The 50,527-nt window shown below is 69.8% G+C and carries 46 protein-coding genes, 4 tRNA genes and 1 pseudogene; 34 read left to right on the forward strand and 17 right to left on the reverse strand.

What is annotated here, in order from left to right:
- Nucleotides 1-130: 130 nt before the first annotated feature.
- The 4 genes from EAO72_RS29475 to EAO72_RS29490 all read right to left on the reverse strand — a co-directional run bounded on the left by EAO72_RS29475 (nt 131) and on the right by EAO72_RS29490 (nt 5,311).
- Nucleotides 131-1,648 (reverse strand): COG1361 family protein, encoded by a 1,518-nt coding sequence (locus tag EAO72_RS29475; protein WP_148020184.1) that lies wholly within the window; start codon nt 1,646-1,648, stop codon nt 131-133.
- 56 nt (nt 1,649-1,704) lie between these two features.
- Entirely contained in the window at nt 1,705-3,273 is a 1,569-nt protein-coding gene (locus tag EAO72_RS29480; protein ID WP_148020185.1) for an FAD-dependent monooxygenase, read from the reverse strand.
- A 61-nt stretch (nt 3,274-3,334) separates the two neighbouring features.
- Nucleotides 3,335-4,312: an EamA family transporter RarD gene (rarD, locus tag EAO72_RS29485; RefSeq protein ID WP_148020186.1), complete on the reverse strand. Its 978-nt coding sequence runs from the start codon at nt 4,310-4,312 to the stop codon at nt 3,335-3,337.
- A 138-nt stretch (nt 4,313-4,450) separates the two neighbouring features.
- Entirely contained in the window at nt 4,451-5,311 is an 861-nt protein-coding gene (locus EAO72_RS29490) for an SDR family oxidoreductase (protein WP_148020187.1), read from the reverse strand.
- Between the two features lie 110 nt (nt 5,312-5,421).
- On the opposite strand from EAO72_RS29490, the gene EAO72_RS29495 reads away from it, so the two are divergent.
- The gene (locus EAO72_RS29495; protein WP_148020188.1) at nt 5,422-5,820 is read left to right on the forward strand and encodes a winged helix-turn-helix transcriptional regulator; all 399 of its coding nucleotides are present in this window, start codon (nt 5,422-5,424) and stop codon (nt 5,818-5,820) included.
- Between the two features lie 94 nt (nt 5,821-5,914).
- Here the strand turns inward: EAO72_RS29495 and EAO72_RS29500 are convergent, their stop codons facing one another.
- From EAO72_RS29500 to EAO72_RS29520, 5 genes are all read right to left on the reverse strand, one after another.
- Complete coding sequence (locus EAO72_RS29500) at nt 5,915-6,973, reverse strand: 2-oxoacid:ferredoxin oxidoreductase subunit beta (RefSeq protein WP_148020189.1); 1,059 nt, start codon at nt 6,971-6,973, stop codon at nt 5,915-5,917.
- Nucleotides 6,966-8,921 (reverse strand): 2-oxoacid:acceptor oxidoreductase subunit alpha, encoded by a 1,956-nt coding sequence (locus EAO72_RS29505; protein ID WP_148020190.1) that lies wholly within the window; start codon nt 8,919-8,921, stop codon nt 6,966-6,968. Before EAO72_RS29505 ends, EAO72_RS29500 begins: the two co-directional genes overlap by 8 nt.
- 332 nt (nt 8,922-9,253) lie before the next feature.
- The gene (locus tag EAO72_RS29510; protein ID WP_315986317.1) at nt 9,254-9,964 is read right to left on the reverse strand and encodes a response regulator transcription factor; all 711 of its coding nucleotides are present in this window, start codon (nt 9,962-9,964) and stop codon (nt 9,254-9,256) included.
- Between the two features lie 194 nt (nt 9,965-10,158).
- Entirely contained in the window at nt 10,159-11,514 is a 1,356-nt protein-coding gene (locus EAO72_RS29515; RefSeq protein WP_148020191.1) for a sensor histidine kinase, read from the reverse strand.
- Nucleotides 11,515-11,765: 251 nt separating this feature from the next.
- Nucleotides 11,766-12,968: a sensor histidine kinase gene (locus tag EAO72_RS29520; RefSeq protein ID WP_187285271.1), complete on the reverse strand. Its 1,203-nt coding sequence runs from the start codon at nt 12,966-12,968 to the stop codon at nt 11,766-11,768.
- A 279-nt stretch (nt 12,969-13,247) separates the two neighbouring features.
- Between EAO72_RS29520 and EAO72_RS29525 the strand changes: the two genes are divergently transcribed.
- The 14 genes and pseudogenes from EAO72_RS29525 (at nt 13,248) to EAO72_RS29590 (ending at nt 25,275) form a co-directional block, all read left to right on the forward strand.
- A complete protein-coding gene (locus EAO72_RS29525; protein WP_410090548.1) occupies nt 13,248-13,658 on the forward strand; it encodes an NADH-quinone oxidoreductase subunit A in 411 nt (136 codons plus the stop codon).
- Entirely contained in the window at nt 13,649-14,353 is a 705-nt protein-coding gene (locus EAO72_RS29530; RefSeq protein ID WP_148020192.1) for an NADH-quinone oxidoreductase subunit B, read from the forward strand. Before EAO72_RS29525 ends, EAO72_RS29530 begins: the two co-directional genes overlap by 10 nt.
- Nucleotides 14,350-14,964: pseudogene (locus EAO72_RS29535) on the forward strand (NADH-quinone oxidoreductase subunit C); the annotation flags it as partial. The gene EAO72_RS29530 and the pseudogene EAO72_RS29535, both read left to right, overlap by 4 nt.
- A gap of 67 nt (nt 14,965-15,031) precedes the next feature.
- A complete protein-coding gene (locus EAO72_RS29540; RefSeq protein WP_148020193.1) occupies nt 15,032-16,000 on the forward strand; it encodes a complex I subunit 1/NuoH family protein in 969 nt (322 codons plus the stop codon).
- The gene (locus tag EAO72_RS29545; RefSeq protein WP_148022112.1) at nt 16,000-16,605 is read left to right on the forward strand and encodes a NuoI/complex I 23 kDa subunit family protein; all 606 of its coding nucleotides are present in this window, start codon (nt 16,000-16,002) and stop codon (nt 16,603-16,605) included. The genes EAO72_RS29540 and EAO72_RS29545 overlap by 1 nt, the downstream gene beginning before the upstream one ends.
- Nucleotides 16,602-17,219, forward strand: a complete 618-nt coding sequence (locus EAO72_RS29550; RefSeq protein ID WP_187285272.1) for an NADH-quinone oxidoreductase subunit J family protein — start codon at nt 16,602-16,604, stop codon at nt 17,217-17,219. Before EAO72_RS29545 ends, EAO72_RS29550 begins: the two co-directional genes overlap by 4 nt.
- A complete protein-coding gene (gene nuoK, locus EAO72_RS29555; protein WP_148020194.1) occupies nt 17,219-17,644 on the forward strand; it encodes an NADH-quinone oxidoreductase subunit NuoK in 426 nt (141 codons plus the stop codon). Before EAO72_RS29550 ends, nuoK begins: the two co-directional genes overlap by 1 nt.
- Nucleotides 17,641-19,641: an NADH-quinone oxidoreductase subunit 5 family protein gene (locus EAO72_RS29560; RefSeq protein ID WP_148020195.1), complete on the forward strand. Its 2,001-nt coding sequence runs from the start codon at nt 17,641-17,643 to the stop codon at nt 19,639-19,641. The genes nuoK and EAO72_RS29560 overlap by 4 nt, the downstream gene beginning before the upstream one ends.
- Nucleotides 19,642-19,668: 27 nt before the next feature.
- Nucleotides 19,669-21,219: a complex I subunit 4 family protein gene (locus tag EAO72_RS29565; protein ID WP_148022114.1), complete on the forward strand. Its 1,551-nt coding sequence runs from the start codon at nt 19,669-19,671 to the stop codon at nt 21,217-21,219.
- Nucleotides 21,220-21,389: 170 nt separating this feature from the next.
- Nucleotides 21,390-22,850, forward strand: coding sequence for an NADH-quinone oxidoreductase subunit N (locus EAO72_RS29570; protein ID WP_261991822.1), 1,461 nt, complete (start codon nt 21,390-21,392; stop codon nt 22,848-22,850).
- 116 nt (nt 22,851-22,966) lie between these two features.
- Complete coding sequence (mscL, locus tag EAO72_RS29575) at nt 22,967-23,431, forward strand: large conductance mechanosensitive channel protein MscL (RefSeq protein WP_148022116.1); 465 nt, start codon at nt 22,967-22,969, stop codon at nt 23,429-23,431.
- Between the two features lie 194 nt (nt 23,432-23,625).
- Complete coding sequence (gene htpX, locus EAO72_RS29580) at nt 23,626-24,489, forward strand: zinc metalloprotease HtpX (protein ID WP_148020196.1); 864 nt, start codon at nt 23,626-23,628, stop codon at nt 24,487-24,489.
- Nucleotides 24,486-24,878: a YccF domain-containing protein gene (locus EAO72_RS29585; RefSeq protein WP_148020197.1), complete on the forward strand. Its 393-nt coding sequence runs from the start codon at nt 24,486-24,488 to the stop codon at nt 24,876-24,878. Before htpX ends, EAO72_RS29585 begins: the two co-directional genes overlap by 4 nt.
- A gap of 121 nt (nt 24,879-24,999) precedes the next feature.
- Nucleotides 25,000-25,275 (forward strand): GlsB/YeaQ/YmgE family stress response membrane protein, encoded by a 276-nt coding sequence (locus tag EAO72_RS29590; RefSeq protein ID WP_148020198.1) that lies wholly within the window; start codon nt 25,000-25,002, stop codon nt 25,273-25,275.
- On the opposite strand, the gene EAO72_RS29595 is transcribed toward EAO72_RS29590, so the two are convergent.
- The 3 genes from EAO72_RS29595 to EAO72_RS29605 form a co-directional block, all read right to left on the reverse strand.
- Nucleotides 25,236-25,952, reverse strand: coding sequence for an alpha-ketoglutarate-dependent dioxygenase AlkB family protein (locus tag EAO72_RS29595; RefSeq protein ID WP_148020199.1), 717 nt, complete (start codon nt 25,950-25,952; stop codon nt 25,236-25,238). The two genes, EAO72_RS29590 and EAO72_RS29595, sit on opposite strands and share 40 nt — an antisense overlap.
- Nucleotides 25,952-26,470, reverse strand: a complete 519-nt coding sequence (locus EAO72_RS29600) for a methylated-DNA--[protein]-cysteine S-methyltransferase (RefSeq protein ID WP_148020200.1) — start codon at nt 26,468-26,470, stop codon at nt 25,952-25,954. The genes EAO72_RS29595 and EAO72_RS29600 overlap by 1 nt, the downstream gene beginning before the upstream one ends.
- A gap of 149 nt (nt 26,471-26,619) precedes the next feature.
- A complete protein-coding gene (locus EAO72_RS29605; protein ID WP_148020201.1) occupies nt 26,620-27,108 on the reverse strand; it encodes a YajQ family cyclic di-GMP-binding protein in 489 nt (162 codons plus the stop codon).
- Between the two features lie 215 nt (nt 27,109-27,323).
- Here EAO72_RS29605 and EAO72_RS29610 point away from each other — a divergent pair.
- Both EAO72_RS29610 and EAO72_RS29615 read left to right on the forward strand, forming a co-directional pair.
- Nucleotides 27,324-27,405 (forward strand) — tRNA-Tyr (locus EAO72_RS29610).
- A gap of 75 nt (nt 27,406-27,480) precedes the next feature.
- Nucleotides 27,481-27,930: a 2-thiouracil desulfurase family protein gene (locus EAO72_RS29615; RefSeq protein WP_148022117.1), complete on the forward strand. Its 450-nt coding sequence runs from the start codon at nt 27,481-27,483 to the stop codon at nt 27,928-27,930.
- Nucleotides 27,931-28,111: 181 nt separating this feature from the next.
- Here EAO72_RS29615 and EAO72_RS29620 read toward each other — a convergent pair whose 3' ends face one another.
- On the reverse strand, nt 28,112-28,768 hold the full coding sequence (locus tag EAO72_RS29620; protein ID WP_148020202.1) for an SDR family oxidoreductase: 657 nt from the start codon (nt 28,766-28,768) through the stop codon (nt 28,112-28,114).
- A 34-nt stretch (nt 28,769-28,802) separates the two neighbouring features.
- Nucleotides 28,803-30,080: an amidohydrolase family protein gene (locus tag EAO72_RS29625; RefSeq protein ID WP_148020203.1), complete on the reverse strand. Its 1,278-nt coding sequence runs from the start codon at nt 30,078-30,080 to the stop codon at nt 28,803-28,805.
- A 279-nt stretch (nt 30,081-30,359) separates the two neighbouring features.
- On the opposite strand from EAO72_RS29625, the gene EAO72_RS29630 reads away from it, so the two are divergent.
- From EAO72_RS29630 to EAO72_RS29655, 6 genes are all read left to right on the forward strand, one after another.
- Nucleotides 30,360-30,432: transfer RNA gene (locus EAO72_RS29630), tRNA-Thr, on the forward strand.
- 46 nt (nt 30,433-30,478) lie between these two features.
- Nucleotides 30,479-30,551 (forward strand) — tRNA-Met (locus tag EAO72_RS29635).
- 90 nt (nt 30,552-30,641) lie between these two features.
- Nucleotides 30,642-30,806, forward strand: a complete 165-nt coding sequence (gene rpmG / locus EAO72_RS29640; protein WP_003956487.1) for a 50S ribosomal protein L33 — start codon at nt 30,642-30,644, stop codon at nt 30,804-30,806.
- Nucleotides 30,807-30,941: 135 nt separating this feature from the next.
- Nucleotides 30,942-31,394: a MaoC family dehydratase N-terminal domain-containing protein gene (locus EAO72_RS29645; protein ID WP_148020204.1), complete on the forward strand. Its 453-nt coding sequence runs from the start codon at nt 30,942-30,944 to the stop codon at nt 31,392-31,394.
- Nucleotides 31,394-31,822, forward strand: coding sequence for a MaoC family dehydratase (locus tag EAO72_RS29650; RefSeq protein WP_148020205.1), 429 nt, complete (start codon nt 31,394-31,396; stop codon nt 31,820-31,822). Before EAO72_RS29645 ends, EAO72_RS29650 begins: the two co-directional genes overlap by 1 nt.
- Nucleotides 31,823-31,978: 156 nt before the next feature.
- Nucleotides 31,979-33,034 carry a UDP-N-acetylmuramate dehydrogenase gene (locus tag EAO72_RS29655; RefSeq protein WP_148020206.1) on the forward strand — a complete coding sequence of 352 codons (1,056 nt, stop codon included), beginning with the start codon at nt 31,979-31,981 and terminating at the stop codon, nt 33,032-33,034.
- 10 nt (nt 33,035-33,044) lie between these two features.
- Here EAO72_RS29655 and EAO72_RS29660 read toward each other — a convergent pair whose 3' ends face one another.
- A complete protein-coding gene (locus tag EAO72_RS29660; protein WP_148020207.1) occupies nt 33,045-33,680 on the reverse strand; it encodes an NAD(P)-dependent oxidoreductase in 636 nt (211 codons plus the stop codon).
- A gap of 86 nt (nt 33,681-33,766) precedes the next feature.
- Between EAO72_RS29660 and EAO72_RS29665 the strand changes: the two genes are divergently transcribed.
- Entirely contained in the window at nt 33,767-34,372 is a 606-nt protein-coding gene (locus tag EAO72_RS29665; RefSeq protein ID WP_148020208.1) for a TetR/AcrR family transcriptional regulator, read from the forward strand.
- 12 nt (nt 34,373-34,384) lie between these two features.
- Here the strand turns inward: EAO72_RS29665 and EAO72_RS29670 are convergent, their stop codons facing one another.
- Complete coding sequence (locus EAO72_RS29670) at nt 34,385-35,407, reverse strand: adenosine deaminase (protein WP_148020209.1); 1,023 nt, start codon at nt 35,405-35,407, stop codon at nt 34,385-34,387.
- A gap of 134 nt (nt 35,408-35,541) precedes the next feature.
- Nucleotides 35,542-36,768 (reverse strand): pyridoxal phosphate-dependent aminotransferase, encoded by a 1,227-nt coding sequence (locus tag EAO72_RS29675; RefSeq protein WP_187285273.1) that lies wholly within the window; start codon nt 36,766-36,768, stop codon nt 35,542-35,544.
- A 236-nt stretch (nt 36,769-37,004) separates the two neighbouring features.
- Between EAO72_RS29675 and EAO72_RS29680 the strand changes: the two genes are divergently transcribed.
- The 10 genes from EAO72_RS29680 (at nt 37,005) to EAO72_RS29730 (ending at nt 50,354) form a co-directional block, all read left to right on the forward strand.
- Nucleotides 37,005-37,077, forward strand: a tRNA-Trp gene (locus EAO72_RS29680).
- 106 nt (nt 37,078-37,183) lie between these two features.
- Nucleotides 37,184-37,471, forward strand: coding sequence for a preprotein translocase subunit SecE (secE, locus tag EAO72_RS29685; RefSeq protein ID WP_073732696.1), 288 nt, complete (start codon nt 37,184-37,186; stop codon nt 37,469-37,471).
- Nucleotides 37,472-37,546: 75 nt separating this feature from the next.
- Nucleotides 37,547-38,458, forward strand: a complete 912-nt coding sequence (gene nusG, locus EAO72_RS29690) for a transcription termination/antitermination protein NusG (RefSeq protein WP_148020211.1) — start codon at nt 37,547-37,549, stop codon at nt 38,456-38,458.
- Between the two features lie 176 nt (nt 38,459-38,634).
- On the forward strand, nt 38,635-39,069 hold the full coding sequence (gene rplK / locus EAO72_RS29695) for a 50S ribosomal protein L11 (RefSeq protein ID WP_010058817.1): 435 nt from the start codon (nt 38,635-38,637) through the stop codon (nt 39,067-39,069).
- A gap of 79 nt (nt 39,070-39,148) precedes the next feature.
- Nucleotides 39,149-39,871, forward strand: coding sequence for a 50S ribosomal protein L1 (rplA, locus tag EAO72_RS29700; protein WP_148020212.1), 723 nt, complete (start codon nt 39,149-39,151; stop codon nt 39,869-39,871).
- Nucleotides 39,872-40,030: 159 nt separating this feature from the next.
- Complete coding sequence (locus EAO72_RS29705) at nt 40,031-40,948, forward strand: LppX_LprAFG lipoprotein (protein ID WP_148020213.1); 918 nt, start codon at nt 40,031-40,033, stop codon at nt 40,946-40,948.
- 273 nt (nt 40,949-41,221) lie between these two features.
- Nucleotides 41,222-41,779: a 50S ribosomal protein L10 gene (gene rplJ / locus EAO72_RS29710; RefSeq protein ID WP_148020214.1), complete on the forward strand. Its 558-nt coding sequence runs from the start codon at nt 41,222-41,224 to the stop codon at nt 41,777-41,779.
- Nucleotides 41,780-41,862: 83 nt separating this feature from the next.
- The gene (rplL, locus tag EAO72_RS29715; protein WP_148020215.1) at nt 41,863-42,243 is read left to right on the forward strand and encodes a 50S ribosomal protein L7/L12; all 381 of its coding nucleotides are present in this window, start codon (nt 41,863-41,865) and stop codon (nt 42,241-42,243) included.
- 596 nt (nt 42,244-42,839) lie between these two features.
- Entirely contained in the window at nt 42,840-46,325 is a 3,486-nt protein-coding gene (gene rpoB, locus EAO72_RS29725; RefSeq protein ID WP_148020216.1) for a DNA-directed RNA polymerase subunit beta, read from the forward strand.
- A gap of 129 nt (nt 46,326-46,454) precedes the next feature.
- Nucleotides 46,455-50,354 (forward strand): DNA-directed RNA polymerase subunit beta', encoded by a 3,900-nt coding sequence (locus EAO72_RS29730; RefSeq protein ID WP_148020217.1) that lies wholly within the window; start codon nt 46,455-46,457, stop codon nt 50,352-50,354.
- Nucleotides 50,355-50,527 lie beyond the last annotated feature (173 nt).

Genomic DNA, 50,527 nt, shown 5'->3' on the forward strand with positions numbered 1-50,527 from the left:
GTGCCGGGTTCCGTCAGGGGCGGGCCCAGGAGCAGGACGAGTGCCGCCGCGGCGGCCGGGACCAGCCCGGCCGCCGCGATCAGGCGCGGGAACGGCCGCCGTGAGGGCCGTTCCCGCGGGGTGCGCGCGCTCAACCGCGTCGGCGCCGGACGGTGCGGAGTCCGCCGAGGGCGGCGCCCGCCGCTGCCAGCAGTCCGGCCGCGCCGGCCGCCAGAGCGGTGCCGGAGAGGCCGGTGGAGCCGCTGCCGGTCAGGGCGGTGGAGCCGTCACCGGCGTCGACCGGGCCGTTGGGCATGGGGCCGTTCCCGTGACCGCCACCGTTCCCGTGGCCGCCACCGCTGTTCCCGCCGTTGCCGTGACCGCCACCGTTCCCGTGGCCGCCACCGCTGTTCCCGCCGCCTCCGTGGCCGCCGTCGGACGGGGTGGGCCTGGGGTGGTGCGGGTGGCTGGGGCTGGGCGACGGGCTGGGCTCCACGTCCTGGGCGGTGATCAGAGTGCGGTCCGTGGCGCTGACGCCGGTGCGCTGCGGGCCGTCGACTCCGGCGATGGCGACGGTCAGTTCGGTCGTCACGTCGAGCGGGCCCGTGGGCGCGCCCTCGTCGGCGGCGAGTGTGAAGGCGGCGCCCGCCTTCCCGCCGGGCTCAAGCGTGCCGCCTGCCCGGAGGTTGGTCCGCAGCTCGCCGGTGAGCGTCCCGTCCGTCCCCTGGGTCAGGGGGACTTCGGCGCCCTCGGACATGACGGTCAGCTGGTCCGCCCGGAGGCCGGCCGGTCCCTTGAGGCTGAGGCGGGTGCCGATGCCCGGGTACTGCGGGCCGTCGTCCGGGTCGGTGTAGGAGGCGTCGGCCGGGCGGGGGCCGTCCCCTGCCTCGATCTCCTCGGGCACGGTGAGCGCGGCCGCCGCCCTGCCGGTGACGGCGAAGTCCCAGGCGGTGCCGTCGGCGGTGATGTTGTCGACGTAGGTGTTGAGCGTGCCGTTCGGGTCGCCGAGCCTGCCGATGTTGGCGATCACCCCGTACGCCCCCTCGCACTCCGCGACGAAGTGCGACAGCGGGGCGTCCCCGCCCGCCGGGATGCCCGCCACGGCACGCGAGGTCCGCATCACGGAGTCGGCGGTGAAGCGGTACTTCTGCCAGGTGTCCGGCTTCAGCGCCGCGCCCTCGACATCCGCGTTGCTGCCGGGCTCGAACGACAGAGTGGTGAACCCGCCGCACGAGGCCGGGAGTTGGAGGTTCGCGCCGATGCTGGTGTTGCTGGAGCCCTCGGTCGCCGTGTACGCCCAGTACGAGATGCCCGCGTCCAGCAGCGGCTGCATCGGCTCGGGCGTCCACGTCGCGTTGAAGTAGTGGGCGGCCTGGGCCTGTTCGCCCGCGCCGATGGCCAGGCGCAGGCTGCCGTTGAGATGGACGGGGTCGGGCTTCGGGGAGACCTCCTGGATGCCGGGGTCCCGGTCGGGCGTCGTTTCCTGGAGCCGGAGCCAGGGGCCCGCCGGGCCGAGGCCCGACGGGTTGACGGTCTGCACCGTGTCCTCCGCGCCCGCGGTGGGGGCGATCCCGCAGGCGAGGAGGGTGAGGGCGGACAGGGCGGCGGTGGTGGTCGCGGTGCGCAGGAGCGTGCGAGACGTCCCGGAGGTGCGCAGAGGTCGGGTCATAAGTGTGAGGAAAATATAAACTGCGCGTCAGGGGTGGATTACCCACCGTGACGCGCTCAAGCTCGCTCCAATGCCGCAGCGTTGAGGTACTCCCCGACCGCCCGCAGTTCTCCGGCCGGGACGATCAGACCGACGTGGTTGTCCGGGCGGATCAGGACCAGGGCGTCCTCGCCCGGGGCGATGCCGTACGCCGAGTGCGCGTGGCCGCCGTCATCGGCCAGGCCGCATGCCCCGCCCGCGTCCTCCCCGTACGCGCCCGCGTCCACCCCGTACGCCCGCAGTGCGCCCGTGTACGCCACCGAGGCCTGCCGCAGCTCGGGTGCCGTGCCCGTGCCGAAGCCGAGCAGGGTGAAGTGCGGCCCGGTGAAGGCCTCGAACAGCCGGAGAGGGGTTCCGGTGGCCAGGTGGCGGCAGGGCGCGTCCGGGGCGCGGTCGCCCGCGCGCAGCCGGGGCGTGGCGCCGAGGCGGGCCAGCGAGCTCCAGGGGTAGCCGGACCCCGGGCCGTGGGGCAGTGGCGCGTTCGCCGCGTCCAGGCCGCCGCCCGGCTTCTTGATCGCCTCCAGTGTGACCCGCAGCCGCTCGGCGCTCACGTCCAGGACGGCGGCCGCGACGGGCAGCCGCTCCTCCTCGTACGTGTCGAGCAGGGCCGGGTCCGCCTGGCCGGAGGCGACCCGGGCGAGCTTCCAGCCGAGGTTGTACGCGTCCTGGATGCCGGTGTTCATGCCCAGCCCGCCCGCGATCGAGTGCACGTGCGCGGCGTCGCCCGCCAGGAACACCCGGCCCACCCGGTAGCGGTCCACCATGCGCTCGTTGACCCGGTAGGTGGAGAGCAGTGCGGCCTGGGACAGCAGGGTGCCCGGCAGGCCCGTGTGCTTGGCGAACAGTCGCTGGAAGCTCTCCAGTGACGGCGGTACGGGAGCGCCGGAGGCGTCGGTCTCCGGACCGGCCTGGAACCACCAGCCCGACCGGGTGCCGGGGATCGGGCAGAGCATCACGGCGCCGTCCTCGTCGAACCACTGGTGCCAGAATCCGCGGTCCGGCCCCTCGGCCTCGACATCGCCGCAGACCATCATCTGCGTCTCGTCCGTCTTCCCTTCGAAGGGGATGCCGAGCAGTTTGCGCACCGCGCTGTGGCCGCCGTCGCAGCCGACGACGTACCGTGCCCCGATCTCGCGGCCGTCGGCCAGGACGGCCGTCGCGGTGGTGTCGTCCTGGGTCAGTCCCACCAGTTCGGCGCCGAGCCCGACCCGTACGCCGTACGTCGCGAGCCGGTCCCGCAGGACCTCCTCCAGCCGCCACTGGGCGACCGTCCGGGGCAGGGCGTACGGGGAGTCCGGTGTCGGGCGCACGTCCGCGAAGGGCGCGGCGTCGGAGATCGCCACCCCGCCCCGGTACTTGCGCATCGGCAGCGGGGCGGCCCCGGCGGCGAGGACCTCGTCGATGACGCCGAGGTCCTCCAGGACCTCCAGCGAGCGCGAGTTCGGGCCCTTGGCGCGGGAGCTGCGCGGGAACCGGGCGGCCTTGTCGATGACCGTCACCTCGACGGCCCGCCGGGCGAGGTCGAGGGCCAGGGTCAGTCCGGTCGGCCCGGAGCCGACGATCAGGACGGTGGTCGTGGTGGGCATGCGTACTCCTCGGGTGCGTGTCCGTTGCGCCCAGGGAAACGTAACCGAGTTAAAAAGGCAACTAGGTAATGGATTGGGTGGAGGTCGAAGCCGCCGGTGCCGCCGCGGCGGCCTGCTCGGCGGCGGCCAGCCGTGCGGCCTGTGCCTGTGCTCGCGTACGCCGGGACGTCCGCAGCGCGTCCCAGGTCAGCAGCGTGAGAGCCAGCCAGACCAGACCGAAGCCCGCCCACCGCTCCGGGGGCATCGCCTCGTGGAAGTACAGGATTCCGAGCACGAACTGGAAGACCGGTGCCAGGTACTGCAGCAGGCCCAGGGTGGACAGCGGTACGCGGATCGCGGCCGCCCCGAACAGGATCAGCGGGATGGCGGTCACCAGACCGGTCGCGGCGAGCAGTGCCGTGTGGCCGGCGCCCTCTGAGGCGAAGGTCGACTCGCCCTGCGTGCCCAGCCACACCAGATAGCCGAGCGCGGGCACGAACAGCACCGCGGTCTCGGCGGTGAGCGACTCCAGGCCGCCCATGTTGACCTTCTTCTTCACCAGGCCGTACGTCGCGAACGAGAAGGCCAGGACCAGTGAGATCCACGGCGGCTGCCCGTACCCGATCGCCAGCACGAGCACCGCCGCGAGACCCGTGCCGACCGCCACCCACTGCGCGGGGCGCAGCCGTTCGCCGAGGAGCAGGACGCCCATGGCGATGGTCACCAGCGGATTGATGAAGTAGCCGAGCGAGGCCTCGACGACGTGCCCGTTGTTGACGGACCAGATGTACAGGCCCCAGTTGACGGTGATCACGGCCGCGGCGACGGTGATCAGCCCCAGCTTCTTCGGCTGCCGGAGCAGTTCGCCCATCCAGGCCCAGCGGCGCAGGACGAGCAGGGCGACGCCGACGACGCCGAGGGACCAGACCATGCGGTGGGCGAGGATCTCGACCGCGCCGGACGGCTTCAGCAGCGGCCAGAAGAGCGGGACGACCCCCCACAGCCCGTAGGCCGCCACACCGGACAGGAGCCCGGCCCGCTGTTCGTTCTTTCCCTTCACGGGCCCTCCTGGCAGGTGTCCGTCGACGGCTTCGTCGACCTGACGAAGGTAGCGCCGACGCGCCCCGGTGTCATTGCCGTATCGCCAGACGGTCATGACACCGGACGCGGGGCCCGTGGTGCGCGGTGCCCGCGTCGCCTACTGGGCCGCGACCGCCGCGGCGACGGTCTCCGCGAGCGGCGTCGTCGGGCGGCCGATCAGCCGGGCCAGTTCGCCGTTGGTGCCGGCCAGCAGCCCGCGCCGGATGCCCTCGTCCACGTCGGTGAGGATCGCCGCGAAGGCCTCGGGCACACCGGCGCCGGTCAGGATCTCCTGGTGGACGGCGGCCGGGACGTTCTTGTAGGCGATCTCCTTGCCCGAGGCCCTGGCGATCTCGGCGGCGTACTCCGCGAGCGACCAGGCGACGTCCCCGCTCAGCTCGTAGGCCTTGCCGAGGTGGCCCTCGCCGGTCAGGACGGCCGCGGCCGCGGCCGCGTAGTCGGCACGGGTGGCGGAGGCGACCCTGCCCTCGCCCGCGTTGGCCACGACGGCGCCGTGGGCCAGGACCGGAGCCAGGTTCGCGGTGTAGTTCTCCGTGTACCAGCCGTTGCGCAGGAACGTGTACGGCAGGCCGGAGTCGAGGATCAGCTGCTCGGTCACCTTGTGCTCGTCGGCCAGCTCGATGTCCGCGTCCGGGCCGCCGAGGATGCCGGTGTACGCGAGCTGCGCCACGCCCGCCGCCTTCGCCGCGTCGATGACCGCGGCGTGCTGGGCGACACGGCTGCCGACCTCGCTGCCGGAGATGAGCAGCACCCGGTCCCCGGCGCGGAAGGCGCCGGTCAGCGTCTCGGGGTGGTTGTAGTCGGCGATCCGGAGCTCCACGCCGCGGGCGGCGAGGCCGGCGGCCTTCTCCTTGTCGCGGACGACGGCGGCGATGCCGCTCGCGGGGACGGTGGTCAGCAGCTGCTCGACGACGAGTCGGCCGAGCTCTCCGGTGGCTCCGGTGACGACGATGCTCATGGGGTGTTTCTCCTCTTCAGGTGCTCATGTTCCTGTTCGTACGCTCTGGTACTCACCTTATGGAGGGCACTAACCAAACGAAAGTACCCACTTTGAAGTAAGGTACTGGCATGAGCGTAAGCAACCTGGAGCGTGGGCCCGACGTGCGGGAGCCGATGTGCCCCTCGCGGCTGGTCCTCGAACACGTCACCAGCCGCTGGGGCGTCCTGGTCCTCGCCGCCCTGCTGGAGCGCTCGTACCGCTTCAGCGAGCTGCGCCGCGAGGTCGGCGGTGTCAGCGAGAAGATGCTGGCGCAGACCCTCCAGACCCTGGAGCGCGACGGCTTCGTCGACCGGGACGCCAAGCCGGTGATCCCGCCGCGGGTGGACTACTCCCTCACGGACCTGGGCCGGGGGGCCGCCGAGCAGGTGTGGGCCCTGGCGCGCTGGTCGGAACGGAGTCTGGACGCGGTGGACGCGGCGCGCACGGCGTACGACGCGCGAAAGCGGGCGCGCGAGCCGGCGGCGTAGCGCAAGGAGGCGGGAACGCGAAAGACGAAGCGCCCGCCCCTCCCGTGAACGGGGAGGAGCGGGCGCTTCGAGGTCGTCCCGCGGGGCCGTGCTTCTAGCCCGCGACCGTCCAGTTGTCGTTGCCCGCGAGAAGGGCGCCGAGGTCGCCCTTGCCCTGCTGCTCGACGGCCGTGTCGAGCTGGTCGGCCATGAGGGTGTCGTAGACCGGCCGTTCGACGTCGCGCAGCACGCCGATCGGCGTGTGGTGCAGGGTGTCCGGATCGGCCAGCCGTGACAGCGCGAACGCCGTGGTCGGGCTGGGGGCGTGCGCGTCGTGGACGAGGATCTGCGAACGGTTCTCCTCGGTGACCGCGACCACGTGCAGATCACCCGTCAGCGAGTCCCGTACGACGCCCTTGGAGTCGTCCGTGCCGAAGAGGATCGGCCGGCCGTGCTCCAGCCGGATCACCGCTTCCTGGGCCTGGTCCTTGTCCTTGAGGACCTCGAACGCGCCGTCGTTGAAGATGTTGCAGTTCTGGTAGATCTCGACGAGTGCGGTGCCGGGGTGGTCGGCCGCGGCGCGCAGGACGCTCGTGAGGTGCTTGCGGTCGGAGTCGACGGTACGGGCGACGAACGAGGCCTCCGCGCCGATGGCCAGGGACACCGGGTTGAAGGGTGCGTCGAGCGAACCCATCGGCGTCGACTTGGTGATCTTGCCGACCTCGGAGGTGGGGGAGTACTGCCCCTTGGTGAGCCCGTAGATCCGGTTGTTGAACAGCAGGATCTTCAGGTTCACATTGCGGCGCAGGGCGTGGATGAGGTGGTTGCCGCCGATGGACAGCGCGTCGCCGTCCCCCGTGACCACCCAGACGCTCAGGTCCCGCCGGGAGGAGGCGAGTCCGGTGGCGATCGCCGGGGCACGGCCGTGGATCGAGTGCATCCCGTATGTGTTCATGTAGTACGGGAAACGGGAGGAGCAGCCGATGCCGGAGACGAAGACGATGTTCTCCTTCGCCAGTCCGAGCTCGGGCATGAAGCCCTGCACGGCGGCGAGGACCGCGTAGTCACCGCAGCCGGGGCACCAGCGCACTTCCTGGTCGGACTTGAAGTCCTTCATGGACTGCTTGGCCTCGGCCTTGGGCACCAGCTGGAGCAGTTCGTTGGTCTCAGGCATCGATGGCCTCCTGAAGGGCCGTCGCAAGCTGCTCGGCCTTGAACGGCATGCCGTTGACCTGGTTGTAACTGTGCGCGTCCACCAGGTACTTGGCCCGGATGAGCATGGCCAGCTGCCCGAGGTTCATCTCGGGGACGACCACCTTGTCGTAACGCTTCAGCACCTCGCCGAGATTCCGCGGGAACGGGTTGAGGTGGCGCAGATGGGCCTGCGCGATCGGCTGCCCGGCGGCGCGCAGCCGGCGGACGGCGGCGGTGATGGGGCCGTACGTCGAACCCCAGCCGAGCACCAGCGTCCTGGCCTCCGCCGGGTCGTCGACCTCCAGGTCCGGGACCTCGATGCCGTCCACCTTGGCCTGGCGGGTGCGGACCATGAAGTCGTGGTTGGCGGGGTCGTACGAGATGTTCCCGGTGCCGTCCTGCTTCTCGATGCCGCCGATGCGGTGTTCGAGGCCGGGCGTGCCCGGGACGGCCCAGGGGCGGGCCAGGGTCTGCGGGTCGCGCTTGTAGGGCCAGAACACCTCGGTGCCGTCGGCCAGCTCGTGGTTCGGGCCTTGGGTGAACTGGACGCGCAGGTCGGGGAGTTCGTCGACCTCGGGGATGCGCCACGGCTCGGAGCCGTTGGCCAGGTAGCCGTCGGAGAGCAGGAAGACCGGGGTGCGGTAGGTCAGGGCGATCCGGGCGGCGTCGAGTGCCGCGTCGAAGCAGTCCGCCGGGGTCTTCGGGGCCACGATCGGCACCGGGGCCTCGCCGTTGCGCCCGTACATCGCCTGGAGGAGGTCGGCCTGCTCGGTCTTGGTGGGCAGGCCGGTGGACGGGCCGCCGCGCTGGATGTCGATGATGAGCAGGGGGAGTTCGAGGGACACGGCCAGGCCGATCGTCTCGGACTTGAGGGCCACGCCCGGGCCGGAGGTGGTCGTGACCGCGAGGCTGCCGCCGAAGGCCGCGCCGAGCGCGGCGCCGATGCCGGCGATCTCGTCCTCGGCCTGGAAGGTGCGTACGCCGAAGTTCTTGTGCTTGCTGAGCTCGTGCAGGATGTCCGAGGCCGGGGTGATCGGGTACGAGCCCAGGTACAGCGGCAGGTCCGCCTGCCGGCCCGCGGCGATCAGACCGTAGGACAGTGCCAGGTTCCCGGAGATGTTGCGGTACGTGCCGGTGGGGAACGCGGTCGTGGCCGGGGCCACCTCGTAGCTGACCGCGAAGTCCTCCGTGGTCTCCCCGAAGTTCCACCCGGCCCGGAACGCCGCCACGTTCGCCTCGGCGATCTGCGGCTTCTTGGCGAACTTGGCCCGCAGGAACTTCTCCGTGTTCTCGGTGGGCCGGTGGTACATCCACGACAGCAGGCCCAGCGCGAACATGTTCTTGGAGCGCTCGGCCTCCTTGCGGGAGAGCCCGAACTCCTTCAGCGCCTCGATGGTGAGCGTCGTCAGCGGCACCGGATGGACGTGGTACGCCTCCAGTGAGCCGTCCTCCAGCGGGCTGGTCTCGTAACCCACCTTCGCCATCGGCCGCTTGGTGAACTCGTCGGTGTTGACGATGATGTCGGCACCACGTGGGACATCGGCGATGTTGGCCTTGAGCGCGGCCGGGTTCATCGCGACCAGCACGTTCGGGGCGTCGCCCGGGGTGAGGATGTCGTGGTCGGCGAAGTGGAGCTGGAACGAGGACACGCCCGGCAGGGTTCCTGCGGGGGCGCGGATCTCGGCGGGGAAGTTCGGCAGCGTGGAGAGGTCGTTCCCGAAGGAAGCGGTCTCCGAGGTGAACCGGTCACCCGTGAGCTGCATGCCGTCTCCGGAGTCACCCGCGAAGCGGATGATCACCCGGTCCAGGCGACGGATCTCTTTCCCGTCGGCACCGGCTGTTGCGGACTGGGGGGCACGCTGTCCCCCTACGAGTGCCTCACTGGCCTCGTCGGCCTGTTCGGCTGGGCTACTGACCTGGCTGGTCACTTACTGGACCTCCCTCGGCGCGGTGGCTCGGAACCATCCGGCCCGCCGGCGGTCCCCAGCCCCACCCTACGTCTGTAAGGGTCGCCTTCCTCTGGCCGATCACATGGTGGACGGCGTTTTGAGACGCTTTTCGGTGCTGTTCCGTCATGATTCATCAGCCGCGCGGTTCCTCGTCGGACCTTTGGTGGAGTCAGCGTGGAGCGAGTCGCGGGTTGCCTGGTCGGAGCGGTGCGGGGAGTGCCTCCAAAGATATCTGACAGGATGTCAGATATCGCGGTGCGGCATCAGGAGCCCAGCCGGGTCAGGAGCCCCGGGTCAGGAGCCCAGCCGGGTCAGGAGTTCAGATAGGTCAGTACGGCAAGGACGCGCCGGTGGTCGCCGTCGCTGGGGGACAGCCCCAGCTTCAGGAAGATGTTGCTCACGTGCTTCTCCACCGCGCCGTCGCTCACCACGAGCTGCCTGGCCACCGCCGAGTTCGTCCGCCCCTCCGCCATCAGGCCGAGCACCTCGCGCTCACGCGGCGTCAGCCCGGCCAGCACGTCCTGCTTACGGCTCCGGCCCAGCAGCTGCGCCACCACCTCGGGGTCCAGTGCCGTACCGCCCTGAGCCACCCGGACCACCGCGTCGACGAACTCGCGGACCTCGGCGACCCGGTCCTTCAGCAGATACCCCACACCCCGGCTGGACCCGGCCAGCAACTCGGTGGCGTACTGCTCCTCGACGTACTGCGACAGGACCAGCACCCCGATTCCCGGATACTCCTTGCGCAGCCGCACCGCGGCCCGCACGCCCTCGTCGGTGTGCGTCGGCGGCATCCGCACGTCGGCGACCACCACATCGGGCAGCGCGTCCTGCCCGGCGAGGTCGCCCACCGTCTTGATCAGCGCCTCGGCGTCCCCGACGCCCGCCACGACGTCGTGCCCGAGATCGGTCAGCAGCCGGGTGAGTCCTTCCCGGAGCAGTACCGAATCCTCGGCGATGACCACACGCACCCTGTCCTCCACCACGACGCTGAATCCCCCACTGTTCGGTTGTTCGTTCATTCGCTGTTCCGCCCGTACGCCGTCCAGCATCCCAGTACCGGCAGTGACGCCGCGAGCCTTCGCGGAGTTGCGTCGTGGCGGACGTGCCCCGGGGGCGGGCGAGGACCGGTCCCGGACGGTGCGAAACGGGCGGTCGCCGGGCGGCCCGGTGTACGGGTCCGCCCGGCGACCGGGTACGGAGACGAGCCGGCTGCTCAGCCGCGCCAGGGCAGCTCGGCCGTGACCTTCGTCGGGCCGCCCACCGGGGACTCGACGACGAGGATCCCGTCCACCGCGTCCAGCCGCTCGGTCAGACCGGCCAGGCCGCTGCCCGACGTCAGGTCGGCACCGCCGCGCCCGTTGTCGGTGACCTGGAGCATCAGCCGGTCGGCCGACCGCCACACGTCGACCGAGGCGCGGGTGGCGCGGGCGTGCTTGCTGACGTTCTGCAGCAGCTCGGACACGGTGAAGTAGGCGATGCCTTCGATGGCCTGGGCGGGGCGGGTGGCCAGGTCGACCTCGACGGTCACGGGGACGGTGCAGCGGGAGGCGATGGCGGAGAGCGCGGCGTCGAGGCCGCGGTCGGTGAGGACGGCGGGGTGGATGCCGCGGGCCAGGTCGCGGAGTTCCTGGAGGGCGACCTTCACTTCGCCGTGGGCCTCGTCGACCATCTTGGCGGCGGCCTCCGGGTCGTCCGTCAGCTTCTCCTTCGCCAGCCCGAGGTCCATGGCGAGGGCGACGAGCCGGGCCTGGGCCCCGTCGTGGAGGTCGCGCTCGATGCGGCGGAGGTCGGCGGCGGCCGTGTCCACGACCACACCGCGGTCCGACTCCAGCTCCGTGACCCGCGTCGCCAGCCGCGACGGGCCCAGCAGGCCGGACACCATCAGCCGGTCCACCGCGGCCAGACCGCGGATGACCCATGCCGTGCCCATGACGACCACCAGCCCGACGGCGCTGGTCAGCGCGAGTTCGAACGGGGAGTCGAGGTAGACGTTGTGCGTGCCGTCGCCGTACAGCTGCACCCCGTCGATGCCCGCGTAGGCGGGGAAGACCCAGGCGTACACCGGGTAGGTCAGAGCCGCCCAGCCCCACGTCCACAGGCTCAGCGAGACGCAGAAGGCGAAGACCGCCCACGGGAAGTGCAGCAGCGTGTAGAGCAGGTGCCGCCAGGACACCCCGCTCTTCAGGACCGCCCCGACCCAGGACATCGGACCGCCGGTGCGGCCCCGCACCGGGGCGGGCTCGGCCACGTCCAGCTTGAGCAGGGCACGGGCCCGGGCCCGCTCCAGCATGCCGAGGCCGCGGCACGCGGCGAGGCCGACGGCCAGGAGCGGGATTCCCAGGAAGGTGATCAGCAGCCCGGCGCTCAGCGAGGTCATGGTGACCGCGAAGCAGAACAGCACGGTGCTGATCGGGAAGCTCAGCATGAGATAGACGAACTCACGCCAGGTCCTGGCCTCGACGGGGGCCCGCAGAGCAGCCGGCAGGAAGTGCTTCGCCGCGAGGCGGCTCTCCGTACCGCCACCCGACCGCTGGGGGTCCCGTGTGTCCGGTCCGTATGCCGTGGCCATGGGGTTCCGTCCGTTTCTTCTGTGTCCGCTGGGTCCGCTGTGTGTGCTGTCCGCGGCTTGCGTTGCGTGTACTGCTTCTGCTTCTGCTTCTGCTTCCGCGGGGGTGCAACCGCGTGCCGTGTGTGTACCGCGTACGTCTACTGATAAGACTGCTGGCCCGTGCGCCCGCACACCATGAGGGCGGTCTCCCTCTTCGACCGGGGGTTTTCCCCACCCCGGCCCACGGGCTGCCGCCCGTTCCCGGCAGGGCGTCAGGCGGTACGGACTCCGGCGGCGCTCTTCTCGCTCTCGCGATCGCGCCAGGGCAGTTCGGCGGTGACGGTCGTCGGGCCGCCGGCCGGGGAGTCGAGGACGAACAGCCCGTCGACCGCGTCCAGCCGCTCGGCGAGTCCCGACATCCCCGTACCGCCGTCCATCGAGGCGCCGCCCCGTCCGTCGTCGGTGACCTGGATCAGCAGCCGGTCGGCCGACCGCCACACGTCGACCGAGGCGCGGGTGGCGCGGGCGTGCTTGCTGACGTTCTGCAGCAGCTCGGACACGGTGAAGTAGGCGATGCCTTCGATGGCCTGCGCCGGGCGTCCCGGCAGGTCCACCGCCACCGTGACGGGGACGGTGCAGCGGGAGGCGATGGCGGAGAGTGCGGCGTCGAGGCCGCGGTCGGTGAGGACGGCGGGGTGGATGCCGCGGGCCAGGTCGCGGAGTTCCTGGAGGGCGACCTTCACTTCGCCGTGGGCCTCGTCGACCATCTTGGCGGCGGCCTCCGGGTCGTCCGTCAGCTTCTCCTTCGCCAGCCCCAGCCCCATGGCGAGGGCGACGAGCCGGGCCTGGGCCCCGTCGTGGAGGTCGCGCTCGATGCGGCGGAGGTCGGCGGCAGCCGTGTCCACGACCACACCGCGATCCGACTCCAGCTCGGCGATCCGGCGTTCCAGTTCGTCGGAGGGGGAGAGTAGTCCGCGCACCATCCCGCGGTCGGCGTTGGTCAGGAACCGCGCGATATAGGGGAGTACCGGCCACAGGACGAAGAGGCCCACGAACGTCACCGCGAAGGTGACCACGCCCCACGGCAGCCGTATGAACGAGTACAGCACCGCCCGCCAGCCGACCGGATCCTTCAGGCTCGACCACAGCCAGGGGAAGAACCCCTCCTCCCGGCGGACCCGGGCCATCGGGCTCGGTTCCTCGATCCGCACGCCGAGCAGCCCCCGCGCCCGTCCCCGCTCGGCCCGCCCCAGCAACCGGGCGCCCTGGAGCCCCAGCGCCAGCAACGGCAGACCGATCACCGTGACCGCCAGCCCCACACCGATGGAGACCATCAGCACGGTGTAGACGAATCCGGCGATCGCCATCGGGAGATTGGCGAGAAGATGCGCGATCTCCTTCCACGTCCACCGGTCGAAGGCGAAGCGGACAGGAGGCGGCCCGTCGTGGTCGGGCACCTGGGGGCTCATGGTCATACGACCAGCCTGCCGGGCCCGGCCCCCGGACGCCATGGGGCTCGTGGGTGGGGGCGAAGTAGGGATATCCCTACCAGTTGCCCGACGCAACTGCTTACCGTCCCTTTACAGGGCCTAGACTCCCGTGCGTACAGATCGGCGAACAGGTTCTGAGGGAGCGAGGGGGCGGACGTGACGGACGTGACGGGCCTGCCGGACGTGACAGCTCTGCCTGACGTGACGGGTCTGCCGAACGTGACGGACCTGACAGCTCTGCCGGACGTGACCGACCTGACAGCTCTGCCTGACGTGACGCGTCCGTCGGGATCGGCGGTTCTCGCGGCGGACTACTTCCACAGCTACTCGGTGATCGGACTGCTCGCGGTGATCGGCGTGCTGTTCGTCGCCGTCGCCTTCGGAGCCGGCCGGCTGCTGCGCCCCGTGGTGCCGACGCCGGAGAAGCTCCTCACGTACGAATGCGGCGTGGACCCCGTGGGGGAGGGCTGGGCCCACACCCAGGTCCGCTACTACGTCTACGCCTTCCTGTACGTGATCTTCGCCGTCGACTCGATCTTCCTGTTCCCCTGGGCAACGGTCTTCGCCGCGCCCGGATACGGCGCGACGACGCTGGTGGAAATGTTCATCTTCCTCGGTTTCCTGGCCGTGGGACTGCTCTACGCATGGAAGAAGGGCGTCCTCGAATGGACGTGACGAGCCCGTCGTCCTCCGAGTCGGGTGCCGAACCCGCCCCCGTACCCACGTTCCTCCCGGAACCGAAGCGCCTGGGCGTGCTGTCCCGGCTGGCGCCCGAGCCGATGAAGGTGGTCCTCAACTGGGGCCGCCGCTACAGCCTCTGGGTCTTCAACTTCGGACTCGCCTGCTGTGCCATCGAGTTCATCGCCGCCTCCATGGCCCGCCACGACTTCATCCGGCTCGGTGTGATCCCGTTCGCCCCTGGGCCCCGCCAGGCCGACCTCATGATCGTCTCGGGCACGGTGACGGACAAGATGGCCCCCGCGGTGAAGCGGCTGTACGAGCAGATGCCCGAGCCCAAGTACGTCATCTCCTTCGGCGCCTGCTCCAACTGCGGCGGCCCGTACTGGGACTCGTACTCCGTGACGAAGGGCGTCGACCAGATCATTCCGGTCGACGTCTACGTACCCGGCTGCCCGCCCCGGCCGGAGGCCCTGCTCCAGGGGATCCTCAAGCTCCAGGAGAAGATCGCGCGCGAGTCGCTCGGTGAGCGCTACGCGACAGGCGCCGGAAGCCGCCCCTCCACTGCCGCGCTCCGCAGCGGCCTGGTCGCGGCACCGCCGACGCCGGGCACGTCGGACCCGTCCGACCCATCCGACCCGTCCGATTCGTCGGACCCGTCGTCGGACCCGTCGGGGGAGGAGGGAAAGTGACCGCCTCAGAAGGCAGCGAAGAGTACGGCCGGCTCCCGGACGCCGTCACCGAGATCTTCGGCGCGGACGCCACGGCGGAGCAGGCGTACGAACTGCTGACCGTCGACGTGCCGCCCAAGTCCTGGACCACCGCTCTCGAAACGGCGCGTGACCGGCTCGGCTGCACCTACTTCGACTGGCTGAGCGCCGTGGACGAACCGGGCACCGGCTTCCGGGTCTGCGCCCATGTCGCCGCGCTGCCGGACGCGGGCGGCGGCAGCGTCCGCCGGCTGCTGCTCCGTACGACGGTTCCGCACGAGGCGGCCGTGCTGCCCACCGCGATCGGTGTGTACGCCGGCGCGGACTGGCACGAGCGCGAGACCCACGAGATGTTCGGGATCGGCTTCGACGGCCACCCGCACCTGGTGCCCCTGCTGCTGCCCGAGGGCTTCGAGGGTCACCCCCTGCGCAAGGACTTCGTTCTGGCGGCCCGGGTCGCGAAGGCGTGGCCGGGAGCCAAGGAGCCGGGCGAGTCGGAGCACGGCGGCCCGAAGCGCCGCACGATGCTGCCGCCGGGCGTTCCCGATCCGAACGAGTGGGGCCCCCTGAAGGGCCAGCTCCCACCGGCCCCACCGAGCAGCCCCTCAAGGCCCCCGAGGACCAAGGGCCACCCGACACCCCCGCCGGAGGCGACCCCGAGTGAACGACGTACTGGACGTCGCCCTCCGCCTGGTCATCGTCTTCGCGGTGTTCATGGTCGTCCCGCTCGTCGTGGGCCAGGCCGAGCACAAGGTGATGGCCCATATGCAGGGCCGCCTCGGACCCATGTACGCGGGCGGCTTCCACGGCTGGGCCCAGCTCGTCGCGGACGGCGTGAAGTTCGCGCAGAAGGAAGACATCGTCCCGGCCGAGGCCGACCGCAGGGTCTTCCAGCTCGCGCCGGCCGTCGCGCTGCTTCCGTACCTCCTCGTCCTGGTCGCGATCCCGATCGGCCCCGGCGAGGGCGCGGTCGGCCAGGTCGTCGACGCGGGCATCTTCTTCGTGCTCGCCGTGATGGGCGTCGGCGTGCTCGGCTCCCTCATGGCGGGCTGGGCGTCCGCCAACAAGTTCTCCCTGCTCGGCGGTCTCCGTACCGCCGCGCAACTGCTCGCGTACGAGCTGCCGATGCTGCTCGCCGCCGCCTCCGTGGCGATGGCGGCCGGCACCGTCTCGCTCCCCGGCATCCTCGACGCCTTCGAGTGGTGGTGGCTGCCCTGGCAGATCGTCGGCGCCCTGGTCTTCTTCGTGGCGGGCCTCGCCGAACTCCAGCGCCCGCCGTTCGACATGCCCGTCGCCGACTCCGAGATCATCTTCGGCGCGTACACCGAGTACACCGGCCTCCGCTTCGCGCTCTTCCTGCTCGCCGAGTACGCGGGCATCGTCGTGCTGTGCGGGCTCACCACCGTCCTCTTCCTCGGCGGCTGGCACGGCCCGCTGGGCGCCGACGGACTCGGCTGGGTCTGGACGCTCCTGAAGGTCGGCATCCTCGCCTTCGTCGTCATCTGGCTGCGCGTGAGCTATCCGCGGCTGCGCGAGGACCAGCTCCAGAAGCTCGCCTGGACCACACTCATCCCGCTCGCTCTTGCGCAGATCGCGCTCACCGGCATCGTGAAGGTGGCGATCAACTAGTGCCTCCGATCCCCGGCTCAGGTCTGGCCAAGGGCCTCGCCGTCACCCTGCGGACGATGACGAAGAAGACCGTCACCGCCCAGTACCCGGACGTGCAGCCCGACCTCCCGCCCCGCTCCCGCGGCGTCATCGCGCTGTTCGAGGAGAACTGCACGGTCTGCATGCTCTGCGCGCGCGAGTGCCCGGACTGGTGCATCTACATCGACTCCCACAAGGAGACCATGCCCGCTGCGGTCCCGGGTGGCCGCGAGCGCAGCCGCAACGTGCTGGACCGCTTCGCGATCGACTTCTCGCTCTGCATGTACTGCGGGATCTGCATCGAGGTGTGCCCGTTCGACGCGCTGTTCTGGTCACCGGAGTTCGAGTACGCCGAGACGGACATCCTCGAACTCACCCATGAGCGCGACAAGCTGCGCGACTGGATGTGGACGGTTCCCGAGCCGCCGGCCCTCGACCCGGCCGCCGAGGAGCCGAAGGAGATCGCCGCCGCCCGCAAGACGGCGGACAAACTCCGCACCCAGCGCGAACAGGAAGCGGCGGCAGCAGCGGAAGCGGCAGCCGAGGCCACCCCGCCCGCGCCGACGGAGCAGGAGGGACAGGAGTGATCACCGCCACCGGCCCCGCCCTCGCCGCCGCCGCGAACCATCCCGGCTTCCTCTCCCCGACCGGGGTCGAGATCGCCTTCGTCCTCGTCGGCATCGCCACCCTCGGCGCGGCCCTCGTCACCGTCACGACCAGACAGCTGGTGCACGCCGCCCTCTGGCTGATCGTGGCGCTCGGCGGGCTGGCCGTCGAGTACCTCCTGCTCACGGCGGAGTTCATCGCGTGGGTGCAGGTGCTGATCTACGTGGGTTCCGTGGTCGTCCTCCTCCTCTTCGGCCTGATGCTCACCAGGGCCCCCATCGGCCGTTCCCCGGACGCCGATTCGGAGAACCGATGGGCCGCCCTCGCCGTGGCCGTCGCCGCTGCCGGCACCCTCGTCTGGGTCGTCGTCGACGCCTTCCGCACCACCTGGATCGAACTCGACGGGCCGGCCCAGGGCTCCACCGAGGCGACCGGCTCCTTCCTCTTCCGGCACTGGGTGCTGCCCTTCGAAGCGCTCTCCGTCCTGCTGCTCGCCGCCCTCGTCGGCGCGATCGTCCTGTCCCGCAAGGGCCGGGAGACCGCCCCCCGAGCGACCGCCCCCGGAGCAAGCGCCCCCCGAGAGGACAAGCGCTGATGCACCTCGCCTATCCCGCCGTGCTCGCCGCCCTCCTCTTCTGCACCGGGCTGTACGGAGTGCTCGCCCGGCGCAATGCGATCCTCGTCCTGATGTCCGTCGAGCTGATGCTCAACGCCGTCAACCTCAACCTCGTCGCCTTCGACGTCTGGCTTCGCGACGCCCTGCACTCCGGCCAGGCCCTCACCCTCTTCACCATCGCCATCGCGGCGGCGGAGATCGGCATCGGCCTGGCGATCGTCCTCGCCGTCTACCGCAACCGGGCCAGTTCGGACATCGACCGGCTCCGCGACACCGCCGAGACCGACGAAGCCGAAGAGCTCCCGGACGATCCGGACGGCCCGGACGACGAGAGCGCCGGAGCCCCCGAAGACCAGGCCACTGCTCCGGCAGGGAAGGCAAAGAAGGCTGAGGCCACCGCGTGACCACCACGACCCTCGCCGTGCTCGTCCCCTTTCTCCCCTTCCTGGGCGCGGCGGCCGGCCTCCTCCTCGGTCGCAGCGCACCGGGCTTCGTCCGGCCGCTCGCCGTCCTGCCCTCCCTCGCCTCCCTCGTCATCGCGGCCGTCGTCGCCGCACGCCAGGGCGGCGGGCCTGCCATCGACGCCGCGACCCGGCTCACCCCCACCGGCTCGGTCCCGATCGACCTCGCGCTGCACCTCGACGGCTTCGCCGTCCTCGTCGCCGTCCTGGTCGCCCTCGTCGCGAGCTGCGTGCAGATCTACTCGACCGCGTATCTGCGCGACGACCCCCGCTATCCCTCGTACGCGGCCCTCGTCTCCCTCTTCACCTCCGCGATGCTGCTCGTCGTCTACTCCGGCGACCTGATGGTGCTCCTTGTCGGCTGGGAGATCATGGGCATCTGCTCGTACTTCCTGGTCGGCCACTACTGGGAGACGCCCGAGGCCCGTGCCGCCTCGCTCAAGGCCTTCCTGGTCACCAAGCTCGGCGACGTCCCCTTCCTCATCGGCCTGTTCGCCCTCGCCGCCGACACCGGCACCTTCCGCATCACCGGCATCCTCGGCTCCGTCGCCCACGGCGGCCTCGACCACCCCACGCTGATCGCCCTGCTCCTCCTCGCCGGTGTCGCGGGCAAGTCCGCGCAGTTCCCGTTGCACACCTGGCTGCCCGACGCGATGGCGGGCCCCACGCCCGTCTCCGCGCTGATCCACGCGGCGACGATGGTCGCCGCCGGCATCTACTTCGTGGCCCGGCTGCTGCCCGTCTTCGCCGAATCCGGCGCCGCTCTCGTGGTCCTCGCGGTGATGGCCGCCGTCACGATGATCGGCTCGGGACTCGCCGCCCTCGCGCAGGACGACATCAAGCGCGTCCTCGCGTACTCGACCATCGGACAGCTCGGATACATGTCCGGGGCCCTGGCCGTCGGGGACCGCGGGGCCGCCGTCTTCCACCTCATCTCGCACGGTGCGTTCAAAGCCGTCCTCTTCCTCGCCGCGGGCGTCGTCATCCACGCCGCCGGTACCAACTCACTGGCCGCCATGTCCCGTATGGGAGGCCTGACCAAGCGCATCCCCGACGCCTACTGGACGATGACGGTCGCCCTTCTCGCGCTGGCCGCCATCCCGCCGTTCGCCGGCTTCTTCTCCAAGGAAGCCGTCCTCGTCGCCGCCGAGCACACCGCCCTCGGCGACCGCCACGTCGCCCCGGCCGCGGCCGGTTGGACCGTCCTCGTCGCCGGCCTCCTGGCCGCCGTGCTCACCGCCGCGTACGCCACCCGCCTCTGGCTCCTCGCCTTCCGCGGCCGCGGCGCCGAGGCCCCCGACCACGGCAGGCAGCCCGTCGCCATGACCTCGGTCCTGTGGGTGCTGGCCGTCCCCACCATGGCCTTCGGACTCACCGTCGGCGTGATCACCGACTGGTTCGACGGCCACAGCCTCACCCCGTCGCTGACCACTGCCGTGCTGTCCACCGGCGTCGGTCTCGTCGGCGGTCTCGTCACCTACGGAGCCTGGCGCCACACCACGGCACTCGCCGCCCGCACCCCCATGGGTTCGGTCGTCGCCCACCCCGACGCGGAACCGGCCCTCGTCGAGATCGAGGCCCTGGAGAGCCACACCGCCGCCTACGGCACCGCCGGTGACGCCCCCGACCCGGCCGACCCCGGCCGCCTGCTGCTCGGCCCCCTCCACCGTCACGCAGCCACCGGCTTCCACCTGGACGCCCTGTACGCGGCCCTGTTCGTCCGCCCCGTCCAGGCCGCGGCGAGCCTCGTCCGCTTCCTGGACCGCGAGGTCGTCGAGACCTACGTACGCGGCTCCGCCACCGGCGCACGCTGGCTCGGCACCGCCGTCCGCCGCGCGCAGACCGGCAACGTGCAGACCTACCTCAGCGCACTGCTCGCCGGTTCGCTGGTCCTGGCGGTCGCCGCCGTCGTCTTCGCCAACGTCAACGCCGGGTCGTGAGCCGTGATCGATATCAGCGCATCCGTGATGCAGTTCCTTCTGGCGTTCGTCGTCGTCGCCCCGCTCCTCGGAGCCGTGGCCGCTCTGCTCCCGGCCCCGCCCGGGCTGAAGGGCAGGAACCCGGACCAGGCCGTGCTCCGCCACGGCGTGACCGTCACCGGCGTGATCCTCGTCGCCGCCCTCGTGCTGGCCCTGGGCTTCGACCACGACCACCCGTCGAAGATGCAGGCCACCACCGACATCAGCTGGATCCCGGCGCTCGACGTCCGCATCCATCTCGGCATCGACGGCATCTCGCTCCCCCTCCTCGTACTGACCGCGCTGCTGACCTTCCTCTGCGCGCTCTACAGCTACTTCAAAATGCCGGCCGGCCCCTCCTCGAAGGCCTTCGTCGCGCTGATCCTCGTCCTGGAGTCCGGCACGCTGGCGACCTTCGCCGTCCTCGATCTGCTGCTGTTCTTCCTGGCGTTCGAGATGGTGCTCGTCCCGATGTACTTCCTCATCGCCCGCTGGGGCGGTGCGCAGAAGCAGGCAGCCGCCTGGAAGTTCATCCTCTACACACTGCTCGGCTCGGTCGTCATGCTGCTGGGCCTGCTCCTCATCGGACTGAAGAGCGGCACCTTCGACATGGTGGCACTCGCCACTGACAACGGCCGTGGCCTCAGCTCGTCCGTGCAGGTCATCGCCGTTCTCGCGATCGGCATCGGGCTCGCGGTCAAGACCCCGATGTGGCCGCTGCACAGCTGGCTCCCCGACGCCCACACCGCCGCCCCGACGGTCGGCTCGGTCCTCCTCGCCGGCGTCATGCTGAAGATGGGCACGTACGGCTTCGTCCGCATCCTGCTCCCGATCGCCCCCGACGGGATGCACACCTTCGCGCCCTACCTCGCGGCCTTCGCGGTCGCCGGCATCATCTACGGATCGCTCGCCTGCCTGGCGCTCGCCCGGCCCGGCGCCAAGGGCGACCTGAAGCGGCTGATCGCGTACTCCTCAGTCGGCCACATGGGCTTCGTCCTCCTCGGCATCGCCAGCATGACCCCCACCGGCGTCAACGGCGCGCTCTTCGCCAACATCGCCCACGGCCTCATCACCGGCCTGCTGTTCTTCCTGGTCGGCGCGGTCAAGGACCGGTACGGCACCGCCGACCTCGACACCCTCGCCGGAGCAACCGGCGCCGCGCTCTACGGCCGCGCGCCCCGCCTGGGCGGCCTCCTCGCGTTCGCCGCGGTCGCCTCCCTCGGCCTGCCCGGCCTCGCCGGCTTCTGGGGCGAGATGCTCGCGCTGTTCGGGGCCTTCGACCCCGCCGAGGGCCTGAACCGCGCCGCGTTCCTGACCTTCATGTCCATCGCCGCGTTCGGCACCCTGCTCACCGCCGCGTACCTGCTCGTCGTGGTCCGCCGCGTCTGCATGGGCGCCCAGCGCGAGGAACCGCACGCGATCGCCGACGTCCAGAGCTACGAGTTCGCCGCCTGGACGCCCCTCGCGGCCCTCACCGTCCTCGCCGGCCTGTGGCCCGCCGTCCTCCTCGGCCTGACCGACCCGGCCGTGCAGAAGCTCCTCGCAGGAGGCAAGTCGTGATCGTGGCAGCCGAAAACGCCCCCGGCGCATGGCGTCTCGTCCAGTCAGCGGCAGGGAGCAGCAGCACAGACCTGGTTCAGTCAGCGGCCGGGAGCGGCGCCACGGGCCCCGTCCAGTCGGCGGCCGACAGCGGCGCCACCAGCCTCGTCCAGTCCGTCGACTGGCTCGCGATCGCGCCCCCGGTCGTCGTCGCGGCCGTCGCCCTCGCCGTCCTGGTCGCCGACCTCTTCGTCCCCGCGGCCCGCAAGCCGCTCCTCGGCTACGGGGCCGTAGCCGGTCTCGTAGCCGCGCTCGCCCTCCTCATTCCGCTGCACGACGGCGACCGCTCGACCTTCTGCCTCACCACCGGCACCCGCGCCTGCAGCTACACCGCCGACCACTTCACCCTGGTCATCCAGGCCCTCGTCCTCGGCGGCGCCCTGCTCACCGCGCTGCTCTCCATCGGCGACACCCGCAAGCTGCCGGCCGGCGAGTTCTGGTTCCTGCTGCTGTCCTCCGCCGCAGGCGCCGCCCTCCTGCCCGCGTCCCGCGACCTCGCCACGCTCGTCGTCGCCCTCGAAGTCGCCTCGCTGCCCGCCTTCGCCCTCGTCGGGATCAAGCGCGGCGACCGGCGCTCCTCCGAGGCCGCGCTGAAGTTCTTCCTCTCCTCCGTCGTCGCGACCGCCGTCATGCTCCTCGGCGTCAGCTTCGTGTACGCGGCGACCGGCACCCTCCACCTCACGGAGATCGCCACCCGCCTCGACGACGTCCCCGGACAGCTCTCCACCCTCGCCGAGGCGGGCGTCGCCCTCACTCTCGTCGGCTTCGCCTTCAAGACGGCCGCCGCGCCCTTCCACTTCTGGGTCCCCGACACCTACGTCGGCGCCCCCCTGCCGATCGCCGCGTACCTCTCGGTCGTCGGCAAGGCGGTCGGCTTCTCCGGCCTCATCCTCGTCACCGTGGTCGCCTTCCCGTCGTACGCGGACGTCTGGGGCCCCGCCCTCGCCGTCCTCGCCGCGCTCACCATGACCGTCGGCAACGTCGCCGCGCTGCGCCAGAGCGCCGCCCGCGCGCGCAGCGCCGTACGGCTGCTCGCCTGGTCGTCCGTCGCCCAGGCCGGCTACCTCCTGGTGCCGATCGCCGCCGCCGCGTACGCCGGAGACCGGCAGATCGGCTCCACCGTCGCGTACGCCCTGATGTACGCCGTCGTGAACCTCGGCGCGTTCGCGGTGGCCGCACTGGTCGCCCGTACCCACCCGGGCAACCGCATCGCCGACTACCGGGGTCTGTACGCCACCCGCCCGCTCGCCGCCCTCGCGATGGGCTTCTTCCTGCTCTGCCTGGCCGGGCTGCCGCCGGGCATCATCGGGCTCTTCGCCAAGGTCACGGTCTTCTCCTCGGCCGTGGACGCCGGACTCGGCTGGCTCGCCGTCGTCATGGCGGTGAACGTCGTGATCGCGCTCTTCTACTACCTCCAGTGGACCGCGGCCCTGTTCCGCGGCCCCGCCGAGGACGGCACGGAGCGGCCCGTCACCCGCCACCGCACCCCGGCACCGCTCACCGCCGCGATCGTCCTCACCGCCGTCGCCGGCCTTGCCCTGTCGGGCGCCCCGCAGACCGTCCTCAGGTTCGCCGGCGTCAACCTGTTCTGACGCCTTCTCGCGCCGCGACCGCAAGATCGGTTTGCCCCGGGCAGCCCGCACAGGGCAGGGTCATGCCCGCGCATGGCGCGTACAACCTTCACATCACCACAGAGGAGCCGGAAGCAGTGCTGAACGGGTTCAAGGACTTCATCCTTCGCGGCAACGTCATCTCCATGGCGATCGGCCTCGCCGTCGGAGCGGCGTTCACCGCGGTCGTCACCGGGTTCAGCAACGCGTTCATCGTGCCGCTGATCGGCATCATCACGCGCGGAACGGGCGACTTCAGCAAGGCGCACTTCAAGGTCGACGGTGTCGACTTTCCCTACGGCCTCTTCGTCAGCGCCGCGATCGCCTTCCTCATCACCGCCGCGGTCCTCTACTTCTGCGTCGTCGTGCCCATGGCCAAGGTCCAGGACCGCTTCACCGCCAAGAAGGACCAGGAACAGGTCGACATCAAGGCCGCCCTGCGCGACTGCCCCCGCTGCTTCACGGCGATCCCCGCCGTCGCCTCCCGCTGCGCCCACTGCACCAGCGACGTCCAGCCCGACCCCGAGGCCCTGGCGCTCGCGAAACTGCCCGTCCAGCGCTGAGCCGCGGCACCCCTCCACCCGTACGGCCTACGGCCCGCTCCGGCACGAACGCCCGGAGCGGGCCGGGCCCCGCGGCCGTGAGCACAAGGGAACTAGCTTTCCCCGCCTGGCGTTGACCAGTACGGGAGGCTCCACTGGGGAGTGGAGCACCACCAAGCAAGGGTTCCCCTGCTGCACCATTTGGAGGGCGTACCGTGCACCGCCGGCACAACGGGCTGAGAACCGCCGTACTCCTCGGGGGCCTGTCCGCACTCATCATCGTCATCGGCAGCTTCTTCGGACGTACGGGCCTGATCGTCGCGCTCCTCGTAGCCGTCGGCACCAACGCCTACGCGTACTGGAACAGCGACAAGCTGGCGCTGCGCGCCATGCGGGCCCGCCCGGTGAGCGAGTTCGAGGCGCCCCAGCTCTACCGCATGGTCCGCGAGCTCTCCACCGCGGCCCGCCAGCCCATGCCGCGGCTCTACATCTCCCCGACCCAGGCCCCCAACGCCTTCGCGACCGGCCGCAACCCGCGCAACGCCGCGGTCTGCTGCACCGAGGGCATCCTCCAGATCCTGGACGAACGGGAACTGCGCGGCGTCCTCGGCCACGAGCTCAGCCATGTCTACAACCGCGACATCCTGATCTCGTCCGTCGCCGGGGCGCTCGCCTCCGTCGTCATGTTCCTGGTCAACTTCGCCTGGCTGATCCCGGTCGGCCGCTCCAACGACGACGACGGCCCCGGCATCCTCGGTATGCTCCTGATCATGATCCTGGGCCCGCTCGCCGCGTCCGTGATCCAACTGGCCGTCAGCCGCTCCCGGGAGTACGAGGCGGACGCCTCGGGTGCCCAGCTGACCGGCGACCCGCTGGCCCTGGCCAGTGCCCTGCGGAAGCTGGACGCCGGCACCAAGCAGCTTCCCCTGCCCCCCGAGCCCCGGATCGAGACCGCGAGCCACATGATGATCGCGAACCCGTTCCGCCCCGGACAGGGCATGTCCAAGATGTTCTCGACCCACCCGCCGATGGCGGAGCGCATCGCCCGACTCGAGCAGATGGCAGGTCATCGCCCGTGAAGACAATTCTGAACGTCATTTGGCTGGTCCTGTGCGGCTTCTGGATGTTCCTCGGATACATCCTCGCGGGACTCCTGCTGTGCATCACGATCATCGGCATCCCGTTCGGCCTGGCGGCCTTCCGTATCGGTCTCTACGCCCTGTGGCCCTTCGGCCACCGCGTCGTCGACCGCCGTGACGCGGGCGCGCCCTCCTGCGTCGGTAACGTGCTCTGGCTGGTCCTGGCCGGCTGGTGGCTGGCGCTCGGCCACATCACCACCGGCATCGCCCTCTGCCTCACGATCATCGGCATCCCTCTGGGCATCGCGAACTTCAAGCTGATCCCGGTCTCGCTGATGCCCTTCGGCAAGGAGATCGTCAGCACCGACGACCAGTTCGCCGGCTGGTAGGCCATCGGTACGGCGAGCAGCGCACAGGCGTTTCACAGCAGTTCACAGCCGTTCTCCGCAACCACCCGAGCCGGCACGACGTCTTGGATTCCAGGACCGAGTGACGGGTAGGTTTGCGCGCATGACCATCATTGGCTGGATCATTCTCGGACTTGTCGCGGGCGTCATCGCCAAGATCCTGCTGCCGGGCCGCGACCCCGGCGGCCTCGTGGGGACCACCCTCATCGGGATCGTCGGCGCGTTCCTGGGCGGCTGGATAGCGACGCGCTTCCTGGACCGCACGATCGACAACGAGGACTTCTTCGACCCGGCGACCTGGGTCTCGGCCATAGGCGGTTCGCTCGTCCTGCTGATCGGCTACCGACTGCTGTTCGGGAACTCCCGCGAACGCCGCTGACGCGCTTCGCCGGACCCCGGGGCGCCGAGCCCCGTCTCGCGCAGCGTCAGATTGAGCCGGCCAGCGCTCATGCCCGTCCCGGGACCCGCCGTGCCGGGAAGGATCCTCGGAACTCCGTGGAACGCGTGACGGGACGGCCCACCGAAGACGAACAGGTCCCCGGAGGCCAACTCCACGTCCGTGTAGGGCCGCCCCCGGTTCTCCGTGTTGCCGAAGCGGAAGACGCAGGTGTCGCCGATGCTGAGCGACACGACGGGGGCCCCGGACCGTTCCTCCTTGTCCTGGTGCATGCCCATCCGCGCGGCGTCGTCATAGAAGTTGATCAGCGCGGCGTCGGGCGCGTAGGTCCGTACCGGACTCTCCGCCCCGTACGCCTCCGCCACCGCCGCCCGTCCCAGCTCTGCCAGCCACTGCGGGAACGGGGCGACCGGCGCACCGTTCACGTCGTCCGCCGTACGCGTGTACCGGTACGGCTGCCAGTGCCACCCCAGGCACACGGTCCGCACGGACATCACCCCACCACCCGGCAGCGCCGTGTGCCGCAGCGGCACGGGCCCGCGCGCCCATCCACGGCACGCCGCCACCAACTCCCGCTGCCGCTCGCCCGACAGCCACTCCGGTACGTGTACGGCGCCCGGTGCGACCACCGCCCGCGGCCGCGGGAAGAGCCCCGTCATCAGCGCACCGCCAGGGCGCCCTCAAGCCCCAGGAGCTGCTCCTTGCGCTCCAGGCCGCCCGCGTAGCCGCGCAGCGCCCCGTCCGCGCCGATGACCCGGTGGCACGGCCGCACCACCAGCAGCGGATTGCGCCCGATCGCCGTCCCCACGGCCCGGACCCCCGCCCCGGCGGAACCGACCCGCTCGGCGATCTGCCCGTACGACACCGTCTCCCCGTACGGAACGGCGTCCAGCGCGGCCCAGACCCGGCGCTGGAAGTCGGTGCCCCGCCCGTCGGCGTACCGGACGTCGAAGCGGGTCCGCCGCCCCTCGAAGTACTCCCGCAACTGGGCGGCGATCTCCTCGAACGCCGCCGGATCGTGCCGCCAGCCGTCCTGGACGACCGCCGCACCCTTCTGCCCGGGCACGGAGAGCGAGACGAGCGCGACCCCCGCCGCGGTCCCGGCAGGGCCCGCGGCCTCCTCGCCGACCAGCAGCAGCTCGCCCAGCGGGCTGTCGACCGTCGCGTACATGGTCATGACTCGTCCCTCTCCTCGTCCGCCGGCCCGCAGACCGCCGGCCGGCACGGACCAGTCTGCGTGGCCCGGACCACCGCGACCGGCGGTATTCGGACCTGCAGTCCGGGCGCGGAGCAGCGCGTTCCGCCCCGCTCCCGGACCGCCGCGTCCTACCGGTAGTTCGCGAACTGGACGTCGAACTCGAAGTCCTGGCCCTTCAGCAGCGCCTGCACGGCCTGCAGGTCGTCCCGGCTCTTCGAGCTGACCCGCAGCTCGTCGCCCTGGACCTGGGCCTTGACGCCCTTGGGGCCCTCGTCGCGAATGATCTTCGCGACCTTCTTGGCGTTCTCCTGGGAGATGCCTTCCTCGATCGTGCAGAACAGCTTGTACTCCTTGCCGGACAGCTGCGGCTCGCCCGCGTCCAGCGACTTCAGCGAGATGCCGCGCTTGATCAGCTTGGACTGGAAGATGTCGAGGATCGCCTTGACGCGCTCCTCGCCGTTCGCCTCCATCAGGATCTTCTCGCCGGACCAGGAGATCGACGCCCCGGTGCCCTTGAAGTCGTAGCGCTGGGAGATCTCCTTGGCGGCCTGGTTGAGGGCGTTGTCGACCTCCTGCCGCTCGACCTTCGAGACGATGTCGAAACTGGAGTCGGCCATGACGTGTGGCTCCTTGTATCGGGGTGCTGGAAAGGAAGTGCTTACAGGGGCGGTCGCGGCGCCCTCGGGCACCACGCCGCCCACAAAGCCTAGCCACCCGCGCCCGTCCCGGCCGCTGATCAATCCAGTGGCGTAGCACCCCCGGGCATCAGGTATCGTTTACGTCGTTGCCACAGAGCGCCGCCGCAAGGCGGGGCCCCACGGCAGCATCCCTTGGCGGTGTGCCCGAGTGGCCAAAGGGAGCAGACTGTAAATCTGCCGGCTCAGCCTACCCAGGTTCGAACCCTGGCGCCGCCACATAGCAAGGCCCCCGTCCTTCGGACGGGGGCCTTCTCTGTTGTGCGACGCTGGGCTGTGACGAGGGGCGTGAAGATGGAATCCGTGCTGGTCAGCGCGTGCCTGCGGGGCGTTCCCTGCCGGTTCGACGGGCGCGGCAAGGCCTCCGCCGAGATGGCCGCGGCCCTCGGTGACCGGCGGCCCGTCGCCTTCTGCCCCGAGGTCGCCGCGGGACTGCCCACGCCCCGCCGCCCCGCCGAGATCGTCGGCGGCGACGGGCACGACGTGCTGGACGGCCGGGCCCGCGTCGTGGACGACACCGGACACGATGTGACCGACGCCTTCGTGCAAGGCGCCAGGCGGGCACTGGAGGCCGCGCGCGGAGCGGGCTGCACCGAGGCGCTGCTGATGGCCCGCAGCCCTTCCTGCGGGCGCGGCACGGTCTATGACGGTACGTTCGCCGGCGGGCTGCGCGAGGGCGACGGGGTCACCGCCGCCCTGCTGGAGCGGCACGGCATCGCCGTCCGCCCCGCGACCGGCGACTGACCCGGGCCGCGGCCTCCTCGCGGGGCGGGGAGGACGGTTACCAGGCGAGGCGACTGACCGGGCCGCTCATCCTCGGGGCCGGGAGGCCGGTTACCGGCGAGGCGACTGACCCGGGCCGCGGCCCCTTCGCGGCCGGGGGGCAGCGTCCGGCGAGGCGGTCGCTGCCTCTCGGCGCCCCGGGTCAGTTGCCCGCGATGTCCTTCACGGCGACCGACACCGGGACATTGCCCGAGATCAGTTCCAGCGTCAGCCCCGCCGTCGCCGGGGTGTCCAGCAGCTCCGCGAGCGCCGCCGCCACATCGTCGCGCGGCACCGGGCCGCGCCCGGTCGACGCGGCGAGCAGGACCTGTCCGGTGCCCGCGTCGTTGGTCAGCATTCCGGGGCGCAGGATCGTCCAGTCGAGGGCCGTCTGCGCGCGCACGTACGCGTCCGCCGCTCCCTTGGCCCGCAGATAGACGTCGAACACCTCGTCGCCCGGATGGTCCGGGTCGGCGCCCATGGACGACACCACGACGTAACGCCGCACCCCGGCCCGCTGCGCCGCGTCCGCGAAGAGGACCGCGGCTCCCCGGTCCACCGTGTCCTTGCGTTCCGTGCCGCTGTTCGGGCCCGCTCCGGCCGCGAAGACCGCCGCGTCGGCGCCGCGCAACACCTCGGCGGCCTCCTCCACGGTGGCCGACTCGAGGTCCAGGACCACGGGTTCGGCCCCCACGGCCCGGAGGTCCTCGCTCTGCTGCGGGTTGCGGATGATGCCCGCCGCCTCGTCCCCGCGCGCAGCGAGCAGCCGCTCCAGCCGCAGCGCGATCTGACCATGTCCACCTGCGATGACAATGCGCATGAAGTCGACGGTACGCCGCGGAGCGCCGCCGCGCTCAAGGCCCGCCGCCCGTCCCGGAATCCGGCCGCCCCTGACGCGGCAGTCCGAACGAGCTGTCCGTGTCGGAGTCGCAGTACTCGCGCACCGCGCTGGTCCGGGCGACCACCCGGCCGCGGTGCACCACGATGCGGCTGTACGCCAGCGAGAGCACCCCGGCCAGCTGCTCCCCGCGCACGGCGAGCAGCTCCGCGGGGAAGCCCGCCTCGACCCGGACCTCGGGCAGCCCCATGGCGCGCCGGGCCTCCGTCGAGACGGCCTCGTAGGCGTGTTCGGGCCGCAGCCCGCTCTGCGACGCCAGCAGGAAGGCGGCCTCCAGCGGGTCGCCGCGCCCCACCGGGTTGGCGAGGTCGCGGAGCGCCCCGCTGCCCGCCGCGACCCGTACACCGGCCGCGCGCAGCAGCCGTACGGGGGCGGTGCCCCGGCGCTCGGCCCCGCAGCAGCCGCCCTGGGGCAGGCAGATGACCGTCACGCCCGCGGCGGCGAGCTGGTCGGCGGCGCGGGCCGCGGCCTCGTCGGGAAGCCGGGAGAGGCCGGCGCACGGGCCGATGGAGACTCCTTGCCGCATTCCGCCCGCCATCGCCGCGAAGCGGGCCAGCCGGGCCGGATCGTCACTGTCCGTGTGCAGGTCCACGGGGCAGCCGTGCTCGGCGGCGACCTCCAGGACGGCCTCCGTGTACCCGGCCGGGTCCGGGTCCAGGTCGGGGCAGCCGCCGAGCGCGCCGGCCCCCATCTTCAGCGCGTCGCGGAGCATCGCCAGGTTGCCGGCGCCCGCGACGCCGGTGAGCAGCCGGGGGACGGCGACCGCGGTCAGATCGGCGAGCCCGCGCAGCGAGCGGCGGGTCTGCAGGACGGCTTCGAGGGCGCCCAGGCCCTGTACGTCGCCGATCCGTACGTGTGAGCGCAGGGCGGTCGCACCGTGGCCGAGTTGCAGCAACGCGGCCTCGGTGGCGCGCCGCTGGACGTCGTCGGGGTGCTGCGAGGCGGGCCCGGGGGCGCCGGGTCCGGCGCCGTCCGCGGTGAGCGCGGTGTCGCTGTGGGCGTGCGGCTCGGCGGGGGCGGGGAGCAGCAGGTGGCCGCGCAGGTCCAGGCGGGGGCCGGGCGCGATCAGGCTCCCGGCGGTGCCGACGGCCTCGATGCGGCCGCCGCCGAGCCGCACGTCCACGACGCGGCCGTCCGTGAGACGGGCGCCGCAGAGCGTCAGCGCGGAGCTCGCCGGGCTGCCGGCGGCGTCGGTCGTGTGGTCGTCCGGCTGCCGCGGCTGACTGTCGGGCATCGCGGCTCCTGGGAGGGGGTCAGGATCACTCAGAGTGAGACGAGCCTAGGGGTGTGCCCGGCCCGGTTCGAGGAGGAGCGAAATAGTCGTACCGGCGCGGTTCCGTGGTGCGCCGGAGGCAAGGGCTCGTGTGAGGGGCCAGGGGTGGCGGAGTGGCTGATCAAGGGCCCGGAGCGGGGCCTGACAAGGCCGTGGAGCGGTGCTGATCAAGGGCTCGGGATGGGGCTTCGAAACGGATTTGGGCGATCGGCGGCCGACCGTGTAATGTCTTCATCGCTCGCCCCAATAGCTCAGTCGGTAGAGCGTCTCCATGGTAAGGAGAAGGTCTGCGGTTCGATTCCGCATTGGGGCTCTGGTGATCGGGAAACCCCGCTTCGGCGGGGGGACTCAGTCATCAAAGCGGTGTAGCTCAGTCGGTAGAGCAAGCGGCTCATAATCGCTGTGTCACCGGTTCAAGTCCGGTCACCGCTACTAACAGTAGCCGATTGTGGGGTCGGTCCTCCGATCGGCTACTCTTTTTTTTGCGTTCATCCGTCCACCGTCCGTCCAAGGAGCACTCACGTGGCTGCCACCGACGTCCGCCCGAAGATCACGCTGGCCTGCGTGGAGTGCAAGGAGCGGAACTACATCACCAAGAAGAACCGGCGTAACAACCCGGACCGTCTTGAGATGAAGAAGCATTGCCCGCGCTGCAACTCGCACACTGCGCACCGCGAAACGCGCTGAATCAGGCTCGTACACGAGGCCGTCCCCATTGGGGGCGGCCTCGTGTCGTTTGTACTGGGCTGTACCTGTTACCTGTAGCTGTGGCCGTAGCTGCGCTGCGGGCCCCTTCATCTTTCATCAGGAGGTTGCGAGCTCATGGCGCTCGACCAGTCCTTCGTGGGGCGGACCTACCCGCCCACCCCGGCGTACGAGGTCGGCCGGGAGAAGATCCGAGAGTTCGCCGAGGCGGTGGGCGACGCCAATCCGGCGTACGTCGACCCCGAAGCGGCCAGGGCGCTCGGTCACGGCGATGTCATCGCGCCGCCGACGTTCGTGTTCTCGATCACCTTCAAGGCCGCCGGTCAGGTCGTCCAGGACCCGCTGCTGGGCCTGGACTACAGCCGGGTCGTGCACGGTGACCAGAAGTTCGTCTATGCGCGTCCGGTGCGGGCGGGGGACCGGCTGACGGTCACCTCGACGATCGAGGCGATCAAGTCCCTCGCGGGAAACGACATCGTGGACATCCGTGGCGAGGTCCACGACGAGTCCGGTGAGCATGTCGTGACGGCGTGGACGAAGCTGGTGGCGCGCGCCGCCGAGGAGGCGTGATGACGGCGAAGGTGAGTTACGACTCGGTCGAGGTCGGTACGGAGCTGCCGCCGCAGTCCTTCCCGGTCACCCGCGCGACGCTCGTGCAGTACGCGGGCGCCTCCGGCGACTTCAACCCGATTCACTGGAACGAGAAGTTCGCGCGCGAGGTCGGGCTGGAGGACGTGATCGCCCACGGCATGTTCACCATGGCCGAGGCGATCCGCGTGGTCACGGACTGGGCCGGTGACCCGGGTGCGGTCGTCGAGTACGGCGTGCGGTTCACCCGGCAGGTCGTCGTCCCCAACGACGACAAGGGCGCGCTGATCGAGGTCAGCGCCAAGGTGGGCGCGCTGCTGGACGACAAGCGGGTGCGGGTCGACCTGACGGCGACGAGCGGCGACAAGAAGGTGCTGGGCATGTCCCGCGCCGTGGTGCAGCTCGGCTGACACCGTCGCGATGTGCTGACGTAAGGGGCGCGGTCCATGGGGCCGTGCCCCTTACGCATGGGGCCGCCACCGCAGGAGCTGCCGGTTGCGCGGGGGGACGTGGCCCACGGGGCCGAGGTGCCCGGTCCCCGGAACGCGGACCGTACTCTTGTCCCCGTGCAGGAACTCCACGACGCGCCCCTCGCCCCCCTGACCACCTTCCGGCTCGGCGGCCCCGCCACCCGGCTCCTCACCGCGACGACCGACGCCGAAGTGGTCGACGCCGTGCGCGAGGCCGACGACAGCGGCACCCCGCTCCTGGTCATCGGCGGCGGCAGCAACCTGGTCATCGGTGACAAGGGGTTCGAAGGCACCGCCCTGCGCATCGCGACCAAGGGCTTCGTGCTGGACGGGCCCACGCTCGAACTGGCCGCCGGAGAGGTCTGGACGGACGCCGTCGCCCGCAGTGTGGAGGCCGGCCTCGCGGGCCTCGAATGCCTGGCCGGCATCCCCGGTTCGGCGGGAGCCACCCCGATCCAGAACGTCGGGGCGTACGGGCAGGAGGTGTCGTCCACCATCACGGAGGTCGTCGCCTACGACCGGCGCACCCGGGAAACGGTCACGATCCCGAACTCCGAGTGCGCCTTCGCGTACCGGCACAGCCGTTTCAAGGCCGAACCCGACCGGTTCGTGGTGCTGCGTGTCCGCTTCGGCCTCGAAGAGGCGGGCGGTCTGTCCGCGCCCCTCAAGTACCCCGAGACGGCACGCGCCATGGGTGTGGCGGAAGGGGAGCGCGTTCCCGCCGCGGCCGCCCGTGAAACCGTGCTCCGGCTCCGCGCCGGCAAAGGCATGGTGCTCGACCCCGAGGACCACGACACCTGGTCGGCCGGGTCCTTCTTCACCAACCCGATCCTGGACCCGGCGCAGTTCGAGGCCTTCCTCGCCGCGGCGGCGCGGCACCTCGGACCGGACGTCACGCCCCCCGCCTTCCCCGCGGGCGAGGGACGCACCAAGACCTCGGCGGCCTGGCTCATCGACCGGGCCGGTTTCACCAAGGGATACGGCTCCGGCCCGGCCCGCATCTCCACGAAGCACACGCTGGCCCTCACGAACCGCGGCGCGGCGAGCACCGAGGATCTGCTGGCCCTGGCGCGCGAGGTCGTCGCCGGGGTCCAGGACGTCTTCGGCGTCACGCTCGTCAACGAACCGGTGACCGTCGGCGTGAGCCTGTAGGCGCTGGGCGTCAGTACGCCACGCCCACCCCTTGCTTCACCGACGCCGGGTCGTCGGTCAGCGCGAGCATCGCGTGTGCCACGTCGGCCCGGGAGATGGACCGGCCGCTGCGCGGGTTGCTGCCGATGACGGTCCGGTATCGGCCCGTCAGCGGCCCGTTGGTGAGCTTCGGCGGACGCACCGACGTCCAGTCCGTGGCGGAGGCCGCCAGCGCGGCCTCCATGGCGGTGAGATCCGCGTAGACCTCCTTCAGGATCGCGCCGATCGCCGCGAGCATCATGCGGTCGAGCAGCGGGTCGTCCGCGGGCTTCGGGGCGACGGGGGCCGCGCTCACCACGAGCAGCCGACGGGTCCCCTCCGCCTCCATGGCCGTCAGCACGCTACGGGTCAGCCGCTCCGCGATTCCGTCGGCCTTCCGGCCGCGGGCGCCGAGACCGGAGAGCACCGCGTCGCGGCCCGCGACCGCCTCGCGCAGCGCCTCCGGGTCGTCGATACGGGCCGCGGTGTGGACCGTGAGGCCGGAGAGCGGCACCGGCAGCCGCGCGGGATCGCGGACCACCGCCGTCACCTCGTGCCCCGCCGCCACCGCCTGGCGGACGATCTCCTGCCCGATGCCGCCTGTCGCGCCGAACACTGTGAGCTTCATGGCACACCCTCCCAGGTGAGTAAGTATTCACTCACCTCTAGAGTGAGTGGGTACTCACTCACTCGTCAAGCTTCGTTGGAGAGCACATGGAGCAGAAGCCGGCCCGCGCCCGCATCATCGACGCCGCCCACCGGCTGATGCTCACCATCGGCCTGGCCCGGGCCACCACCAAGGAGATCGCCCGGGCCGCCGGCTGCTCCGAGGCCGCGCTCTACAAGCACTTCTCGAGCAAGGAAGAGCTGTTCGTGGTGGTGCTGAAGGAGCGTCTGCCCAAGGTCGACGGAGTCCTGAAGCGGCTCATCGCCGACCCGGGGGAGGGGGAACGGACGGTGGAGCGGAACCTCGCCGAGATCGCCCACGAGGCCGCCCTCTTCTACGAGCAGAGCTTCCCGATCGCCGCGTCCCTCTACGCCGAGCCGAGGCTCAAGGCGCGCCACGACGAGGCCATGCGCGAGCTGGGAACCGGCCCCCACATACCCATCCGCGGGCTCGACGCGTATCTGCGCGCCGAACAGGCGGCGGGTCGCGTACGGGCCGACGCCGACACGTACACGGCCGCCTCCCTGCTGATGGGGGCCTGCGCCCAGCGGGCCTTCGCCTACGACGCGACGGAGACCGGCGAGCCGCCGCAGCCGCTCGACGCCTTCGCCGCCTCGGTCGCCCGGATGGTCCTGAGCGGCCTCACGGGGTAGGACACGGGGCCGTCAGCCCGCCGGCTTGGCCAGCCATGCGTCGACGCCCGCCAGCAGGTCCGTACGGACCGCTTCGGGCGCCGCCGAACCCCGTACCGACTGGCGCGCCAGCTCGGCCAGCTCCTCGTCGGTGAACGCGTGATGGCGGCGGACGAGGTCGTACTGCGCGGCCAGGCGGGAACCGAACAGCAGCGGGTCGTCCGCCCCGAGCGCCATCGGCACACCGGCCTCGAACAGAGTGCGCAGGGGGACGTCGGAAGGCTTCTCGTAGACGCCGAGCGCCACGTTCGACGCGGGGCACACCTCGCAGGTCACCCCGCGCTCCGCCAGCCTGCGCAGCAGCCGTGGGTCCTCGGCGGCCCGGACCCCGTGTCCGACCCGTGCCGCGTCGAGGTCGTCCAGGCAGTCGCGGACGCTGGAGGGCCCCGACAGCTCACCGCCGTGCGGGGCCGCCAGCAGGCCGCCTTCCCTGGCGATGGCGAAGGCCCGGTCGAAGTCACGGGCCATGCCGCGCCGCTCGTCGTTGGAGAGCCCGAATCCGACGACGCCCCGGTCCGCGTACCGCACCGCGAGCCGTGCCAGCGTCCTGGCGTCCAGCGGGTGCTTCATCCGGTTCGCCGCGATCACCACCCGTATCGGCAGCCCGGTATCGCGCGAGGCGCTGTCCACCGCGTCCAGGATGATCTCGATCGCGGGGATGAGCCCGCCGAGCAGGGGTGCGTACGAGGTGGGGTCGACCTGGATCTCCAGCCAGCCGGAGCCGTCCGCCACGTCCTCCTGGGCGGCCTCGCGCACCAGCCGCTGGATGTCGTCGGGGGTCCGCAGGCAGGAGCGGGCGATGTCGTAGAGCCGCTGGAAGCGGAACCAGCCGCGCTCGTCCGTCGCCCGCAGGCTCGGGGGTTCGCCGCCGGTCAGTGCCTCGGGCAGCCGCACGCCGTACTTGTCGGCGAGTTCGAGCAGCGTCGTGGGCCGCATCGACCCGGTGAAATGCAGGTGCAGGTGGGCCTTCGGCAACAGCCGTACATCACGCTCCATCCATGGATCTTGCCGCACGGACGGGGCGCCGCGGTAGCCGGTTTCCCCATCGAGTTGCCCATCGAACGAATGCGCGAACACGAAAGCGACCCCCGGCCGGAACCGAGGGTCGCCATCGCGGAATCCGGGAGGTACTAGGCCTTGGCCTCGCCCAGCAGCTTCTGGAGCCTCGAGACGCCCTCGACCAGGTCGTCGTCACCCAGCGCGTAGGAAAGACGCAGGTAGCCCGGGGTGCCGAAGGCCTCGCCCGGAACGACGGCGACCTCGGCCTCGTCCAGGATCAGCGCCGCCAGCTCGACCGACGTGGCCGGGCGCTTGCCGCGGATCTCCTTGCCGAGCAGCTCCTTCACCGACGGGTACGCGTAGAACGCGCCCTCGGGCTCGGGGCACAGGACGCCGTCGATCTCGTTGAGCATCCGCACGATGGTCTGCCGGCGCCGGTCGAAGGCGGTGCGCATCTCGGCGACCGCGTCCAGGTTGCCGGAGACGGCGGCCAGCGCGGCGGCCTGCGCGACGTTGGAGACGTTGGAGGTCGCGTGCGACTGCAGGTTCGTCGCCGCCTTCACCACGTCCCTGGGGCCGATGACCCAGCCCACGCGCCAGCCGGTCATCGCGTACGTCTTGGCGACGCCGTTGACCACGATGCACTTGTCGCGCAGCTCGGGCACGATCGCCGGCAGCGAGGTGAACTTCGCGTCGCCGTAGACGAGGTGCTCGTAGATCTCGTCGGTCAGCACCCACAGACCGTGCTCGACGGCCCACTTGCCGATCGCCTCGGCCTCGGCCTCGCTGTAGACCGCACCGGTCGGGTTCGACGGGGAGACGAACAGGACGACCTTCGTACGCTCCGTGCGTGCCGCCTCCAGCTGTTCCACCGAGACCCGGTACCCGGTGGTCTCGTCGGCGACGACATCCACCGGTACGCCGCCGGCGAGGCGGATCGACTCGGGGTAGGTGGTCCAGTACGGCGCCGGGACGATGACCTCGTCGCCCGGGTCGAGGATCGCGGCGAAGGCCTCGTAGATGGCCTGCTTGCCGCCGTTGGTCACCAGGATCTGCGAGGCGTCCACCTCGTAGCCGGAGTCGCGCAGCGTCTTCTCGGCGATGGCGGCCTTGAGCTCGGGGAGCCCGCCCGCCGGGGTGTAGCGGTGGTACTTCGGGTTGCGGCAGGCCTCGACCGCGGCGTCGACGATGTAGCCGGGGGTCGGGAAGTCGGGCTCGCCGGCACCGAAGCCGATCACCGGACGGCCGGCGGCCTTGAGGGCCTTGGCCTTGGCGTCGACGGCGAGGGTGGCGGACTCGGAGATGGCACCGATGCGGGCGGAGACCCGGCGCTCGGAGGGAGAAGTAGCAGCGCTCATGCCCCCCATGCTCGCAGACCGTATTCCCCGTCGGCACAGGGGTTTCAGGGACCGGACAGCAGCCGGACACCATGTGGACGGACGAGCGGACAGCATCGGACAGGAACGGTCGGGAGCTATCTGTTCGACGCCGGGCCGCTGAGCACGTACACTCACCTGTCGTTGGCCTTCACCAGCCGCACCGTTCCTGCACCCGGGGCATCCGGGGACATGCGGTAGGTTGGTGGAATCCACAAAGGGTCGTAGCTCAATTGGTAGAGCACTGGTCTCCAAAACCAGCGGTTGGGGGTTCAAGTCCCTCCGGCCCTGCTACACACTCCTTCGCCAGGATGTGTGCGCATGTACGTACTTCAATGCACTGCCGTGCGGCTTCACCGGGCGCGGCACGGCCATGACCCGGAATCAGGTGAGAAGCGTGACGGACGCCGTGGGCTCCATCGACATGCCTGATGCCGAGGATGAAGTCCCCGAGTCGAAGAAGAAGACCCGGAAGGGCGGCAAGCGCGGCAAGAAGGGCCCTCTGGGCCGTCTCGCGCTCTTCTACCGCCAGATCGTCGCCGAGCTTCGCAAGGTTGTCTGGCCGACTCGCAACCAGCTGACGACATACACCTCCGTGGTGATTGTGTTCGTAGTCGTCATGATTGGTCTTGTTACCGTGATTGACTTCGGTTTCCAGCGGGTCATCAAGTACGTCTTCGGCTGATCCCGCGGAGGGCGCCTCATGGGGGCGCCCCTTTCGCATGTTCCACCCATTTGTATCCAGGAAGAAGCAGCCACCGTGTCTGACCCGAACCTGAACGACGCCGTCGAGCCGACGGCGGGCGCCTTCGAGTCCGCCGAGGACGAGCTCGACATCGTCGAGGCGGCGGACGCTGTGGAGCCGGACCAGGCTGAAGCTGCCGACGCCGCCGCGGGCGAGCCCGCCGAGCAGGACGCCGTGCACACCGAGGACGCCGCCGAAGCCGACGACGAGGCCCCCGAGGCCGAAGCCGGTGACGACGAGGACGAGAGCCCCGAGGCCGAGGAAGCCGCCGACGAGGCCGACGAGGAAGAGGCCGAGCCGGCCGAGCCCGTCGACGCCGTCACCGCCCTGCGCGAGGAGCTCCGTACGCTCCCGGGCGAGTGGTACGTCATTCACACGTACGCCGGTTACGAGAAGCGTGTGAAGGCCAACCTGGAGCAGCGCGCCGTCTCGCTGAACGTGGAGGAGTTCGTCTATCAGGCCGAGGTGCCTGAGGAGGAAATCGTCCAGATCAAGAACGGCGAGCGCAAGAACGTCCGGCAGAACAAGCTCCCGGGGTACGTCCTGGTGCGCATGGACCTGACGAACGAGTCCTGGGGCGTCGTCCGTAACACGCCCGGCGTCACCGGCTTCGTGGGCAACGCCTACGACCCGTACCCGCTGACCCTGGACGAGATCGTCAAGATGCTCGCCCCGGAGGCCGAGGAGAAGGCCGCCCGCGAGGCCGCCGAGGCCGAGGGCAAGCCGGCTCCGTCCCGCAAGGTCGAGGTCCAGGTGCTGGACTTCGAGGTGGGCGACTCGGTCACCGTCACCGACGGCCCCTTCGCGACCCTGCAGGCGACGATCAACGAGATCAACGCCGACTCCAAGAAGGTCAAGGGTCTCGTCGAGATCTTCGGCCGTGAGACCCCGGTCGAGCTCAGCTTCGACCAGATCCAGAAGAACTAGCGCTTCCCGCCAGCTTCTGGACACATGCCTACCGAGCAGGTCAGACCGGCTGTCACAGCAGGTCTGACCTGCTCGGTTTTTGGTCGCGCAGCTATACCCGTTATCGTTGTGCGGTATGCCTGCATCCGGATGACCGGATGACGGCGAAAACTCTCACTAGGACCCGGAGAGAGCACATGCCTCCCAAGAAGAAGAAGGTCACGGGGCTTATCAAGCTCCAGATCAACGCCGGTGCGGCCAACCCGGCCCCGCCGGTCGGCCCCGCACTGGGCCAGCACGGCGTCAACATCATGGAGTTCTGCAAGGCCTACAACGCCGCGACCGAGTCGCAGCGTGGCATGGTCGTGCCGGTGGAGATCACGGTCTACGAGGACCGCTCCTTCACCTTCATCACCAAGACTCCGCCGGCCGCCAAGCTGATCCTCAAGGCCGCGGGTGTGGACAAGGGCTCCGGCGAGCCGCACAAGACCAAGGTTGCCAAGCTGACGGCCGCCCAGGTCCGCGAGATCGCCACGACGAAGCTCCCCGACCTGAACGCCAATGACCTCGACGCCGCGTCGAAGATCATCGCCGGCACCGCCCGTTCCATGGGCATCACGGTCGAAGGCTGATTCAGCCCCACCCCCTCAGTGGTAGGACCAAGCGCTGGTCCGCACCACGACTCCACACTCTGAAACCACAGGAGTAGAAGTGAAGCGCAGCAAGAACCTCCGCGCTGCGGACGCCAAGATCGACCGGGCGCGCAACTACGCCCCGCTCGAGGCCGTCCGTATCGCCAAGGACACCGCCTCCACGAAGTTCGACAGCACCGTCGAGGTCGCGTTTGCCCTGGGTGTTGACCCGCGCAAGGCCGACCAGATGGTCCGTGGCACCGTGAACCTCCCGCACGGCACCGGCAAGACCGCCCGGGTCCTGGTCTTCGCGACCGGTGACCGTGCTGCGGCCGCGGAAGCCGCGGGCGCCGACATCGTCGGCGCCGACGAGCTCATCGACGAGGTGGCGAAGGGCCGTCTGGACTTCGACGCCGTCGTCGCGACCCCGGACCTCATGGGCAAGGTCGGCCGCCTCGGCCGCGTGCTCGGTCCGCGTGGTCTGATGCCGAACCCGAAGACCGGCACCGTCACCCCCGATGTCGTGAAGGCTGTCAACGACATCAAGGGCGGCAAGATCGAGTTCCGCGTCGACAAGCACTCGAACCTGCACTTCATCATCGGCAAGACCTCGTTCGACGAGACCAAGCTGGTGGAGAACTACGCAGCGGCGCTGGACGAGATCCTCCGTCTGAAGCCGTCCGCCGCCAAGGGCCGCTACATCAAGAAGGCCACGCTGGCCACCACGATGGGCCCCGGCATCCCGCTGGACGCCAACCGCACCCGTAACCTCCTCGTCGAGGAGGACCCGGCCGCCGTCTGAGCCATCGCGCTCGTACGACCGCCGTGTCACGTGTGACATTGACGGGCCCCGCAACCTTTCGAGGTGCGGGGCCCGTCCTCGTATGTACGGACCAGTGGCTGTCGGTGCCGTGCGTTAGCGTGCGGGGCACAGAGAGCCGAACGAGGGGTGGAAGCGGACATGAGGACCAGTACCGTACGGCGCGTTGGCCTGGCCGTGGCTGTGGCGGCGGCGCTGACGTCGGTCGGGGCCTGTGGCGGATCGGACGGCGGCTCCACGAGCAAGGGCAAGGACGCGAGCAGCGGCAGCGGCGTGGTGAAGACCGACGCGATTGCCGCGCTGCTCGACGTGCAGAAGAAGACCGGCGCCGCCAGCTCGGCGAAGGTCGAGGGCACCATGACCGTGGGCAGTGCCATGTCCATGAAGCAGTCCGGGGCGCTCGACTGGAGCGACGGCGTCAGCGGCAGCATGGAGATCACGTACACCGGCGGCGCCATGGCCGACACCATGAAGAAGGCCGGCGGCACCGGCACGATGCAGGCCCGCTACTTCAAGGACGGCTACGCGGCGGACATGGGCGCGGCGATGGCCCGGCAGACCGGTGGCAAGCGCTGGATCAGCTACTCCTACGAGGACCTCGCCGAGCTCGGGGGCGCCTCCGGGGCGGCGATGAAGGACCAGATGCAGAACACCACTCCCGACCAGGGAGTGAAGTCGCTGCTGGCCTCCGGCGATGTGAAGGAGGTCGGCAAGGAGCAGGTCCGCGGTGTCGCCACCACGCACTACTCCGGCACGGTCGACGTCGCCGAGCTGACCGCCAAGACGTCGAAGCTGGACGCCGATCAGCTGGCAGCGCTCAAGAAGCAGCTCAACGACGCCGGGATCACCACGGAGAAGGTCGACATCTGGGTCGACGAGAACGACCTGCTGGTGAAGAAGAGCGAGCGCGGGCAGATGAAGACCGGCGAGCTCAACACGACGATGTTCTACAGCGACTACGGGACCAAGGTCTCGGTCGAGCCGCCCCCGGCCGGCGAGACCATCGGGTTCAAGGAGCTGCTCCAGCAGCAGCAGGGCGCGACCGCGGGAGCGTCCTAAACCTTCCGGACCACCCGAACCCGGACGGATTTGCCCGGCGCGACCCCGGTCGCGTACTCTTCTGCAGAAGCCAAAGACCGCTGGTCGTTGCTGAAACCCGCAAGGGCGACGGCAACCGAAGGATCCGTTGAATGCGGACGACCTGCGCAGGTGACTGTGGAAAAGCTCCCGGATCTCATTCGGTCGAGCTTCGCCCTGGCGCCTGCGCCGGGGCGTTTCGTCTTTTCCGGGCCCTTTTGAGCGGTCCTCATCACCCGGAAGGAGGCCACGCTCATGGCAAGGCCCGACAAGGCTGCAGCGGTAGCCGAGCTCGCGGACCAGTTCCGCAGCTCGAACGCCGCCGTGCTGACCGAGTACCGGGGCCTCACCGTGGCACAGCTCAAGCAGCTGCGCCGTTCGCTCGGTGAGAACGCCCAGTACGCCGTGGTGAAGAACACGCTGACCAAGATCGCGGCCAACGAGGCCGGGATCGACACGCTGGACGACCTGTTCGCAGGTCCGACGGCGGTTGCCTTCGTCACCGGTGACCCGGTGGAGTCGGCGAAGGGTCTTCGTGACTTCGCCAAGGACAACCCCAACCTCATCATCAAGGGCGGTGTCCTTGACGGTAAGGCGCTGTCCGCCGATGAGATCAAGAAGCTCGCGGACCTCGAGTCCCGCGAGGTTCTGCTCGCCAAGCTGGCCGGCGCCATGAAGGGCAAGCAGACTCAGGCTGCGCAGCTCTTCCAGGCTCTGCCGTCGAAGTTCGTCCGCACCGCGGAAGCTCTTCGTGCCAAGCGGGAAGAGCAGGGCGGTGCCGGTACTCCGGCTCCCGCCGAGGCCGCCGAGTAATTTCGCTCAGCGGTCCAGCGGGCTCCACGTACGCCCGCCGACATATACATCCGGCACCTGCCGAATAGTGGAAGGACGCCATCATGGCGAAGCTCAGCCAGGAAGACCTGCTCGCTCAGTTCGAGGAGCTCACCCTCATCGAGCTCTCCGAGTTCGTTAAGGCCTTCGAGGAGAAGTTCGACGTCACCGCCGCCGCGGCCGTCGCCGCCGCTCCGGTCGGCGCTGCCGCCCCGGCCGAGGCCGCTGCCGAGCAGGACGAGTTCGACGTCATCCTCACCGCCGCCGGTGACAAGAAGATCCAGGTCATCAAGGTCGTGCGTGAGCTGACCTCCCTCGGCCTGAAGGAGGCCAAGGACCTCGTCGACGGCGCCCCGAAGCCCGTCGTCGAGAAGGTCGCCAAGGAGGCCGCCGAGAAGGCTGCCGAGTCCCTCAAGGCCGCCGGCGCCTCCGTCGAGGTCAAGTGACCCAGCGAGTCTTCTGACTCCTTGGGACCCCCGTGCCGCGAGGCGTGGGCGTCACTTCGCGAAAGGCGATCACCCGTATGGGTGGTCGCCTTTCGGCGTACCCGCGGTGGGTGCCTTGCTCTTCGCGCGGTGACGAGTATGGTGATCTTCGCCGTGCGCCTCTCGTGGGGAGCGCGGGTGGCGCCGAGAGGCGGCGGGAGGCGGGTCTCGGGGCCCGTACCGGCTGGGGGGCCTTGACGAACCGCACGAGGCGCGCAATTCTCAAGGCGCGTCGTCACATCGATCCGAATCCGAGGCATGGATCGATGGCGAAGAGGGCAGTAAAGAAGAGCGCACCCCGCGCAGGGCTAGACATAGGTGTTGAGAACAGCTTTTGAGTGCAACGTGGGTCTCTGAGAACCCCGACTGGACATCAGTGTGCCGCTTGGCTACACTGACCCTTTGCGCTGCCTGTTAGCTGCCTCCTGCCCGTCACCAGGGGCATACCCATCTTGTGCACCGTGGACCGTTCATCCCTCACCTGGGATATCTGTCCACCTGTCCAGTTTGGGACCGGTACGCGCGTAGTGAGTCCGAGCCCTCGGAAGGACCCCCTCTTGGCCGCCTCGCGCAACGCCTCGACCGCGAATACGAACAACGGTGCCAGCACCGCCCCGCTGCGCATCTCTTTTGCAAAGATCAAGGAGCCCCTCGAGGTTCCGAACCTCCTCGCGCTGCAGACCGAGAGCTTTGACTGGCTCCTCGGTAACGCCGCCTGGAAGGCTCGCGTCGAGGCTGCTCTGGACAGTGGACAAGACGTCCCCACCAAGTCCGGCCTGGAGGAGATCTTCGAGGAGATCTCACCGATCGAGGACTTCTCCGGGTCGATGTCGCTTACGTTCCGCGACCACCGCTTCGAACCCCCCAAGAACTCGATCGACGAGTGCAAGGAGCGCGACTTCACGTTCGCCGCCCCGCTCTTCGTCACGGCCGAGTTCACCAACAACGAGACCGGCGAGATCAAGTCCCAGACGGTCTTCATGGGCGATTTCCCGCTCATGACCAACAAGGGCACCTTCGTCATCAACGGCACCGAGCGTGTCGTGGTGTCGCAGCTGGTCCGCTCGCCGGGTGTCTACTTCGACTCCTCGATCGACAAGACGTCCGACAAGGACATCTTCTCCGCCAAGATCATCCCTTCCCGGGGTGCCTGGCTGGAGATGGAGATCGACAAGCGCGACATGGTCGGTGTCCGCATCGACCGCAAGCGCAAGCAGTCCGTCACCGTTCTCCTGAAGGCTCTCGGCTGGACCACCGAGCAGATCCTCGAGGAGTTCGGCGAGTACGAGTCCATGCGCGCCACCCTGGAGAAGGACCACACCCAGGGCCAGGACGACGCGCTGCTCGACATCTACCGCAAGCTGCGTCCCGGCGAGCCGCCGACGCGCGAGGCTGCTCAGACGCTGCTCGAGAACCTCTACTTCAACCCGAAGCGCTACGACCTCGCGAAGGTCGGCCGCTACAAGGTGAACAAGAAGCTCGGCGCGGACGAGCCGCTCGACGCCGGTGTCCTCACCAGCGACGACATCATCGCGACCATCAAGTACCTCGTGAAGCTGCACGCCGGCGAGACCGAGACGACCGGCGAGTCCGGCCGGGAGATCGTCGTCGAGACCGACGACATCGACCACTTCGGCAACCGTCGTCTGCGTAACGTCGGCGAGCTCATCCAGAACCAGGTCCGTACGGGTCTGGCCCGGATGGAGCGCGTCGTGCGCGAGCGCATGACGACTCAGGACGTCGAGGCCATCACGCCGCAGACCCTGATCAACATCCGGCCGGTCGTCGCCTCCATCAAGGAGTTCTTCGGCACCAGCCAGCTGTCGCAGTTCATGGACCAGAACAACCCGCTGTCGGGTCTCACCCACAAGCGCCGTCTGTCGGCTCTTGGCCCGGGTGGTCTGTCCCGTGAGCGGGCCGGCTTCGAGGTCCGTGACGTGCACCCGTCCCACTACGGACGCATGTGCCCGATCGAGACCCCTGAAGGCCCGAACATCGGTCTGATCGGTTCGCTCGCCTCGTACGGCCGCGTCAACGCGTTCGGCTTCATCGAGACGCCGTACCGCAAGGTCGTCGACGGCCAGGTCACCGACGAGGTCGACTACGTCACGGCCGACGAGGAAGACCGTTACGTCATCGCCCAGGCGAACGCGACGCTCTCCGACGAGCTGCGCTTCACCGAGCCCCGCGTCCTGGTCCGCCGTCGTGGCGGAGAGGTCGACTACGTGCCCGGCACCGAAGTCGACTACATGGACGTCTCGCCGCGCCAGATGGTGTCCGTCGCCACCGCGATGATCCCGTTCCTGGAGCACGACGACGCCAACCGTGCCCTCATGGGCGCGAACATGATGCGTCAGGCGGTGCCGCTCATCAAGTCCGAGGCCCCGCTCGTGGGCACCGGCATGGAGTACCGCTGCGCCACCGACGCCGGTGACGTGCTGAAGGCCGAGAAGGACGGTGTGGTCCAGGAGGTCTCCGCGGACTACATCACCGTGACGAACGATGACGGCACGTACACCACGTACCGCATCGCGAAGTTCATGCGCTCCAACCAGGGCACCTCGGTCAACCAGAAGGTCGTCGTCTCCGAAGGCGACCGGGTGATCGCCGAGCAGGTGCTCGCCGACGGTCCGGCCACCGAGAACGGTGAGATGGCCCTCGGTAAGAACCTGCTCGTGGCATTCATGCCGTGGGAGGGTCACAACTACGAGGACGCGATCATCCTGTCGCAGCGCCTCGTGCAGGACGACGTCCTCTCCTCGATCCACATCGAGGAGCACGAGGTCGACGCCCGTGACACCAAGCTCGGCCCGGAGGAGATCACCCGGGACATCCCGAACGTCTCCGAAGAGGTCCTCGCGGACCTGGACGAGCGCGGCATCATCCGTATCGGTGCCGAGGTCACGGCCGGTGACATCCTCGTCGGCAAGGTCACGCCCAAGGGCGAGACCGAGCTGACCCCCGAGGAGCGCCTGCTCCGCGCGATCTTCGGTGAGAAGGCGCGCGAGGTGCGCGACACCTCGCTGAAGGTGCCGCACGGCGAGATCGGCAAGATCATCGGCGTCCGCGTCTTCGACCGCGAAGAGGGCGACGAGCTGCCGCCGGGCGTGAACCAGCTGGTCCGCGTCTACGTCGCGCAGAAGCGCAAGATCACCGATGGTGACAAGCTCGCCGGCCGTCACGGCAACAAGGGCGTCATCTCGAAGATCCTCCCGATCGAGGACATGCCGTTCCTGGAGGACGGCACCCCGGTCGACATCATCCTCAACCCGCTGGGTGTCCCGTCCCGAATGAACCCGGGACAGGTCCTGGAGATCCACCTCGGCTGGCTCGCCAGCCGCGGCTGGGACGTCTCCGGCCTCGGTGACGAGTGGGCCAAGCGCCTGCAGCTCATCGGCGCCGACCAGGTAGCCCCCGGCACCAACGTCGCCACGCCCGTCTTCGACGGTGCGCGCGAGGACGAGATCACCGGCCTCTTCCAGGCCACGATCCCGAACCGCGACGGCGACCGGCTGGTCCAGCCCTCGGGCAAGGCCAACCTGTTCGACGGCCGCTCCGGCGAGCCGTTCCCGGAGCCGGTCTCGGTCGGCTACATGTACATCCTCAAGCTCCACCACCTCGTCGACGACAAGCTGCACGCTCGTTCGACGGGTCCGTACTCCATGATCACCCAGCAGCCGCTGGGTGGTAAGGCTCAGTTCGGTGGACAGCGCTTCGGTGAAATGGAGGTGTGGGCCCTTGAAGCTTATGGCGCCGCATACGCCCTCCAGGAGCTGCTGACGATCAAGTCCGACGACGTGACCGGCCGCGTGAAGGTCTACGAGGCCATCGTCAAGGGCGAGAACATCCCCGAGCCCGGCATTCCCGAGTCCTTCAAGGTGCTCATCAAGGAAATGCAGTCGCTCTGCCTCAACGTGGAGGTGCTGTCCTCGGACGGCATGTCCATCGAGATGCGCGACACGGACGAGGACGTCTTCCGTGCGGCGGAGGAGCTCGGTATCGACCTGTCCCGGCGCGAGCCGAGCAGCGTCGAAGAGGTCTGACGGGTTGGCCGGCCGGATCCCCGTGATCCGGCCGGCTCTCCCCGGACCCGTTCAGACCATTGCTGAAGTGCCCCGATTTCTCGCGTGAAGCGAGGGGGCTCGAACCCCCGAAAGAGGGATTGACGACAAGTGCTCGACGTCAACTTCTTCGACGAGCTGCGGATCGGCCTTGCCACCGCGGACGACATCCGGACCTGGTCCCACGGCGAAGTGAAGAAGCCGGAGACCATCAACTACCGCACGCTCAAGCCCGAAAAGGACGGACTCTTCTGCGAGAAGATCTTCGGTCCGACGCGGGACTGGGAGTGCTACTGCGGCAAGTACAAGCGTGTCCGCTTCAAGGGCATCATCTGTGAGCGCTGTGGCGTCGAGGTCACTCGCGCCAAGGTGCGCCGTGAGCGCATGGGCCACATCGAGCTTGCCGCTCCCGTCACCCACATCTGGTACTTCAAGGGCGTCCCGTCGCGCCTGGGCTACCTGCTGGACCTCGCGCCGAAGGACCTCGAGAAGGTCATCTACTTCGCCGCGTACATGATCACGTTCGTCGACGAGGAGCGCCGCACCCGCGACCTCCCGTCGCTGGAGGCCCACGTCTCCGTCGAGCGTCAGCAGGTCGAGAACCGTCGCGACTCGGACCTCGAGAACCGCGCCAAGAAGCTCGAGACCGACCTCGGCGAGCTCGAGGCCGAGGGCGCCAAGGCCGACGTGCGCCGCAAGGTGCGCGAAGGCGCCGAGCGTGAGATGAAGCAGCTGCGCGACCGTGCGCAGCGCGAGATCGACCGCCTCGACGAGGTGTGGAGCCGCTTCAAGAACCTCAAGGTCCAGGACCTGGAGGGCGACGAGCTGCTCTACCGCGAGCTGCGTGACCGCTTCGGCACGTACTTCGACGGCTGCATGGGTGCCGCTGCTCTGCAGAAGCGCCTGGAGTCGTTCGACCTCGACGAGGAGGCCGAGCGCCTCCGCGAGATCATCCGTACCGGCAAGGGCCAGAAGAAGACCCGTGCGCTCAAGCGCCTCAAGGTCGTCTCCGCGTTCCTGCAGACCAGCAACAAGCCCAAGGGCATGGTGCTCGACTGCGTGCCGGTCATCCCGCCGGACCTGCGTCCGATGGTGCAGCTGGACGGTGGCCGCTTCGCGACCTCCGACCTGAACGACCTGTACCGCCGTGTGATCAACCGCAACAACCGCCTCAAGCGTCTCCTTGACCTCGGTGCCCCCGAGATCATCGTGAACAACGAGAAGCGGATGCTGCAGGAGGCCGTCGACGCGCTGTTCGACAACGGCCGCCGCGGTCGCCCGGTCACCGGTCCCGGTAACCGCCCGCTCAAGTCCCTCAGCGACATGCTGAAGGGCAAGCAGGGCCGATTCCGTCAGAACCTTCTCGGTAAGCGTGTGGACTACTCCGCGCGTTCCGTGATCGTCGTCGGCCCGCAGCTGAAGCTGCACCAGTGCGGTCTGCCCAAGGCCATGGCGCTGGAGCTCTTCAAGCCGTTCGTGATGAAGCGCCTGGTGGACCTGAACCACGCGCAGAACATCAAGTCGGCCAAGCGCATGGTCGAGCGCGGCCGCACGGTCGTGTACGACGTCCTGGAAGAGGTCATCGCCGAGCACCCGGTTCTCCTGAACCGTGCGCCGACGCTGCACCGCCTCGGCATCCAGGCCTTCGAGCCGCAGCTGGTCGAGGGCAAGGCCATCCAGATCCACCCGCTCGTCTGCACCGCGTTCAACGCGGACTTCGACGGTGACCAGATGGCCGTGCACCTGCCGCTCTCCGCGGAGGCGCAGGCCGAGGCCCGCATCCTGATGCTGTCCTCGAACAACATCCTGAAGCCGGCCGACGGTCGTCCCGTCACCATGCCTACGCAGGACATGGTGCTGGGTCTGTTCTTCCTGACCACCGACGGCGAGCTCCGTGACACCAAGGGCGAGGGCCGCGCGTTCGGCTCCACGGCCGAGGCGATCATGGCGTTCGACGCCGGCGAGCTGGCGCTCCAGTCCTCCGTCGACATCCGCTTCCCGGTGGGCACCATCCCGCCGCGTGGCTGGGTGCCGCCGGTCGCCGAGGAGGGCGAGCCCGAGTACCAGCCGGGCGACACCTTCCGGCTGCGCACCAGCCTGGGCCGCGCGCTCTTCAACGAGCTGCTGCCCGAGGACTACCCGTTCGTCGACTACTCGGTCGGCAAGAAGCAGCTCTCCGAGATCGTCAACGACCTCGCCGAGCGCTACCCCAAGGTCATCGTGGCGGCGACGCTCGACAACCTGAAGGCGGCGGGCTTCCACTGGGCCACCCGTTCCGGAGTCACCGTCTCCGTCGCGGACATCGTCGTCCCCGAGGCCAAGAAGGCCATCGTCAAGGGCTACGAGGACCAGGACGAGAAGGTCCAGAAGCAGTACGAGCGCGGTCTGATCACCAAGGACGAGCGCACGCAGGAGCTCATCGCGATCTGGACCAAGGCGACCAACGAGGTTGCCGAGGCGATGAACGCGAACTTCCCCAAGACGAACCCCATCTTCATGATGGTTGACTCGGGTGCCCGAGGAAACATGATGCAGATGCGTCAGATCGCCGGTATGCGTGGTCTGGTGTCCAACGCCAAGAACGAGACGATTCCCCGTCCCATCAAGGCGTCCTTCCGTGAGGGCCTCACCGTTCTGGAGTACTTCATCTCCACGCACGGTGCCCGTAAGGGTCTGGCGGACACCGCCCTGCGTACCGCCGACTCGGGTTACCTGACCCGTCGTCTGGTGGACGTCTCGCAGGACGTGATCATTCGCGAGGAGGACTGCGGCACCGACCGTGGCCTCAAGCTGAAGATCGCGGTCAAGGGCGCCGACGGCGTGCTCCGCAAGACGGACGACGTCGAGACCTCGGTGTACGCCCGCATGCTCGCCGAGGACGTCGTCGTCGACGGCAAGGTCATCGCGCCTGCCAACGTCGACCTCGGTGACGTCCTGATCGACGCCCTGGTGGGCGCCGGCGTCGAGGAGGTCAAGACCCGCTCGGTCCTGACCTGTGAGTCCGCGGTCGGCACCTGTGCCTTCTGCTACGGACGCTCGCTCGCCACCGGCAAGCTGGTCGACATCGGTGAGGCGGTCGGCATCATCGCCGCCCAGTCCATCGGTGAGCCCGGTACCCAGCTGACGATGCGTACCTTCCACACCGGTGGTGTGGCCGGTGACGACATCACCCAGGGTCTGCCCCGAGTCGTCGAGCTCTTCGAAGCCCGTACGCCGAAGGGTGTCGCCCCGATCTCGGAGTCCGCTGGCCGGGTCCGGATCGAGGAGACCGAGAAGACCAAGAAGCTCGTGGTCACGCCGGACGACGGCAGCGAGGAGATTCCTTTCCCGATCTCCAAGCGCGCCCGTCTGCTGGTGGGCGAGGGCGACCACGTCGAGGTGGGCCAGAAGCTCACCGTGGGTGCCACCAACCCGCACGACGTGCTGCGGATCCTCGGCCAGCGCGCAGTCCAGGTCCACCTGGTCGGCGAAGTCCAGAAGGTCTACAACTCGCAGGGCGTGTCGATCCACGACAAGCACATCGAGATCATCATCCGGCAGATGCTGCGCCGCGTGACGATCATCGAGTCCGGCGACGCGGAACTCCTGCCGGGCGAGCTCGTCGAGCGCTCGAAGTTCGAGACCGAGAACCGTCGTGTGGTCCAGGAGAGCGGTCACCCCGCCTCCGGCCGGCCGCAGCTGATGGGTATCACCAAGGCCTCGCTGGCGACGGAGTCGTGGCTGTCCGCGGCTTCCTTCCAGGAGACGACCAGGGTCCTGACGGACGCGGCGATCAACGCCAAGTCCGACTCCCTGATCGGCCTCAAGGAGAACGTCATCATCGGTAAGCTCATCCCGGCCGGTACGGGTCTGTCCCGCTACCGCAACATCCGGGTCGAGCCGACCGAGGAGGCCAAGGCCGCGATGTACTCGGCCGTCGGCTACGACGACATCGACTACTCGCCGTTCGGCACGGGCTCCGGCCAGGCCGTTCCGCTGGAGGACTACGACTACGGTCCGTACAACCAGTAAGCGAGTCGCTTGATACGACCGGAGGGCGGTCATCCCGTACACACGGGGTGGCCGCCCTCCGGCGTGCGATACGTCACTCCGGCCCGCCGACACGTACGGTGGTGGGAGGCCCCAAGGGCGCCGGGAGCCCCGTGTGGGGCCTCCCACCACCGTACGTGTCGGCGGGCCGGAGT

The sequence above is a fragment of the Streptomyces sp. OR43 genome (genome assembly GCF_008042275.1).
Classification (GTDB): domain Bacteria; phylum Actinomycetota; class Actinomycetes; order Streptomycetales; family Streptomycetaceae; genus Streptomyces.

Bases quoted from the DNA above. Each gene is read 5' to 3' on its own strand.
- EAO72_RS29475 (WP_148020184.1), bottom strand. From the start codon at position 1,648: ATGACCCGACCTCTGCGCACCTCCGGGACGTCTCGCACGCTCCTGCGC.
- EAO72_RS29480 (WP_148020185.1), bottom strand. From the start codon at position 3,273: ATGCCCACCACGACCACCGTCCTGATCGTCGGCTCCGGGCCGACCGGA.
- EAO72_RS29490 (WP_148020187.1), bottom strand. From the start codon at position 5,311: ATGAGCATCGTCGTCACCGGAGCCACCGGAGAGCTCGGCCGACTCGTC.
- EAO72_RS29495 (WP_148020188.1), top strand. From the start codon at position 5,422: ATGAGCGTAAGCAACCTGGAGCGTGGGCCCGACGTGCGGGAGCCGATG.
- EAO72_RS29500 (WP_148020189.1), bottom strand. From the start codon at position 6,973: ATGCCTGAGACCAACGAACTGCTCCAGCTGGTGCCCAAGGCCGAGGCC.
- EAO72_RS29510 (WP_315986317.1), bottom strand. From the start codon at position 9,964: ATGAACGAACAACCGAACAGTGGGGGATTCAGCGTCGTGGTGGAGGAC.
- EAO72_RS29515 (WP_148020191.1), bottom strand. From the start codon at position 11,514: ATGGCCACGGCATACGGACCGGACACACGGGACCCCCAGCGGTCGGGT.
- EAO72_RS29520 (WP_187285271.1), bottom strand. From the start codon at position 12,968: ATGACCATGAGCCCCCAGGTGCCCGACCACGACGGGCCGCCTCCTGTC.
- EAO72_RS29530 (WP_148020192.1), top strand. From the start codon at position 13,649: ATGGACGTGACGAGCCCGTCGTCCTCCGAGTCGGGTGCCGAACCCGCC.
- nuoK (WP_148020194.1), top strand. From the start codon at position 17,219: ATGCACCTCGCCTATCCCGCCGTGCTCGCCGCCCTCCTCTTCTGCACC.
- EAO72_RS29565 (WP_148022114.1), top strand. From the start codon at position 19,669: ATGCAGTTCCTTCTGGCGTTCGTCGTCGTCGCCCCGCTCCTCGGAGCC.
- EAO72_RS29590 (WP_148020198.1), top strand. From the start codon at position 25,000: ATGACCATCATTGGCTGGATCATTCTCGGACTTGTCGCGGGCGTCATC.
- EAO72_RS29595 (WP_148020199.1), bottom strand. From the start codon at position 25,952: ATGACGGGGCTCTTCCCGCGGCCGCGGGCGGTGGTCGCACCGGGCGCC.
- EAO72_RS29600 (WP_148020200.1), bottom strand. From the start codon at position 26,470: ATGACCATGTACGCGACGGTCGACAGCCCGCTGGGCGAGCTGCTGCTG.
- EAO72_RS29605 (WP_148020201.1), bottom strand. From the start codon at position 27,108: ATGGCCGACTCCAGTTTCGACATCGTCTCGAAGGTCGAGCGGCAGGAG.
- EAO72_RS29615 (WP_148022117.1), top strand. From the start codon at position 27,481: ATGGAATCCGTGCTGGTCAGCGCGTGCCTGCGGGGCGTTCCCTGCCGG.
- EAO72_RS29620 (WP_148020202.1), bottom strand. From the start codon at position 28,768: ATGCGCATTGTCATCGCAGGTGGACATGGTCAGATCGCGCTGCGGCTG.
- EAO72_RS29625 (WP_148020203.1), bottom strand. From the start codon at position 30,080: ATGCCCGACAGTCAGCCGCGGCAGCCGGACGACCACACGACCGACGCC.
- EAO72_RS29645 (WP_148020204.1), top strand. From the start codon at position 30,942: ATGGCGCTCGACCAGTCCTTCGTGGGGCGGACCTACCCGCCCACCCCG.
- EAO72_RS29650 (WP_148020205.1), top strand. From the start codon at position 31,394: ATGACGGCGAAGGTGAGTTACGACTCGGTCGAGGTCGGTACGGAGCTG.
- EAO72_RS29660 (WP_148020207.1), bottom strand. From the start codon at position 33,680: ATGAAGCTCACAGTGTTCGGCGCGACAGGCGGCATCGGGCAGGAGATC.
- EAO72_RS29665 (WP_148020208.1), top strand. From the start codon at position 33,767: ATGGAGCAGAAGCCGGCCCGCGCCCGCATCATCGACGCCGCCCACCGG.
- EAO72_RS29670 (WP_148020209.1), bottom strand. From the start codon at position 35,407: ATGGAGCGTGATGTACGGCTGTTGCCGAAGGCCCACCTGCACCTGCAT.
- EAO72_RS29675 (WP_187285273.1), bottom strand. From the start codon at position 36,768: ATGAGCGCTGCTACTTCTCCCTCCGAGCGCCGGGTCTCCGCCCGCATC.
- rplK (WP_010058817.1), top strand. From the start codon at position 38,635: ATGCCTCCCAAGAAGAAGAAGGTCACGGGGCTTATCAAGCTCCAGATC.
- EAO72_RS29705 (WP_148020213.1), top strand. From the start codon at position 40,031: ATGAGGACCAGTACCGTACGGCGCGTTGGCCTGGCCGTGGCTGTGGCG.
- rplJ (WP_148020214.1), top strand. From the start codon at position 41,222: ATGGCAAGGCCCGACAAGGCTGCAGCGGTAGCCGAGCTCGCGGACCAG.
- rplL (WP_148020215.1), top strand. From the start codon at position 41,863: ATGGCGAAGCTCAGCCAGGAAGACCTGCTCGCTCAGTTCGAGGAGCTC.